The organism is Ralstonia pickettii, assembly GCF_030582395.1.
GTDB lineage: Bacteria > Pseudomonadota > Gammaproteobacteria > Burkholderiales > Burkholderiaceae > Ralstonia > Ralstonia pickettii_D.
Genome location: NZ_CP104381.1, coordinates 3,382,124 through 3,439,794, shown reverse-complemented (window position 1 = coordinate 3,439,794; position 57,671 = coordinate 3,382,124). Strand labels below are relative to the sequence as shown.

Annotated in this window: 50 protein-coding genes and 1 tRNA gene (2 of these 51 running past the window's edge); 23 read left to right on the top strand and 28 right to left on the bottom strand. The window is 65.2% G+C overall.

From position 1 onward, the window contains the following. From hslU to gatC, 18 genes are all read right to left on the bottom strand, one after another. Positions 1-69, bottom strand: the start of a protein-coding gene (gene hslU / locus N5B55_RS16550) for an ATP-dependent protease ATPase subunit HslU (RefSeq protein WP_015856094.1). 1,263 nt of this gene lie to the left of the window's left edge; 69 of the gene's 1,332 nt are visible here — the first part of the coding sequence; it begins with the start codon at positions 67-69; the stop codon falls past the left edge of the window. 26 nt (positions 70-95) lie between these two features. After that, the gene (gene hslV, locus N5B55_RS16545) at positions 96-632 is read right to left on the bottom strand and encodes an ATP-dependent protease subunit HslV (protein ID WP_015856093.1); all 537 of its coding nucleotides are present in this window, start codon (positions 630-632) and stop codon (positions 96-98) included. A gap of 157 nt (positions 633-789) precedes the next feature. Then, positions 790-2,391: an ABC transporter substrate-binding protein gene (locus tag N5B55_RS16540; protein ID WP_304538719.1), complete on the bottom strand. Its 1,602-nt coding sequence runs from the start codon at positions 2,389-2,391 to the stop codon at positions 790-792. A gap of 101 nt (positions 2,392-2,492) precedes the next feature. Continuing rightward, positions 2,493-3,800, bottom strand: a complete 1,308-nt coding sequence (zigA, locus tag N5B55_RS16535) for a zinc metallochaperone GTPase ZigA (RefSeq protein ID WP_154207808.1) — start codon at positions 3,798-3,800, stop codon at positions 2,493-2,495. 99 nt (positions 3,801-3,899) lie between these two features. Next, positions 3,900-4,319, bottom strand: a complete 420-nt coding sequence (gene dksA, locus N5B55_RS16530) for an RNA polymerase-binding protein DksA (RefSeq protein WP_024977044.1) — start codon at positions 4,317-4,319, stop codon at positions 3,900-3,902. Between the two features lie 421 nt (positions 4,320-4,740). Next, complete coding sequence (locus tag N5B55_RS16525) at positions 4,741-5,817, bottom strand: CobW family GTP-binding protein (RefSeq protein WP_304538718.1); 1,077 nt, start codon at positions 5,815-5,817, stop codon at positions 4,741-4,743. Then, entirely contained in the window at positions 5,805-6,332 is a 528-nt protein-coding gene (locus N5B55_RS16520; RefSeq protein WP_304538717.1) for a Fur family transcriptional regulator, read from the bottom strand. Before N5B55_RS16520 ends, N5B55_RS16525 begins: the two co-directional genes overlap by 13 nt. Before the next feature lie 96 nt (positions 6,333-6,428). Next, the gene (locus tag N5B55_RS16515; protein WP_304538716.1) at positions 6,429-7,667 is read right to left on the bottom strand and encodes a lactonase family protein; all 1,239 of its coding nucleotides are present in this window, start codon (positions 7,665-7,667) and stop codon (positions 6,429-6,431) included. A gap of 12 nt (positions 7,668-7,679) precedes the next feature. Next, positions 7,680-9,206, bottom strand: coding sequence for an FAD-binding protein (locus N5B55_RS16510; RefSeq protein ID WP_304538715.1), 1,527 nt, complete (start codon positions 9,204-9,206; stop codon positions 7,680-7,682). A 132-nt stretch (positions 9,207-9,338) separates the two neighbouring features. After that, positions 9,339-9,857 (bottom strand): metal-dependent hydrolase, encoded by a 519-nt coding sequence (locus N5B55_RS16505; protein ID WP_304539815.1) that lies wholly within the window; start codon positions 9,855-9,857, stop codon positions 9,339-9,341. Between the two features lie 78 nt (positions 9,858-9,935). Next, positions 9,936-11,129 (bottom strand): class I SAM-dependent rRNA methyltransferase, encoded by a 1,194-nt coding sequence (locus N5B55_RS16500; RefSeq protein WP_027678674.1) that lies wholly within the window; start codon positions 11,127-11,129, stop codon positions 9,936-9,938. 36 nt (positions 11,130-11,165) lie between these two features. Next, positions 11,166-12,152 carry a tyrosine recombinase XerC gene (gene xerC, locus N5B55_RS16495; RefSeq protein ID WP_304538714.1) on the bottom strand — a complete coding sequence of 329 codons (987 nt, stop codon included), beginning with the start codon at positions 12,150-12,152 and terminating at the stop codon, positions 11,166-11,168. Positions 12,153-12,166: 14 nt separating this feature from the next. After that, complete coding sequence (locus N5B55_RS16490) at positions 12,167-12,856, bottom strand: DUF484 family protein (protein ID WP_015856085.1); 690 nt, start codon at positions 12,854-12,856, stop codon at positions 12,167-12,169. Positions 12,857-12,870: 14 nt separating this feature from the next. Then, complete coding sequence (gene gatB, locus N5B55_RS16485; protein ID WP_178961106.1) at positions 12,871-14,337, bottom strand: Asp-tRNA(Asn)/Glu-tRNA(Gln) amidotransferase subunit GatB; 1,467 nt, start codon at positions 14,335-14,337, stop codon at positions 12,871-12,873. Between the two features lie 85 nt (positions 14,338-14,422). Beyond that, entirely contained in the window at positions 14,423-15,385 is a 963-nt protein-coding gene (locus N5B55_RS16480) for a dienelactone hydrolase family protein (protein ID WP_304538713.1), read from the bottom strand. Further along, the gene (locus N5B55_RS16475; protein WP_015856082.1) at positions 15,385-15,867 is read right to left on the bottom strand and encodes a hypothetical protein; all 483 of its coding nucleotides are present in this window, start codon (positions 15,865-15,867) and stop codon (positions 15,385-15,387) included. Before N5B55_RS16475 ends, N5B55_RS16480 begins: the two co-directional genes overlap by 1 nt. A 37-nt stretch (positions 15,868-15,904) precedes the next feature. Then, positions 15,905-17,392 (bottom strand): Asp-tRNA(Asn)/Glu-tRNA(Gln) amidotransferase subunit GatA, encoded by a 1,488-nt coding sequence (gene gatA, locus N5B55_RS16470; protein ID WP_178961103.1) that lies wholly within the window; start codon positions 17,390-17,392, stop codon positions 15,905-15,907. Between the two features lie 98 nt (positions 17,393-17,490). Continuing rightward, a complete protein-coding gene (gene gatC, locus N5B55_RS16465) occupies positions 17,491-17,790 on the bottom strand; it encodes an Asp-tRNA(Asn)/Glu-tRNA(Gln) amidotransferase subunit GatC (protein WP_004628291.1) in 300 nt (99 codons plus the stop codon). A 502-nt stretch (positions 17,791-18,292) separates the two neighbouring features. Between gatC and N5B55_RS16460 the strand changes: the two genes are divergently transcribed. The 5 genes from N5B55_RS16460 (at position 18,293) to rodA (ending at position 24,774) form a co-directional block, all read left to right on the top strand. After that, positions 18,293-19,336 (top strand): rod shape-determining protein, encoded by a 1,044-nt coding sequence (locus N5B55_RS16460; RefSeq protein WP_004628293.1) that lies wholly within the window; start codon positions 18,293-18,295, stop codon positions 19,334-19,336. Positions 19,337-19,575: 239 nt separating this feature from the next. Further along, on the top strand, positions 19,576-20,622 hold the full coding sequence (gene mreC / locus N5B55_RS16455; RefSeq protein ID WP_065860079.1) for a rod shape-determining protein MreC: 1,047 nt from the start codon (positions 19,576-19,578) through the stop codon (positions 20,620-20,622). A gap of 16 nt (positions 20,623-20,638) precedes the next feature. Then, positions 20,639-21,151 (top strand): rod shape-determining protein MreD, encoded by a 513-nt coding sequence (gene mreD, locus N5B55_RS16450; protein ID WP_015856079.1) that lies wholly within the window; start codon positions 20,639-20,641, stop codon positions 21,149-21,151. A 42-nt stretch (positions 21,152-21,193) separates the two neighbouring features. Continuing rightward, positions 21,194-23,599: a penicillin-binding protein 2 gene (gene mrdA / locus N5B55_RS16445; protein WP_178961102.1), complete on the top strand. Its 2,406-nt coding sequence runs from the start codon at positions 21,194-21,196 to the stop codon at positions 23,597-23,599. 23 nt (positions 23,600-23,622) lie between these two features. Next, a complete protein-coding gene (gene rodA / locus N5B55_RS16440) occupies positions 23,623-24,774 on the top strand; it encodes a rod shape-determining protein RodA (protein WP_369812414.1) in 1,152 nt (383 codons plus the stop codon). A 36-nt stretch (positions 24,775-24,810) separates the two neighbouring features. On the opposite strand, the gene N5B55_RS16435 is transcribed toward rodA, so the two are convergent. Beyond that, complete coding sequence (locus tag N5B55_RS16435; RefSeq protein WP_065860077.1) at positions 24,811-26,499, bottom strand: AMP-binding protein; 1,689 nt, start codon at positions 26,497-26,499, stop codon at positions 24,811-24,813. 452 nt (positions 26,500-26,951) lie between these two features. On the opposite strand from N5B55_RS16435, the gene N5B55_RS16430 reads away from it, so the two are divergent. Next, entirely contained in the window at positions 26,952-27,890 is a 939-nt protein-coding gene (locus tag N5B55_RS16430; RefSeq protein ID WP_009239399.1) for a LysR family transcriptional regulator, read from the top strand. 73 nt (positions 27,891-27,963) lie between these two features. On the opposite strand, the gene N5B55_RS16425 is transcribed toward N5B55_RS16430, so the two are convergent. From N5B55_RS16425 to N5B55_RS16410, 4 genes are all read right to left on the bottom strand, one after another. Further along, the gene (locus N5B55_RS16425; protein WP_304538712.1) at positions 27,964-30,594 is read right to left on the bottom strand and encodes a DNA topoisomerase III; all 2,631 of its coding nucleotides are present in this window, start codon (positions 30,592-30,594) and stop codon (positions 27,964-27,966) included. Between the two features lie 252 nt (positions 30,595-30,846). Continuing rightward, on the bottom strand, positions 30,847-31,227 hold the full coding sequence (locus tag N5B55_RS16420) for a thioredoxin family protein (RefSeq protein ID WP_304538711.1): 381 nt from the start codon (positions 31,225-31,227) through the stop codon (positions 30,847-30,849). A 62-nt stretch (positions 31,228-31,289) separates the two neighbouring features. Further along, on the bottom strand, positions 31,290-32,495 hold the full coding sequence (dprA, locus tag N5B55_RS16415) for a DNA-processing protein DprA (protein ID WP_304538710.1): 1,206 nt from the start codon (positions 32,493-32,495) through the stop codon (positions 31,290-31,292). 26 nt (positions 32,496-32,521) lie between these two features. Continuing rightward, a complete protein-coding gene (locus tag N5B55_RS16410) occupies positions 32,522-33,709 on the bottom strand; it encodes a LysM peptidoglycan-binding domain-containing protein (RefSeq protein WP_304538709.1) in 1,188 nt (395 codons plus the stop codon). A gap of 252 nt (positions 33,710-33,961) precedes the next feature. On the opposite strand from N5B55_RS16410, the gene def reads away from it, so the two are divergent. The 16 genes from def to N5B55_RS16330 all read left to right on the top strand — a co-directional run bounded on the left by def (position 33,962) and on the right by N5B55_RS16330 (position 51,072). After that, positions 33,962-34,477 (top strand): peptide deformylase, encoded by a 516-nt coding sequence (gene def / locus N5B55_RS16405; RefSeq protein ID WP_304538708.1) that lies wholly within the window; start codon positions 33,962-33,964, stop codon positions 34,475-34,477. Between the two features lie 165 nt (positions 34,478-34,642). Further along, the gene (locus N5B55_RS16400) at positions 34,643-35,680 is read left to right on the top strand and encodes a glycosyltransferase family 9 protein (RefSeq protein WP_304538707.1); all 1,038 of its coding nucleotides are present in this window, start codon (positions 34,643-34,645) and stop codon (positions 35,678-35,680) included. Positions 35,681-35,993: 313 nt separating this feature from the next. Continuing rightward, a complete protein-coding gene (locus N5B55_RS16395; RefSeq protein WP_304538706.1) occupies positions 35,994-37,913 on the top strand; it encodes an ArnT family glycosyltransferase in 1,920 nt (639 codons plus the stop codon). 57 nt (positions 37,914-37,970) lie between these two features. Then, complete coding sequence (gene fmt, locus N5B55_RS16390; RefSeq protein WP_304538705.1) at positions 37,971-38,954, top strand: methionyl-tRNA formyltransferase; 984 nt, start codon at positions 37,971-37,973, stop codon at positions 38,952-38,954. 31 nt (positions 38,955-38,985) lie between these two features. After that, entirely contained in the window at positions 38,986-39,642 is a 657-nt protein-coding gene (locus tag N5B55_RS16385; RefSeq protein WP_178961095.1) for a LysE family translocator, read from the top strand. 118 nt (positions 39,643-39,760) lie between these two features. Next, a complete protein-coding gene (gene htpX / locus N5B55_RS16380) occupies positions 39,761-40,621 on the top strand; it encodes a zinc metalloprotease HtpX (protein ID WP_304538704.1) in 861 nt (286 codons plus the stop codon). 103 nt (positions 40,622-40,724) lie between these two features. Next, positions 40,725-42,056, top strand: coding sequence for a 16S rRNA (cytosine(967)-C(5))-methyltransferase RsmB (gene rsmB / locus N5B55_RS16375; RefSeq protein WP_304538703.1), 1,332 nt, complete (start codon positions 40,725-40,727; stop codon positions 42,054-42,056). Between the two features lie 13 nt (positions 42,057-42,069). Then, entirely contained in the window at positions 42,070-42,840 is a 771-nt protein-coding gene (locus tag N5B55_RS16370) for a DUF4390 domain-containing protein (RefSeq protein WP_304538702.1), read from the top strand. After that, complete coding sequence (locus tag N5B55_RS16365; RefSeq protein ID WP_304538701.1) at positions 42,837-45,308, top strand: sensor histidine kinase; 2,472 nt, start codon at positions 42,837-42,839, stop codon at positions 45,306-45,308. Before N5B55_RS16370 ends, N5B55_RS16365 begins: the two co-directional genes overlap by 4 nt. Positions 45,309-45,344: 36 nt before the next feature. After that, positions 45,345-46,058 (top strand): response regulator, encoded by a 714-nt coding sequence (locus N5B55_RS16360; RefSeq protein WP_304538700.1) that lies wholly within the window; start codon positions 45,345-45,347, stop codon positions 46,056-46,058. 67 nt (positions 46,059-46,125) lie between these two features. Beyond that, positions 46,126-46,201 (top strand) — tRNA-Phe (locus N5B55_RS16355). A gap of 286 nt (positions 46,202-46,487) precedes the next feature. Continuing rightward, entirely contained in the window at positions 46,488-46,793 is a 306-nt protein-coding gene (locus N5B55_RS16350; RefSeq protein WP_178961091.1) for a hypothetical protein, read from the top strand. Positions 46,794-46,972: 179 nt separating this feature from the next. Continuing rightward, positions 46,973-47,881 carry a MurR/RpiR family transcriptional regulator gene (locus tag N5B55_RS16345; protein WP_304539814.1) on the top strand — a complete coding sequence of 303 codons (909 nt, stop codon included), beginning with the start codon at positions 46,973-46,975 and terminating at the stop codon, positions 47,879-47,881. Positions 47,882-47,897: 16 nt separating this feature from the next. Beyond that, the gene (locus tag N5B55_RS16340; protein ID WP_304538699.1) at positions 47,898-49,253 is read left to right on the top strand and encodes an aspartate aminotransferase family protein; all 1,356 of its coding nucleotides are present in this window, start codon (positions 47,898-47,900) and stop codon (positions 49,251-49,253) included. Next, positions 49,247-50,083 (top strand): 3-keto-5-aminohexanoate cleavage protein, encoded by an 837-nt coding sequence (locus tag N5B55_RS16335; protein WP_304538698.1) that lies wholly within the window; start codon positions 49,247-49,249, stop codon positions 50,081-50,083. The genes N5B55_RS16340 and N5B55_RS16335 overlap by 7 nt, the downstream gene beginning before the upstream one ends. An 83-nt stretch (positions 50,084-50,166) precedes the next feature. Beyond that, complete coding sequence (locus tag N5B55_RS16330) at positions 50,167-51,072, top strand: glutamate/aspartate ABC transporter substrate-binding protein (RefSeq protein ID WP_304538697.1); 906 nt, start codon at positions 50,167-50,169, stop codon at positions 51,070-51,072. 15 nt (positions 51,073-51,087) lie between these two features. Here N5B55_RS16330 and N5B55_RS16325 read toward each other — a convergent pair whose 3' ends face one another. Then, positions 51,088-52,425, bottom strand: coding sequence for a protoporphyrinogen/coproporphyrinogen oxidase (locus tag N5B55_RS16325; protein WP_304538696.1), 1,338 nt, complete (start codon positions 52,423-52,425; stop codon positions 51,088-51,090). 88 nt (positions 52,426-52,513) lie between these two features. On the opposite strand from N5B55_RS16325, the gene N5B55_RS16320 reads away from it, so the two are divergent. Beyond that, positions 52,514-53,062, top strand: coding sequence for a TetR/AcrR family transcriptional regulator (locus N5B55_RS16320; protein ID WP_065860062.1), 549 nt, complete (start codon positions 52,514-52,516; stop codon positions 53,060-53,062). A 9-nt stretch (positions 53,063-53,071) separates the two neighbouring features. Here the strand turns inward: N5B55_RS16320 and N5B55_RS16315 are convergent, their stop codons facing one another. The 4 genes from N5B55_RS16315 to N5B55_RS16300 form a co-directional block, all read right to left on the bottom strand. Then, entirely contained in the window at positions 53,072-54,304 is a 1,233-nt protein-coding gene (locus N5B55_RS16315; RefSeq protein WP_441295870.1) for a multifunctional CCA addition/repair protein, read from the bottom strand. 50 nt (positions 54,305-54,354) lie between these two features. Then, positions 54,355-55,044: a glutathione S-transferase family protein gene (locus N5B55_RS16310; RefSeq protein ID WP_116576147.1), complete on the bottom strand. Its 690-nt coding sequence runs from the start codon at positions 55,042-55,044 to the stop codon at positions 54,355-54,357. A gap of 224 nt (positions 55,045-55,268) precedes the next feature. After that, positions 55,269-56,273 carry a complex I NDUFA9 subunit family protein gene (locus N5B55_RS16305; protein WP_116576148.1) on the bottom strand — a complete coding sequence of 335 codons (1,005 nt, stop codon included), beginning with the start codon at positions 56,271-56,273 and terminating at the stop codon, positions 55,269-55,271. Between the two features lie 183 nt (positions 56,274-56,456). Beyond that, a protein-coding gene (locus N5B55_RS16300; RefSeq protein ID WP_304538694.1) for a lytic transglycosylase domain-containing protein crosses the window boundary here: on the bottom strand, positions 56,457-57,671 show its 3' portion. Its footprint extends 738 nt past the window's final position; only the last 1,215 of its 1,953 coding nucleotides appear in the window; its start codon lies beyond the right edge, outside the window; it ends in the stop codon at positions 56,457-56,459.

Sequence of the window (57,671 nt, the reverse complement as noted above, 5' to 3'; positions counted from 1 at the left end):
CTTGTGCTGGCCGATGATGTGCTTGTCGAGTTCGGAGACGATTTCCGACGGCGTCATGGTTTCAGACATGGGAATCCTGTCGATGAAGGCGCTCGTTATTCGAGCGTCTCGATCACGAAATTGGTGTTGGTATAGATGCAGAGTTCGCCGGCAATCCGCAGCGATTTTTCCACCACATCGCGCGGTGCGAGGTCGGTGTTCTCCATCAGCGCCTTGGCTGCCGATTGGGCATACGAGCCGCCCGAGCCAATGGCAGCAATGCCGCCTTCCGGGTCCAGCACGTCGCCGTTGCCGGTGATGATGAGCGTGGCTTCGCGGTCTGCGACGATCAGCATCGCTTCAAGGTGGCGCAGGGCGCGATCGGTGCGCCAGTCCTTGGCGAGATCGACGGCCGAGCGCAGCAGGTTGCCCTGGTGCTTCTGCAGCTTGGCCTCAAAGCGGTCGAGCAGGGAGAAGGCGTCGGCGGTCGCGCCGGCAAAGCCCACCAGTACCTTGCCGTCGTAGATGGCGCGCACCTTGCGGGCCGAGCCCTTCATGACGATATTGCCCAGCGTGACCTGGCCGTCGCCGCCGAGCGCGACTTGGTTGCCGCGCCGCACGCTGACGATGGTGGTGCCGTGATACTGTTCCATGCGCTTGTTCCTAGGGGTCCGGCTTGGCGCGGCCCCCAGCGGGCCGGCCAAAGAACTTCATACTTGACGCCAGCCCTGAGGATTTCAAGCCTGATTTCCGTCATAACGCACAGTTTTTGTGCGCCGGAAATCGCTTCTAACGGCGTTTCACACCCGTTCAGCGCGTCACATCGAATGCATATGTGCGCTCGTCCAGACGCGGCACCACCGCGTAGCCCTTGCGCGCTGCCCATACGTTGATGTTGAAGTAGAGCGGAATCACGCCGTAATCGCGCATACCGATTTCCGTGGCCTCCTGCAGCAGCTTTTCGCGCTTGCTGTCGTCCAGCGTCTGCAGCGCTTCAGCCAGCTTGGCGTCGAGTGCGGGGTTCGAATAACGCCCGCGATTGGATGCCCCCCAGCCGCGCGCCGGGTCGTACGTGGCCAGCAGCGCTTTCAGGCTGGAACTGGCTTCCCCCGTATCGGCACCCCAACCCGCCTGCAAAAACGAGAAATCCAGCTTGTTCGCCCGCGTGAAAAACGACGCCGACGGCAACGTCTCCACCTTGGTCACGATGCCCACCCGCGAAAGCATTGACGCAATCACCTGGGCGACGCGGTCATCGTTCGGATAGCGATTGTTGGTGGCATGCAGCGTGATGGCAAAACCGTCGGGGTAGCCAGCCTGGGCGAGCAGCTTTTTCGCTGCGGCGGGGTCCGCCGACGGTGCCTTCAGGCCCGGCACGTGGCCGAACAGCGCGCTGTTGACGAGCTGGCCCGTCGGCTCGGCCGCGCCTTCCATCACGCGATCGACGATGGCCTGGCGTGAAATTGCCAGCGAGATCGCCTCGCGTACGCGTGCATCCTTGAGCGGATTCTTCGGCAGCGGCTTGCCCGCCTTGTCGGTCACGAACGGCGATATATCGCGGTTCGAATCCATATGCAGATACATCATCCGGAACACCGGCATCTTGAATACCGACACAGCCGGGTCGGCCGACAGCTTCTTGATGTCCGAGCTTGGCACGTTCTCGATGACCTGCACATCGCTCGCCAACAGCGCTGCCACGCGCGGTGCGTCTGCCGTCAGAATGCGCAGCGTCACGTGCTGCCATTGCGGCTTTTTACCCCAGTAGCCATCGAAGCGCGCTAGCTCCAGCCGATCGCCGCGCGTAAACGACACGAACTTGTACGGCCCGGTCCCGATCATGGCGCGGCCATTGTTGAAATCGTCCGCGCCGGCTTTTTCGACGGCCTTTTTCGACACCATGTAGATGGTCGACAAGTCGTTCGGCACCAGCGGATAGGGGCCGTTGGTGGTGATGCGCACGGTCAGCTTGTCGACAGCCGTCACGTCCTTGAAACCCCGCGTGTAGATCGTGAAGGGCGAGGGGCTGTTCTTGATGGTGGCTGGGCGCGCCAGCGAATAGACGACGTCGGCCGAGGTGAACTCGCTGCCGTCATGGAAATGCACGCCGGGACGCAGCTTGATTTCCCACACCGTATCGCTCAGCGCCTTCCACGACGTGGCGAGGCCGGGCTTGAGGCGCATCTTCTCGTCCTTGGCGATCAGCGCCTCGAACATATGCTCGGCCACGTTCGAATTGGGCGTGACGTTATGGAAGTGCGGATCGAGCGAAGTGACATCGCTCGACAGGCCGACCACCAGCGTGGAAGCCGGCTGGGCATGCGCAGCACCCGGTGTGAGCGCCGCAAGCGCCGTGGCAAAAGACAGCGCGGCGACAAGGTTCGCAGCGCGCAGCAGACGCAGGACCGGCATGACGACTCCCCGATGGTTCGTGACGAAAGCAAAACGTTCGGGGGATTGTCAGGACCGGAAGACGCCGGTGTCAACGCCAATGAAGCAGGGGGTCTGCGTGCTCAGTGATGGTGCCCGCAGTCGCAGTCGTCACCGTGTTGGTGGTCGGGGTCGTCGTCGCCGTCCTCATCGTCATGGTCGTCGTAGGCCCACGCGGGGAACGGATCGGGCAGCGCAGCCCAAACTTCGGGCCCGGCAGCCATCTCCGCCTCAGTCAGCAGACAGGTGTCGAGCTGCGCGATGAGCGCGGCTTCATCCAGGTCCGTGCCAATGAAGACCAGTTCCTGGCGGCGGTCGCCCCACTGCGCGGGCGCACCGTTGTCGTGCATCTTGTCCTGGATGTCTGCGCGGGCTTCTTCCTCGTCAGGCCACTCGGCTTCATCCACCGCAGCCCACCATGCGCCGGCGCCGCCATGGCGCATCACGCCGCCGGCCTGGCCCCAGCTGCCCGCCGTGTCCATGCGCGAGGCCAGCCAGAAATAGCCTTTCGAGCGCAGCACGCGGCCGTGTTCGCGCAGCCATTCGGTGTGCATCAGATCCCACAGGCGCTGCGGGTGGAATGCCACGCGGCGGCGATAGACAAAGCTTCGAATGCCGAGCGCTTCGGTCTCGGGAACGTGTTCGCCGCGCAGCTCGGCCAGCCAAGCCGGGGCTGCAGACGCGGCATCGAAATCAAAGCGATGCGTATTGAGAATTTCGTCCAGCGGCACCTTGCCGAACGATGCCGGCACGATGCGCGCCCTCGGGTTCAATGAATGCAGGATGCCGGCGAGGCGTTCGCGCTCGGCGTCGCTCACGAGATCGATCTTGTTGAGCACGATCACGTCGCAAAACTCCACCTGTTCGATGAGCAAGTCGACGACGGTACGATCGTCATCTTCATCACGCGCCTGGCCGCGATCGGACAAAAAATCCGCAGCGTCGTAGTCGGCCAGGAAGTGCTGCGCATCAACCACGGTGACCATGGTGTCGAGGCGCGCGAGGTCGGAAAGCACGTCGCCTTGCCCGTCCTCAAACGTGAAGGTCTCGGCAATCGGCAGCGGCTCGGCCACGCCGGTCGATTCGATCAGCAGGTAGTCGAAGCGGTCCTCGCGGGCCAGGCGCGCGATCTCGTCGAGCAGGTCTTCGCGCAGCGTGCAGCAGATGCAGCCGTTGGACAGCTCCACCATGCGTTCGTCGGTGCGCGAAAGCTGCGCACTGGTGGCCGTGCCATCGCCCACGAGCTGCGCGTCGATGTTGACGTCCGACAGGTCATTGACGATCACGGCCACGCGCTTGCCCTCGCGGTTGGCGAGCACGTGGTTGAGCAGCGTGGTCTTGCCGGCGCCCAGAAAGCCGGACAGCACGGTAACGGGAAGCGGACGGGACATGATCAGCGGCCTCGGGTCGTGGCCAAACAAAGCAAACAGCCCGGTGAGTTACCGGGCTGCCAAATCAAATGAATGCGTCAGACAAATGCGACGCGTGCGTCAGTCACCCATCAGCTTCTGGCGCTTTTCGCGGCGCTCCTGCGCCTCGAGCGTCAGTGTGGCCGTCGGGCGAGCGAGCAAGCGCGGAATGCCGATCGGCTCGCCGGTCTCGTCGCAGTAGCCGTAGTCGTTGGCATCGATGCGGGCGATCGACTGTTCGACCTTCTTGAGCAGCTTGCGCTCGCGATCGCGCGTACGCAGTTCCAGCGCGTGCTCCTCTTCGATGGTGGCACGGTCTGCCGGGTCCGGCACGATCACAGTCTCGCGCAGGTGCTCGGTGGTCTGGTTGGCGTTCGCGAGAATTTCATCGCGCATTTTTACAAGCCGGTCCTTGAAGAAGGCGAGCTGCGCCTCGTTCATGTAATCCTTGTCGCTCATCTTCAGGATTTCGGCTTCGGTGAGTAGTTTCTTGCTGCTCATGGTTGCTGCAGATGATCCTGGTAAATCGCGCGCCGTGTCGGCTATCGCGTCGTCCTTGCGCGGGGATGCGTCGGACTCATTCTGGCTGGCGGCGGACTTGCCGCCCCGCGCGCCTCCTTTTGCCTCTCCCGCAGCGGCGCCCCCTGCCGCTTTTTTTCGGGTGGCTGGCGCAGCCTGGGCTGCTGCCGACTCCGTTCCGGACTGCCCGGCTCCAACGTTGGCGCCGCGTCCTTCCTTGGTCTTAGTCACCATCGCCTGCTCTCCTATCGGACGTGCTTCGGACGACGTGCTTCTAAATCGACCTATTGTAGCTGAACGATATTAACCGAACTATCGGAGAAACACGGACACAAAATCCGGCCCGGATTCTGCCTGAAAGCGCGCGGCGGGGCCACCCAAAAGGAGGGGGAAAGCGGCCGAATCAGGCCAGGCAGTTCTCCAATCCTTTCAGAATCGTTTCGCGCGGCAGGTCGACCCCGATGAATACCATCCGGTTGGAAGGGGTCTCTCCGTCCCATTTGCCACCCACGTCGCTGCCCATGAGCTGGTGCACGCCCTGGAACACGACCTTGCGGTCGACGCCTTCCATGTAGAGCACGCCCTTGTAGCGCAGCAGCTTCTCGCCGTAGATGTTCAGCACGCCGGAGAGAAACTCCTCTAGCTTGGTGTAGTTGAACGGCAGTTCGCTGCGGAAGACGAACGAGGCGATGCGGTCGGTATGGTGCGCGTGGCCGTGATGGTGCTGATGGCCGGGCGCGTGACCGTGGTCGTGGTCATGATCGCAATCGGCCGAGCAGGCGTGGTCGTGATCATGATCGTGGTTGTGGTCATGGTCGTCTTCACGCAGGAAATCGGGGTCGATCTCCAGCTTGGCATTCAGGTTGAAGCCGCGCAGGTCGAAAATGGTGTCGATCGGCGTATCGCCAAAGTTGGCGGTGCGGATCGGCGCGCGCGGGTTCATGTGCAGCAGGCGGTGGCGCAGCGCATCCACATCGGCGGCGGACACCAGATCGCTTTTGGTGATGAAGATGGCGTCTGCAAAGCCCACCTGGCGCTGCGCCTCTTCCTGCTTGTCGAGCTGCATGTTGCCGTGCTTGGCGTCGACCAGCGTGATGACGGCATCCAGCAGGTAGCGGCTGGCGATCTCGTCGTCCATGAAGAAGGTCTGTGCGACCGGGCCCGGGTTGGCCACACCGGTGGTCTCGATGACCACGCGATCGAACTGGATCTGGCCGTTGTCGCGGCGCGTCAGCAGGTCGGACAAGCCCTTCACCAGATCGCCGCGGATGGTGCAGCAGATGCATCCGTTGCTCATCTGCACGATCTGCTCGTTGCCGTCCTGCACGAGGATGTCATTGTCGATGTTCTCTTCGCCGAACTCGTTTTCGATCACGGCGATCTTCATACCGTGCTGTTCGGTCAGGATGCGCTTGAGCAGCGTGGTCTTACCGCTGCCGAGGAAGCCCGTCAGGATGGTGACCGGGATCATTTTGGACATGGTGCGTTTCCTGTCTTGTGATGAGACGCCAGACGCGCGCAATCCGCGCACGCGCCCTTGATGGTGAGTTCGGCATGGTCGGCTGCGAAGCCGGCGGGCAGGGCGGCCTTCGGCATGGCCGGCGGCTCGGCACCCTCCAAGCAGAAGTCGCGCCCGCATTGCGTGCAGTGGAAGTGACTGTGCGAGCGGTGCGCCGCTTCGCGCGCGGCATCGTGCTCGGCCAGGCTGAAGCGGAAGACACGATCCGCCCCCGCCGTCTTGTGGACGATGCCTCCTGTCACAAGCCAGTCCAGCACGCGGTAGACCGTCACGCGATCGATGCCGGAATCGTCCGGCAGCGCGTCGCATACAGCCTGGTGCGAGAGCGGGTCGACGCCCTGCATCAGCACGGCCAGCACGCGCACGCGCGGCTCGGTCACACGGCTGCCCAGGCCGCGCAGACGCGCGCGGGCAGCCTCTTCAGGCGAATGGGATTGCGAAGCGACGAAATCGTCGCGCGGCGCCGGGGTATTCATGTGCGGGATTGTCCCACGCGGCGCAGGTTGCTGCAATTGAGTTGCAACTGGGCGGCCCTGCACCGCCCAGGGTTTCTTTCCGCGAGCCGGTAGCGCTTATGCCGCAAACACCAGACACACCGGCGTCGGCACCTTCGCCACCACCGTGGGCTGATCCAGCTTGCCGGTCTGCCCGTCGACGCGCAGCCGCAGGATCGTGTCGCCCTTCTGGTTGAGCACGTAGAAGTGGCTGCCGTCGGGCGCCATCGTCATCGCGCGCGGAAAGTGCACACCGTCGTTCCAGTATTGGAGCGGCGCCAGCTTGCCGGAGGCATCAATGCTGAAAGCGGCCACGCTGTCGGCCAGCGGATGATCGGACTTCAGCTTCCGGTTGCTGGCGTAGAGGAAGCGCCCCGACGGATGCATCAGCAGTTCCGCGCCGCTCTTCTGCCCGGTGTAATCGGCAGGCGTGGTGGCGATGCGTTGGCGCTCTTCCTGTACGTGGCCGGTGGCAGGGTCGTAACCGTGGCATGCAACCGAGCCCTCGAGTTCGTTGATGACGTAGAGCAGCTTGCCTTGCGGATGCAGCGCCAGGTGGCGCGGGCCGCTGCCGGGCTTGAGCTGTGCGCGATCCCGGGGGGCGAGCTTGCCGCCCTCGATGGCGAACACGTTGATGCGATCGGTGCCAAGGTCGGTACCGATCACATGCTGGCCGGCGGTGTCGAACAGCATCATGTGCGCGTGCGGCGCCTCCTGTTCGGGGCGCGGGCCGGAGCCGGTGTCCTTGAAGATGCCGGACACGGTGCCGAGCTTGCCGTCCTCGCCGATCGGCAGGAGGTTGTACGCGCCACCGCTGTAGATCGACACGCACAGGTGTTTGCCGTCCGGCGACACCACCACGTGCGCAGGGTTGGTACCCGACAAAGAGAGCGGCTGGCGGTTGAGCAGCGTCAGCTTGCCGTCGCGCGGGTCGATCGCATAGGACTCGGCGCTGCCGCTTGGGCGTCCCTCGTAGACCTCCAATTCATTGATGGCGTACAGGAACCGCTGGTTCGGGTGCACGGCCAGGAACGACGGATTGGCACTTTCGACCACCTGCACCTGGGTCCACGCATCGCCGCGCGGCGCCAGCACATAAATACCGCGAGCGGCCGGGCCGCCGGCAGTGCCGCCCGGTGCGTTGAACGTGTAAGTACCGACATAGGCGAAGCGGGGAGGGTGGGCATTGCCCGCAGGCTGCACACCCGACGCAGCGGGTTGCTCGCCCGCCTGGGCCATGACGGTTTTGGGAAGAGCGCCCAACAAAGGCAAGCTACCAGTCCACTGCATGAAAGTTCGACGAAGACGATTGGTCATGGGATGGCTCCATCAAACACGCACGGACATCGCGTGGTGGAAGATGTTGTTCGGATCATACCGGCGCTTCACGTCCTGCAGAAACGCGTACAGGTCGCCGCTGCCGTAGTAGAGCTGCGGCCAGAACGGGTGGGCGAGCATGTCGACGTCCGGATAGTTGATGTAGCAGCCCTCGTACCGGTCGCCGGGGTACGGCGTGCCGCTGTGCGGCGCAGGCACGTCGGGGGCGCCGTAGACGTCGCGGTAGAAATCACCGATCCAGCGCAGGTGGCCGGCATCGTCGGCGGCAGACGTCCAGTACGTCTGGTATTGCAGCTTCATGATCGACGCCCGCTGCGGCACAGCCGTATCGCCGATGCGCTCGGCCTTGTTGACGGCGCCGCCGTACGAATCGACCTGCAGCAGCGACTGGCTAAGATCGACGCCCGGCATCGTCCGCGTGAGGTGGGCGTAGATGCGCTGCGCCTCGCGCGCCGTGAAGCCGCGCTTCATATAGGCCGATTTGTACTTGCCGCGCTGATTGGCCCCCGAGCCGTTCAGATACTGCGTGGCGGTGAGCCAGTCGTACTGCACGATGGTGTGCGGCTTGGAGCAGAGTAGCTGGCCCACGCCCTGCCTGTGCGCGGGGCCGTAGCCGGGGGGCCGCCCTTTGACCAGCGTGGGCGCGCAAGCCTGGAAGCGGTTCAGAAAATCATTGAGAACAGAGAGATCGCGACACGTGCCATCCGGGTTGCAGAACTGCGTGAGCAGCACGATCTGCCCCGACGATTTGTGCGTGAGCTTGAGCAGCGAGAACATGCCCCAGGTGTCAGGGTCTTTGCCGCGCGTCTCCCAGTATTCGCCGTAGATGTGCAGCAGTTCGGCAAAGCGCTGCGGCGTCATGATCGCCCAGTCGAAAGCCACGGTGGCGAGGGCCACTTCCTGCGGCGCCTCCGGAAGCTTGGCGAAGGTGTAGCCCGTGATGACGCCGAAGTTGCCGCCGCCCGCGCCGCGGCACGCACGAAAGAGATCCGGATCGTGCGCCGCATCCACTGTGCGGGCCGCTGCCTTGCCGGTCTTGTCGACGGTGACGATGTCCACGGCCGAGAGCCAATCCACCGTCAGGCCTTGCAGGCGGGACAGCAACCCATAACCACCGCCGCAGATATGCCCGCCCGCGCCCACCGAATAGCAGGAGCCGCCGGGCAGCGTCACGTTGCGGCGCTTGTACAGCTCCAGGTAACCGTTCCAGTTTTGCGTACCGGCCGGAATGCGCACCGAACCGTCGGCGCGCACCTCGGGCGTGGCGAGCAGGCTCAGGTCGACGATCGTGCCGTCGGGGTTGTTGGAGACGAAATCCTCGTAGCAATGTCCGCCGCTGCGCACGGTCGGGCGCTGGCCCGCGTTGATGATGCGCTGCACGGCGGGCGCCACATCGTCGGGTTTTTCTATGAGGGCGATGCGGCTCGCGGCCTGCGCGTCCGTCGACGGCCAGCGCAGGTTGAAGCCATGTTTGAGCGTGTTGTAGCGAGGGTCTTGGCGCGTCACATCCAGTGTCATCGACGACTCCCGGTGAGGGCGTTTGCGCAACGCTTGCGCAAACAGAGTTGGATTCGGGCGCATGGCGTCCGGCGGTTCCAACTTAGTCGTTCGCGAGCCCGCCTTCCATCAGACAATGCCGATGCGGCTGCCTTATCGCGCCACGTGAGCGAACCACCCGACCAAGCGCGTTGCCGTCGCGGCCCACAATGGCCGCACGAGCCAGCATGCCGCGGCCCATGCCAGGATCACCACGATCAGATCGCAGTGGCCGCTCTTCCACAAGTTCAGGGAATGGCGCCCCCAGATCCAGGGCACGCCTAACGGATTCGGCCAATCCGCCAGCAGGTGCATCAGCCCGCCGCAGGCGAAGCCGAACAGCAGCGGTGCCCACAGATGGGCGTGGCCCAGCGCCTGGTATGACAGAACCAGCGCCGCCAGCCAGCCGATGCCCCAATGGGTGGCGGTGCGGTGCGTGATCCAGAGACGACGGGCGCGGGTCCACCAGGCGACCTCCATCCAGTCAGGCGCAGTGCTGCCGGCCACCGCCGCGCAAAACGCCAGGATGCTGCCGAGATGTTCGAGAGACGTATGGGAAGCCTGTGCGACGACGGTGGCGGCAATCAACCCTGCTGCCCAACCCGTCGCGTGATGGGCAGCATTGGAGGCCATCGACGTGATGCGGAAAACGAAGGACCGCATCTTCGCAATGGCGGCTTGCCAGGACAAGCCAAAAATTGCGACAAATTGCTAGCCGACTTGCAGCAACAGGCCCTTGAGGTATTCGCCTTCCGGGAAGCTTGTCAGCAGCGGGTGGTCGACGCCGCCCGCCAGCCGGCGCTGGATACGCGCCGTGACCTTGGCATCCGCCGCCGCGCCCGCGACGATCTTTTGAAACAAGTCTGCGTCGATTGCACCCGAGCACGAATACGTGAACAGCAGGCCGCCCGGGCGCAGCAACTGCATGCCGACCAGGTTGATCTCCTTATACGCCCGTGCCGCGCGATCGACCTGCTGCGCCGAGGCCGCAAACTTGGGCGGATCCAGCACGATCAGGTCGAACTGACGGCCTTCCGCGCGGAAGTTGCGCAGCGACTTGAAGACGTCCGCGTCCAGCCATTCGGCGCGCGCCGGATCGAAGCCGTTGAGCGTGACGTTGCGCTCTGCCACCGCCAGCGCCTCGCCCGACGAGTCGATCGACACCACCGAGCGCGCTCCGCCCTTGAGCGCCGCCAGCGAAAACCCGCCCGTATAGCAGAAGCAGTTCAGCACATCGCGATCGCGCGCCAAGGCGCCGACGAGCGCGCGGTTGTCGCGCTGGTCCACGTAGAAACCGGTCTTGTGGCCTTCGCGCACGTCCACGTAATAACGTACGCCGTGCTCGGTGGCCGACAGATCGGCGGGCGGCTCGGCGCCAGCCAGCACGCCGGTCATCTGCTCCAGGCCTTCGCGCTCGCGCACGCTCACGTCCGACCGTTCGTAGACGTTCGGGCAACCCGTCTCTTTGATGAGCGCGGCGACGATCGCCTGTTTCCAGTGCTCCACACCGGCGGCGCTGAACTGGCAGACGAGCTGGCCAGCATCGCCCGTGCCGTACTGATCGACGATTAAGCCCGGCAGGCCGTCGGCTTCGCCCATGACGAGGCGCACGGCGTCGGTGTCGTGCACCCACGCGCGGCGGTACGCCACGGCCGCGGCAATGCGGCGCTTGAAGAACGCGTGGTCGACGGGCTCCGATTCATCAAAGCTCCACACGCGCGCGCGAATCTGCGAAACGGGGCTGAACGCGGCGCGCGCCAGAAACTGGCCGTTGTGCGCGCGCACGATGACGGTCGCGCCGGAGGCCGGCTTGCCCTCCACGCGATCGATGGCGTTGGCGAAAATCCACGGGTGCCGGCGCAGCAGCGAGCGCTCCTTGCCGGGCTTGAGAATCAGGGTTTGCATACGACTGGGATGGTTCGCCCGGCAAAGCGGGCAGCGCTACTTCTTCTTCGCGCGGGGATGCGCCTGATCGTAGATCTTGGCCAGGTGCTGAAAATCGAGCGAAGTATAAACCTGCGTACTCGCGATGCTGGCGTGGCCGAGCAGTTCCTGCACCGCACGCAAATCGCCCGATGACTGCAGCATGTGCGTGGCAAACGAATGCCGCAGCACGTGCGGATGCACATCCGCCGGCACACCTGCCGCGATGGCGTTGCGCTTCATGCGCAATTGAATCTGCCGCTGCGCCAACCGCTTGCCGCGCGGCGAGAGAAACAGCGCGTGCGCGTCTTCGGGTGCCGCGTCCGGCTTGGCAAGCTGCGCGCGCACCGCCAGCCATGCGGCCAGCGCCTCCGCCGCCTTGGTGCCCACCGGCACGGTGCGCCGCTTGCTGCCTTTACCAAGCACCTGCACTTCGCGGGCCTCGAGGTCGAGCCAGCTCGCCGATTCATACGCGCCGGCCTTCACGTGTCGCATATCCAGGCTCACGAGTTCGGAGAGCCGCAAGCCACACGAATAGAACAACTCGTTGACGGCACGGTCGCGAACCGTCTCGGGATCGTCGCCAGGCAGTTGCTCCATCAGCGCGACGGCCTGCTCGACGGACAGCGCTTTCGGCAGTCGCTTCGGGCTCTTCGGGGCGCGTACGCCATCGACCGGGTTGGCGGTGACGGCGGCATCGCGCAGCGCCATCCATTTGAACCAGCCGCGCCACGCCGACAGCGCCCGCGCAATGCTGCGTCCCGACAAGCCGTCGCCATGCAGTTGCGCCATCATGCGACGAATGTGGTGCGACTGCAGTTGCGTCAGGTCGATATTGGCGGCGTGCTGCGCACCGAGGCGCTGCAGCACGGCCAGCTCGCGGGTGTAGCTCTCCAGCGTGTGCGGCGAGAGCTGCCGCTCGAACTTCAGCGCATCCAGGTACGCCGCAATCTGCGGATGCGGCGCTTGAGCGCCATGGTCATCGGCGGATGCAGATTGCGGCATGCGGCGGGCTGCGCTCAGTCGCGCAGGCGGTTGAGCGCGGCAGCGGCCAGTTCGCCGATCTGCGCGAGGTAGGTCGTGCCCATGCCGTCATGGAAGCGGCGGGCGTCCGGCGAGCCGAGTACCAGCAGGCCGAAAGCTGGCGCGGCGCTGGCATCGGCATCGCCACGCACCGGCACGCGCAGCGTGACGATCGCGAGCGATTCGATCGGTGCGCCGCCGGTATCGGTCGTATCAAGCCAGCCGGCGGCTTCAAAGCCGGCATTGGCGCCGCAATACGGCGCGCGCAGGCCGGTCGCAAACAGGCGCACTTCCTCGCTCACGCCCTGCGCGACTTCCAGATGCGCGAATTCTTCGCCGACCTGCCACACGCGTAGCGCCACGGCCGGAACGTCAAAGATTTCACGCAGGCCATCCTGCACGGCATACGGCAGCGCATGCGTGTCGGCCTCGCCCAGCAGGCGCGTCGTCCATGCGTGCACGCGCTGCTGCGTGCGGTCGTTCTCGTTGCCGTGGCGCATCAGGTCCGACAGCTTGAGTTCGAGGTGCTTGTTCTTGTCGCGCAGGATCTCCATCTGGCGCTCCTGCAGCGACACGGCGCGATGGCTGTGCGGGCTGGTGAGCTGGATGGCGGCCAGCAGCTCCGCATGCTCTTCAAAAAAGGCCGGATGCGCCTGCAGGTAGTTGGCGACGTCTTGTGCGTTCATCGTGGAGGTGCTCATCAGGCTGCGCCCAGTTTTTTCTTCAGCAGATCATTGACTTGTGCGGGGTTGGCCTTGCCGCGCGTGGCCTTCATGGCCTGGCCGACCAGCGCGTTGAATGCCTTCTCCTTGCCGGCGCGGAATTCCTCGACCGACTTGGCATTGGCTGCCAGCACGTCGTCGATGATCTTCTCCAGCTCGCCCGAATCCGACATCTGCTTCAGGCCCTTCTCGTCGATGATCGCATCGGCATCGCCACCGTGCTCGCCTGCCCACATGGCGGGGAAGACGTCTTTCTTGGCGGTGTTGTTGCTGATCGTGCCGTCGGCAATGCGTGCGAGCAGCTTTGCCAGCTGTGCAGGCTTGACCGGTGCGGCATCGATGTCCAGATCGGCGCGGTTCAGGTTCGAGGCAACCTCGCCCATGATCCAGTTGGCGGCGGCCTTGGCGTTCGCAGCGCCGGCATCCGCCACGACGGCCTCGAAGTAGGCGGCCGTCGCCTTGGTGGCGGTGAGGATGCTGGCGTCGTACTTCGGCAGGCCGTACGCCGACTCAAAGCGGGCAGCCATGGCCGCCGGCAGCTCGGGCAGCGTGGCACGCACGCGCTCGATCCAGTCGTCGCCGATGACCAGCGGCAGCAGGTCGGGATCCGGGAAGTAGCGGTAATCCTGCGCGTCTTCCTTGCTGCGCATCGAGCGCGTTTCCTTGCGGTCCGGATCGTACAGGCGGGTTTCCTGCACCACGGTGCCCCCGTCTTCGATCAGCTCGATCTGGCGGCGCACTTCGTAGTTGATCGCCTCTTCCAGGAAGCGGAACGAGTTGAGGTTCTTGATTTCGCAGCGTGTGCCGAACGGCGCATCCGGGCCCGGGCGCACCGACACGTTCGCGTCGCAGCGGAAGCTGCCTTCCTGCATGTTGCCGTCGCAGATGCCCAGCCACATCACGAGCGCATGCAGCGCCTTGGCGTAAGCAACGGCCTCGGCCGCGCTGCGCATGTCGGGCTCGGTCACGATTTCCAGCAGCGGCGTGCCGGCGCGGTTCAGGTCGATCCCGGTCATGCCGGCAAAGTCTTCGTGCAGCGATTTGCCCGCATCTTCTTCCAGATGGGCGCGCGTGAGCTGCACGGTCTTCTCATAACCGGGCTGGCCGTTCTTGCCTTCCACCTGGAAGGTCAGCGTGCCGCCCTGCACCACCGGAATTTCGTACTGGCTGATCTGGTAGCCCTTGGGCAGATCGGGGTAGAAGTAATTCTTGCGCGCGAAGATGCTTTTGGGCGCGATCTTGGCGCCGATGGCCAGACCGAACACGATGGCGCGCTCGACGGCGCCTTTGTTCAGCACCGGCAGCACGCCCGGCAGCGCCAGATCAACCGGCGCCGCCTGCGTGTTGGGCGCCGCGCCAAAGGCGGTGGACGCGCCGGAGAAAATCTTCGAGACCGTCGAGAGCTGCGTGTGCGTCTCGAGGCCGATCACCACTTCCCATTGCATGTTGCGTGTGTCCTGTCGATTGTTGTGGTGTGAATGTCTAGGTACTCAGGTGTTCAGGTAATCTGGTGTTCTTGCCTGGCTGCGATCACGGGTGCGGCGCATCGAGCCACGCCGCGAGCTTCGCGAACGCGGCCTCGCGCGCTGCCGGATCGCCACCGACGGTGACCGTTCCATAGCGACGTCCCTTCGGGATGCCGTTGCGCTCCTTGACTGCGGCGGTGCCGTCGAAGCCGTGATACGCGCCGCCAAACATGTCCAGCTCGAAACGCGCCTGCGGCTGCCGCGCCAGGACGGCAGTCTGCAGCGCCTGGCAGTGATCCGCCGGGGTCCAGTCGTCGTTGCCGCCGGCCAGCAGCAGCAATGGCGCATTCAGCCGATAGTCCGGCCGCTTCTGCGCCGATGCACAGCCCGGATAGAAGGCCACCGCGCGATTGACGGCAGGCGTATCGGCAGGCCAGGCGCGGCTGGCATCCACCGCCTCCAGCACGGCCTGCGCGCCGTTGGACCAGCCGAGCAGGACGATGCGGCGCGCATCCACGCCCGGCTGCCCCGCCACCCAGCGGATCGTCGCCAGCACGTCGGCGCGGCGCACTGCGCCGTTGATATCGCGCGTGGCCGTGCGTTCGGTGCAGATGCCGTGCGGTCTGCCGCGCGGGCCGAAGCTGTCGGGAAACACCACCGCGTAACCCCGCGCACCCAGCCACTGCGCATACCCCCGATAGCGCGAGCCCAAGGCCTTGGCATCCGCACCGGCCTGCGTATAGAGGCCGCTGCAGCCGTGCAGCGCGATCACCACCGGCGCGCCGGTCGCAGGGGCCTTGACCGGCGATGCGACCCAGTAGGCGGTCAGCGTTTGCGGCGCATCCTCGGCGTCTTTCATGGACGCACGGGGAATCTCCACCGTCTGCACGCCCAGCTCGGCCGACGATGGTGCACGCGCAGCCGGCATATCCGGCAGAGCGCCTTCGGCGTCCGGCGTCGGTTGCGCGACCGCATGCAGCGCCAGGGCGCCGGCCAGCGCCGCCAGCACGCGAAGCGATCTATGCATCACCGGGCATTGCGGGCGCATTGGCCCGTTTGCGGGTCGAACATCACCGGCCACGCTTCTTCATAGATGCCGGGCGTGCAATGCGCTTCACAGTTGGCGTGTGCCAGCGTGACGCGGCGCGGGTCCTGCCAGACCATCAGCGTGCAATTGCCGTTGCGCTCGCGCAGCTCGATGCTGGGGCGGCGCCTGGTCTGCTGGAACGTCGACAGGTCGAACTGACACGAACCGCGCCGGCCGACCCACAACTGCCATTGCATGGCGCTGACGTTGTTGTCGGCCACGGTGAGCGTCGCCTGCTCGCGGAAACCGTCTTCTTCGGTCTGGCTGCAGTAGCCGTTGATGTCGATGCGGCGGTCGGAGATCGGCGGCGGCTTCGACGGGCGGCTGATGCCCGGAATCGATGGCAGCGGAATCGGCACGCACGCCGCCAGCAGGCCGGCGGCAAGCGCCAGCCCGAGTGCAGTGCGGATGCGGTGGTTCATGCGTGCCTCCTGCGTGGAGCGGACGTCTGGATGGGCCTCAGGCCGCAGGCTGGCGGTTGTGCCAGTCGGTCGCCTGCTGGAACGCGTGCGCGATCTGCAGCATGCGTGCCTCTTCAAAATAGTTGCCGATGATCTGCAAGCCAACCGGCAGACCGTTGGCGCCGAAACCGGCCGGCACGCTCATGCCCGGCAGGCCTGCCAGGCTGGTCGACAGGGTGAAGATGTCTTCAAGGTACATCTGCACCGGATCATCGCTCTTCTCGCCGATCTTCCAGGCAACGGTCGGGGCGACGGGGCCCATGATCACGTCGCACTGCGCGAATGCATTCTGGAAATCCTGCGCGATGATCCGGCGGATCTTCTGCGCTTGGAGGTAATAGGCGTCGTAATAGCCGTGGGACAGCACATAGGTGCCCACCAGGATCCGGCGCTTGACCTCCCAGCCAAAACCCTCGGCGCGCGACTTGCGGTACATGTCGGCCAGATCGCGGTATTCCGCCGCGCGGTGACCGTAGCGCACGCCGTCAAAGCGCGACAGGTTGGACGACGCCTCGGCCGGGGCGATCACGTAATACGTCGGGATCGACAATTCGGTCTTCGGCAGGCTGATGTCGACCAGCGTGGCGCCGAGCTTTTCCAGCTCGGCCAGCGCGGCGCGCACCGTGGCGCGCACGTCGTCGGCCAGGCCTTCGCCAAAATACTCCTTGGGCAAGCCGATGCGCAGACCGGCCAGCGGGCGCGCAGCATCGGCGCCTTGCAGCGGCTGCCCGAGCAGGCGGCCGAAATCTTCCACATCGCCGCCGCGGCCGGGTTCCAGGCTGGTGGAATCGCGCGGGTCAAAGCCGGCCATGGCAGACAGGAGCAGCGCGCAATCCTCGGCCGTGCGGGCCATCGGGCCGCCCTGGTCCAGCGATGAAGCGAAAGCGATCATGCCGTAGCGCGACACGCGGCCGTACGTCGGCTTGATCCCCGTAATGCCCGAGAACGATGCCGGCTGGCGGATCGAGCCGCCCGTGTCCGTCCCCGTTGCAGCGGGCACCAGATCGGCCGCCACCGCCGCGGCGGAGCCGCCCGACGAGCCGCCCGGCACGTGCTCGAGGTTCCACGGGTTCTTGACCGCGCCGAACGCCGAGTTCTCATTGGACGAACCCATCGCGAATTCGTCCATGTTGGTCTTGCCCAGCGTCACCATGCCGGCCGCCCCCAGGCGCTCGACGACGGTGGCGTCAAACGGGCTGGTGTAATTGCCGAGCATCTTGGAGCCCGCCGTGGCACGCCAGCCGCGCGTGACGAACACGTCCTTGTGCGCGATGGGCACGCCGGTCAGCGGTGCCGCGTTGCCGGCCGCAATGCGCGCGTCGGCGGCCCGCGCCTGGGCAAGCGTCGCCTCGGCGTCGACATGGGTAAAGGCATTGAGGTGCGCCCCCGCCTCGATGCGCGACAGGTAATGGCGCGCCAGTTCCTCCGCCGAAACCTCCTTGGCGGCGAGTTGGGCGGACAGGGCTTTGATCGTGGATGCGGTCATCGAATACGTTCGGATGGGCTGCCGGCAGCGGCCGGCGACGTCGAATGGAGTGGGCTCAAGACCAGCGCGGACGCGCCGTTTACGCGGATTACCGCGGGTTACTCGATCACCTTGGGCACAAGGTACAGGCCGGCCTCGGTGGCCGGCGCGCATTGCTGGTAGTCGGCGCGGCGGTCGGCCTCGGTGACGGCATCGTCGCGCAGACGCTGCGCTTGCGCCTGAACCTGCTCGATCGGGTGGGCCATCGGCTCGATGCCGGTGGTATCCACGGCCTGCATCTGCTCGACCAGCGAGAAAAACTGGTTGAGCTGCGTGAGGGTTTGCGCGGCCTCGCCCTCGGAGACTTCGATACGGGCGAGATGGGCGATGCGTTTGACGTCGGAGAGTTCGAGTGCCATCGGAATGGGTCAGTGAGTGCAGCGGCGGGCGGGCAACGTGCGGCAAGCGACGGCTACTGCGCGCAAGGGGCGCCCAGGTTGGGCCCCGACAGCGCCGATTTGCCGCAATTTCGGCGCCAAACGCCCGCCGAATACCCGCAGATTGCCCGAATTATAAGGTATGATTGCCGACTAAATTTCTAAGTCAGCAGGCGACTTCGTGCAGTCACGGACCCTCTGATTAAGTACCCCGGGAACCTCCCGGCAGTCGCACCGTCAGCATCAGGCGACACTTAATCAAAGGTTCCTTGGGGGCCCCCTCTCCGGGTGGCCCAGCCTCGGCAGGATGGCCAGTGCCACGGCACCCCACCGTCGATCACCACGGAGCCCGCGACATTCCCGGGAGCGCAGTAGCAGGATCGGACCGCATGGCATGCCCTTGCGACGTCCGCGCGTAGGTGCAGCCGTAGCACCGCAATCCTGCTGCTGGGCCGCCCATGACTCGAAAAACAGGATTCATTCGATGTTTGGCTTTTTGCGCAGCTATTTCTCCAACGATCTTGCGATCGACCTCGGCACCGCCAACACCCTGATCTACGTCCGCGACAAGGGCATCGTCCTTGATGAGCCGTCGGTGGTGGCCATTCGCCAGGAAGGCGGCCCGAACGCCAAGAAGACCATCCAGGCTGTCGGTAAGGAAGCCAAGCAGATGCTGGGCAAGGTGCCGGGCAATATCGAGGCGATCCGCCCGATGAAAGACGGCGTGATCGCCGACTTCACCGTCACCGAGCAGATGCTCAAGCAGTTCATCAAGATGGTGCACGACACCAAGCTGCTGCGCCCGAGCCCCCGCATCATCATCTGCGTGCCGTGCGGCTCGACCCAAGTCGAGCGCCGTGCCATCCGTGAGTCGGCGCTGGGCGCCGGCGCATCGCAGGTCTACCTGATCGAAGAGCCGATGGCCGCTGCGATTGGCGCCGGCCTGCCGGTGTCGGAGCCGTCGGGCTCGATGGTGGTGGACATTGGCGGTGGCACCACGGAGGTGGGCATCATCTCGCTGGGCGGCATGGTCTACAAGGGCAGCGTGCGCGTGGGCGGCGACAAGTTCGACGAGGCCATCGTCAACTACATCCGCCGCAACTACGGCATGCTGATCGGCGAACAGACCGCCGAAGCCATCAAGAAGGAAATCGGCTCGGCCTTCCCGGGTTCGGAAGTGCGCGAGATGGAAGTGAAGGGCCGCAACCTGTCGGAAGGCATCCCGCGCGCCTTCACGGTGTCGTCCAATGAAATTCTGGAAGCGCTGACGGATCCGCTGAACCAGATCGTCTCGTCGGTGAAGATCGCCCTGGAACAAACCCCGCCGGAGCTGGGTGCCGACATTGCCGAGCGCGGCATGATGCTCACCGGCGGCGGCGCACTGCTGCGCGACCTCGACCGCCTGCTGGCCGAAGAAACCGGTCTGCCGGTGCTGGTGGCCGAAGATCCGCTGACCTGCGTGGTGCGCGGCTCGGGCATGGCGCTCGAACGCATGGACAAGCTCGGCAGCATCTTCTCGTACGAATAACGGGACCATGCGCCACGCCGATCCGCGTTCCGCTGTTGCGACCGATTTCGTGACTGTCGTTCTGGTCACGCCAGCCGCCTTCGCGGACCGCTGAGATGCGTCTCGCGCCGGTGCGCCGTGCTCCGCCCACCCAGGGCTTCGGCACCGCACCAGCGCCACACCCAATCTGCTGCCGGCAGGCCGTTGACCTTGACGTTGACCGTCACGCGTCTGCCGTGCCCATTTGAAGCGTCCGGGTCATGGATTACTCCCCGCCGCCCCTCTTCAAGCAGGGCCCGTCCGCCACCGCGCGGCTGGTCGCCTTGCTCGCGCTTTCGCTTGCGTTGCTGGTGATCGATGCCCGCATGTCGGTGCTGGGCGTGGTCCGGCAAGTCGTGTCGGTCATCCTGTACCCCATCGAGCGCCTGGTGCTGATTCCACGCGATACGGCACGCGCCGCGCTCGAATACACGCAGTCGTCCACCAAGCTGGCCGTCGATAACCGCAGCCTGCGCGAATCGGCGGTTGCCCAGGCGCAGCAATCGCTGCGCGCCTCGCAGCTCGAAGCCGAAAACCGGAATCTGCGCACGTTGCTGAATCTGAAGCAGCACGCCGCGGTGCCCACGGTAGCGGCCGAAGTCCTCTACGAAGCACGTGACCCTTATACGCAGCGCATCGTGATCGATCGCGGCTCGAAGGACGGCGTGCGCGCGGGCTACCCGGTCATCGATGACCGCGGCGTGGTCGGCCAGGTGACGCGCGTATCGCTGTTCGAATCGCAAGTCACGCTGCTGACCGACAAGGACCAGGCGATCCCCGTGGAAGTGGTGCGCAACGGCCTGCGCAGCGTTGCCTTTGGCGGTGCCCGGCCGGGCGCGCTGGACCTGCGTTTCATGGCCGCCTCGGCCGATTTGCAACAGGGCGACCTGCTGGTCACGTCTGGGCTGGATGGCGTCTATCCGGCTGGCCTGCCGGTGGCGCGTATTTCGCAAATCGAGCGCAAGGCCGATACCGCGTTCTCGCGCGTGATTTGCGAGCCGGTGGCCGGCATCCGCAGCAACCGGCACCTGCTGATCGTGAAGTACGAATCGGGCTTCCCGCCGCCGACAGACCTGTCGCCCCCGCCTGCCCCGAAGGGCAAGAACGCCGCTCGCGACGCCCGCGAAGAGAAGGACCGCGCCGCACGCGCGGCCGCCGAAGCCAACGTGCCGGCGCCCGCGGCAGCAGCCGAAGAAAACGCCCCGCCGCCGCGCCCGACCGACGCCGACGGCAACCCGCTGGACACCGATTCAGCGCAAAAACGCTGAAGCGAGGCCATCGATCATGAACTCGCCCCAATACCTGCTGCGCCCGGTCAACCCTGGCTTCATCGCGTTCAGCTTCGTGCTGGCGTTTCTCTTCAACCTGATGCCGTGGGGCCACATGCAGTGGATTCCCGATCTGGTGGCGCTCGTGCTGGTGTTCTGGAACATCCACCAGCCGCGACGTGTGGGCATGGTGGTGGCTTTTCTGCTCGGCCTGCTGATGGACGTGCACGAAGCACGTCTGCTGGGTGAACACGCGATGGCCTACACGATGCTGTCGTACTTCGCGATCACGATTCACCGGCGCGTGCTGTGGTTCTCGGTACTGTCGCAGGCGCTGCACGTGCTGCCGCTGCTGGTGCTGGCGCACGCCGTGCCGATCGTCATCCGACTGCTGATGGGCGCGCACCTGCCGGACTGGCAGGTCATCCTGCCGCCGCTGATCGAAGCTGCCCTCTGGCCGTTCGCCAACGCCTTCCTGCTGGCGCCGCAGCGTCGCCCGGAAAGCGTCGACGAAACCCGGCCCATCTAAGGCGGCCGATCTGATGCACTCCGCTATTCGCCTTCACCTGGCATGACCGAAATCCGCAACGTCGAACAGGAGCTGTCGCGCTTCCGCCTGCGGCTGGCGGCGGCCGCCCTGTTCGTGCTCGTCTGCTTCGGGCTGCTGCTGGCGCGCTTCTTCTGGCTGCAGCAGGTCAAGCACGAGCAGTACTCGGCCAAGGCGGAAGACAACCGCATCTCGGTCGCGCCCATCGAGCCCAACCGCGGCATCATCATGGACCGCAACGGCGTGGTGCTGGCGCGCAACTATTCTGCCTACACGCTGGAGATCACGCCTTCCAAGCTGCAGGACACGCTCGATAACACGATCGACCAGCTTGCCCAGGTGGTCGATATCCAGCCGCGCGACCGCCGCCGCTTCAAGCGTCTGATGGAAGATGCGCGCAGCTTCGAAAGCCTGCCGATCCGCAGTCAGCTGACGGACCAGGAAGTCGCGCGCTTTTCGGCGCAGCGCTTCCGCTTTCCGGGTGTGGATGTGCATGCGCGGCTGTTCCGCCAATACCCGCTGGGCGACTCGGCGTCGCACGTGATCGGCTACATCGGCCGGATCTCCGAGCGCGACCTGGACCGCATCGACAACATGAGCGATGCCAACAGCCAGCCGGGCGTGGCGTACGACCCGCGCAAGGATTCCAACAACTACAGCGGCACGGAATACATCGGCAAGGTCGGTATCGAGCAGAGCTACGAAACCGAGCTGCACGGCCTGACCGGCTACGAAGAGGTGGAAGTGAGCGCGGGCGGGCGGCCGATCCGCACGCTGTCCACCTCGCAGGCAACGCCGGGCAACAACCTGATCCTGTCGCTCGACATCAACCTGCAGCGGCTGGCCGAGCAACTCTTCGGCAACCGGCGCGGCGCCCTGGTGGCGATCGAGCCGGAAACGGGCGACATCCTCGCCTTCGTCTCCAAGCCAACGTTCGATCCGAACCTGTTCATTGAAGGGATCGACAGCGCAACCTGGAATGAGCTGAACAACTCGCCGGACAAGCCGCTGCTGAACCGCCCGCTGCGCGGCACGTATCCGCCCGGCTCGACGTACAAGCCCTTTATGGCGCTGGGCGCGCTGGAGCTGGGCAAGCGCACGCCGCAGTGGGGCATGGCTGACCCAGGCTCGTTCACGCTCGGCAATCACACCTTTCGCGACGACGCGCCGGGCGGGCACGGCTGGGTCGACATGTACCGCTCCATCGTGGCGTCGTGCGACACGTATTACTACCGGCTCGCCAACGACATGGGCGTCAATGCCATCCACGATTTCATGAAGCCATTCGGCTTCGGGCAAGTCACGGGCATCGACATCGAAGGCGAGCGCACCGGCATCCTGCCCTCCACGGACTGGAAGCGCAAAGCCTACAAGCGCCCGGAACAGCAGAAGTGGTACGACGGCGAAACGATCTCGCTGGGCATCGGCCAGGGCTACAACAACTTCACCATCCTGCAGCTCGCGCATGCGATTTCGACGCTGGCCAACAATGGCGTGGTGATGAAGCCCCACCTGGTGAAGGCGGTTGAAGATTCGCTGTCCAAGTCGCGCTCGCTGACGGTGCCGACGGAGAGCTACCGGATTCCGCTCAAGCAGGCCAACATCGACGTAATCAAGCGCGCCATGGTGGGCGTCAACCAGGCCGGCACGGCGGCCAAGGCGTTCATCGGTGCGCAGTATGTGTCGGCGGGCAAGACGGGCACGGCGCAGGTGTATTCGCTGGGCAAGAACGAGAAGTACAACCACCACGCCATTCCTGAAAACAAGCGCGACCACGCACTGTTCGAGGCGTTTGCGCCGGCGGACCATCCGAAGATCGCGCTGGCGCTGATCGTGGAAAACGCGGGCTTCGGCGCTGCCTCGGCCGCGCCGATTGCACGTGCGGTCATGGACTACTACCTGACCGGCAAGTGGCCCGCCGAGCTGGCTGCCACCGCGCCGAAACCCCAGCAGCAACCGCCGGTGGATACGCCGAGCGTGTTCTCGACGGGCAAGACGGCCACCATCGCCAGCGCGACTGCCGCGCCGGCGGTGGCTGCAGAGCCGGCATCCGGGGTCACATCCGCTTCAGGCACGGCAGCCTCCTCCGCCACTGCCGTGGCCGCCGCTTCGGCGCCGACCGCGTCGTCGGTTCCGGCGGGCGCCGCACGCAGCGTGCCGCCGCTGTCGCCCGACCTGCTGGCACCGGCCCTGCGCGAGGCCGGCACCAGCGCCGAAGCTGTCGCCCCGGCCACGCTGGACGCCCAAGTGCTGCAAGCGCTGTCGCATGCACAACCGGCACCCGAACTGCCGCCGCGCGGACGGGGCAACGCCGCCGCACCGGCTTCGGCTCCGGCCACCACCCCCAAGGGTGCGAAGGACGCCAAGCCCGGCAACAAGCCGGCGTCGAAGCCCGCGCAGAAACCGGCCTCCAAGCCGGCCGCGCCCTGATATTTGCGCTTGAGGATTTCGCCATGAACAAACTGGACAAGCGCCGCATATTCAACGTCATCAAGTCGCTCTTCACCGGCTTCGACGGCCCGCTGGCGCTGATCGTCTTCCTGCTGCTCGGGACGGGATTGGTGGCCCTGTATTCGGCCGCCATCGACATGCCGGGCCGGGTGGAAGACCAGGTCCGCAACATCCTGCTGTCGTTCGTGCTGATGTGGATCATCGCCAACCTGCCGCAGCAGACACTGATGCGTTTTGCCGTGCCGCTCTACACCGTGGGCGTGGCGCTGTTGATTGGCGTGGCGGCGTTCGGGCTGATCCGCAAGGGCGCGCGGCGGTGGCTCAATATCGGCGTGGTGGTGCAGCCTTCCGAGATCATGAAGATCGCCATGCCGCTGATGCTGGCGTGGTACTTCCAGAAGCGCGAGGGCGTGATCCACTGGTACGACTATCTGGCGGCCGCCTTGCTGCTGCTGATTCCCGTCGGGCTCATCGCCAAGCAGCCCGACCTGGGCACCGCGCTGCTGGTCCTGGCGGCAGGCATCTACGTGATCTACTTCGCCGGGCTGTCTTGGCGGCTGATCGTGCCGGTGCTGGTGGTTGCTGTCACGGCGATCACGTTGGTGGTGTCGTTCGAATCGCGCATTTGCGCGCCGGGCGTGAACTGGCCGATCCTGCACGACTACCAGCAACACCGCGTCTGTACGCTGCTCGACCCGACCACCGACCCGCTGGGCAAGGGCTTCCACACCATCCAGTCGATCATCGCCATCGGCTCGGGCGGCGTGACGGGCAAGGGATGGCTGAAGGGCACGCAAACCCACCTGGAATTCATTCCCGAGAAGCACACCGACTTCATCTTCGCGGTGTATTCAGAGGAATTCGGGCTGGTGGGCAACGGCGTGCTGCTGTTCCTCTATCTGCTGCTGATCTTGCGCGGGCTCTTCATTGCGGCCAATGCGGGCACACTGTTCGGGCGCCTGCTGGCCGGATCCATCACGCTGATCTTCTTCACCTACGCCTTCGTCAACATGGGCATGGTGAGCGGCATCCTGCCGGTGGTGGGCGTGCCGCTGCCGCTCATCAGTTACGGGGGGACGGCGCTTGTCACGCTGGGCATGGGCATCGGTATCCTGATGAGCATCGCCCGACAGAAACGCTTCGTACAGACCTGACAAAACGGCCGCCAGAATTGGGCGGCCGTTTTGCTTTCAGGCGGCGACGGCTTCTTCGCGCAGCAACCTTCGCAGCACCTTGCCCGTTGCGGTAGCGGGCAGCGCATCGTGGAACTTCACGCGCCGCGGCACCTTGTATGGCGCCATGTTGTCGCGCGACCAGGCGATCAGCTCGGCTTCCGAGAGCGTCACGCCGTTCATCGGTACCACATGCGCGCACACGACTTCGCCCTTGTCGGGATCGGGAATTGGCGTCACGGCCACTTGGCGGATGCCGGGGTGGCGCGACAGCAGCGCCTCGACCTCTTCCGGAAACACGCTGTAGCCCGACACCTTGATCATTTCCTTGATGCGCCCCTGCCATTGCAGGTAGCCGTCGGGCGAGACCTGGCCAATATCGCCGGTACGGAGAAAACCGTTGTGCAGGACGGCACGCGTGGCATCGTCGCGCTGCCAGTAACCGCGGAACACGCCGGGGCTGCGGATGGTGATCTCGCCGGCCTGGCCCGGGGGCAATTCCGCGCCGGTGTGCGGGTCGACGATGCATACCTCGGTCTGCGGGACGATCTTGCCGTGCCAACCCCAGCGCGGAGCCTCGGCGGGTGTGATGGCGTCGCAGGTGTGGGTTTCCGACAGCCCATAGGCCGCTTCGTAGATGCGGCATTGCGGGCCAGCAAAAGCACGCCACTGCTCGGCAATCGCTTCGGTCAGGGTGACACCGAAGCTGGTGCATGGGTTGGCCACCAAGGATTCCATGCGGTACTGCGCCGCGTCCGGATGCGCCATGACCGCCAGATTCATCGGCGTCATGCTGTACCAGCGTGTCACGCGGTAGCGGTCGATCGCCTGCAGCACGGCCAGAGGATCGAACCGATAGAGCAGGATGGTCGTCGCACCGGAGTACAGCATCACGTTCATGCCCATCAGCATGCCGGCAATGTGAGACAGCGGCGCCACCGCCAGCATCACGTCCGCGGCATGGATGCCGCTGACCTGCACCGTGACGGCGGTCTTGTACAGTGCGTTGCGGTGCGTGAGCATGGCGCCCTTCGGGCGGCCGGTGGTGCCCGACGTGTAGACCATCAGCGCAACGTCGTCCAGACTCACCTCGATAGCCGCCACGGCGTTGCGCTCGGCTACATCCACGGGCTCAGCCATCAATTGCATCAGGTCAAGCTGTGCGGCGCCCGGCCTGTTCTTGAGCGGCGGCGCCGACGAGGCATCGGCCGCAATCAACTCGGGCGGCACCGCCAGCGCCTTGCGGCAGGCCGGCTGCGAAGGCTGCAGATCGGCATAGCGCGTCGTGATGACGGTCGTGACCGACGTCCCCGGCCGGGCGGCCTCGACGATCGGCATCAGGTCTGCAGCGGCCACCAGAATCTTGGCGCCGCAATCGGCCAGTTGGTCGCGCAGCTCGTGTTGGCGCGACAGCGGCCCGCACGGCACAACGATGCCGCCCAGCTTGACCGTGGCCAGATGCGCCACGATGGCTTGCGGACAATTGTGCAGAAACAATGCAACGCGGTCGCCGCGTGTCACGCCCAAGCGGCGCAGTTGCACCGCCAGCCGTGTCGAGGCCTGATCCAGCTCCCGCCAGCAGATCGTGCGGCCATACCACAACAGGGCGATGCGCTCGGGCGTCTGCTGCGCATGGTGGGCGCAATACCGGTGCAGCGGCATCTCGCCTGCGAGATAGTTGACCGGTTCGCGGTTCTGGATGGTCATGTGGTGTCTCCTCGGCCGCAGGCATCGCAGGGCGATACATCGGCCGTGATGGCTGCCCTCGTTGCGGGGCGCTCATGCGGGTCAGGGTAGGCGGCGTCCATCGTTCGAGTATGGCGAAGCTGTCTGCGCAACGCCGCACCGATTTGCGCAAAACCCTGTTCCACCCACGGTTCGGGCCCAACATGACTTTGCGCAAGATGAATTCCACAAAAATCTACCGCTCGGTATAGAGTCTCGGCGCAAATCTGCTGCGGCGTCAATCGGTGAGAAGTCGGATATCCAGCCATGGCAATTAATTAACGTGAACGCAAACCCGGCCGATGTTCTGCACTGAGCGTGCGCTCACATTCTGGGATCGCCCCTAGGCAGTGAATTGCTTGTGACAATATTAAATATTTGCTGTCGTGACAGATTTGTTCTATTTTTGACAACAAATTATGTGAGAGGCTGGAATGGATCGTTTGCAGTCGATGCGGGTGTTTTCCAAGGTCGTGGAGCTTGGCAGCTTCGCCCGGGCAGCCCAGCATCTGTCGATGAGCAATGCCGTGGTCACGCGCTACGTGGCCGACCTGGAGGCGCATCTGGGCACGCGCCTGCTCAACCGCACCACGCGCAGCCTGTCGCTGACCGATGTGGGCGAAACCTACCTGCAGCGCTGTGCGCAGATCCTGCTCGACATTGACGAGGCCGAATCGCTGGCCACCTCGCGCAGCCAGGCGCTGGTGGGCGGCCTGCGCATCGTCGCCCCCGTCATGTTCGGGCTGCACGTGCTGCCGATGCTGCTCGCGCGCTTCCAGCAGCTCTATCCCGAGGTGACGTTTGACGTGGCGCTGTCCGACCGGCCGATCGACATCGTCGAGGATGGCCGCGACGTCGGCATCATGGTTTCTGAACTCGGCCTCGGCTCGCACCTGGTCGCGCGCCGGATGATTTCCGCCGAGATGGTCATGGCCGCCACGCCGGCCTACCTCCGCCAGCATTCCACGCCGCAGCGCGCCGAAGATATTGCCGAGCACCGCGTCATCGCCATGTGGCATCCGCAACTGCGTCACGAATGGGAGATGAGCACGCCCGACGGCCAGTCGATCTCGGTGCCCGTGCAGCCCTCGCTCGTCACCAGCAATGCCGAACTGATGCACCGCGCCGTGCTCGCCGACATGGGCATCGCGATTCTGTCGTCGTACATGGCCCGGCCGGATCTGGAGTCCGGGCGTCTGGTGCGCGTGCTGCCGCAATACAAGCTGCCGCACCGGTCGCTGTCGCTGGTGTACCCAAGCCGCAAGTTCCTGCCGACAAAGGTCCGCACGTTCATCGATTACATGCTGGCGCAGGCGATGGAGGTCAAGCACAGCGAAGCGCGCGCCGGCCGCGGCCTGAGCGAAGCCGCGTAAGCCGAGCTGCATCGCCAAAACAAAACGGGAGGACACTGTCCTCCCGTTTGCGTTGATGCCTGCGAAACTGCGATCAGGTTTCGCTGGTGCTTTCCTCGTCGGCCTCGGCTTCGGCGGCTTTCTTGCGCGCCGGGGGCTTCTTGGCGGCCGTCTTGCTCGCGGTCTTGGCCGGCGCCTTCTTGGCGGCAGGCGTCTTGGCTGCTGCTGTGGTCTTCTTTGCCGCGGTCTTGGCACCAGGCTTGCCCTTGCCTTCGCCGCGGGGTTCGAATTCGAAGCCGATCTTCCCGTCCGGCTGCTTGACCAGGAACGCCTTGAAGTTACGGCCCGTGCGCGCCGACTTGAAGCCGGTCAGCAGGTCGGTCTTGCCCTCGGTCAGCAGCTTGGCCAACTGCTCGCGGCTGATCTCCTGCTGCAGGATGATCTTGCCGGTGGTGAAATCGCACGTCTTGGGCTGCGCCACGGCGTTCTCGCACACGTACTTCAGGCCGTGCTCGTAGACGTTGCCGTTGCACTTCGGGCAGTGGCCGACGCTTTCCTGCCCGGAGAAATCGACCGGTTCGCCATCGTCTTCGTCGTTCTGGCCGAAGTCGAACTCCATCTTCCAGTGACCGTCTTCCTGCGCCAGCTTGAGGATGGCCGCAAACGGCCGGCCCATCTTGCTGCGGAAACCCTGCAGCGGGCCGATGGTCTTGTTGGTCAGCAATTCTTCCACCTCGTCCAGCTCGAACTGGCGTCCACCCGGAATCTTGCTGATCGAGAAGTCGCAGTGGCTGCACGCGAAGCGGCGGTAGTTTTCCTTGACCACGTGCCCGCATTGCGGACATGGCGTGGAAAGCGTCGCATAGTCGCCGGGGATGGTGTCGCTGTCGTATTCCTTCGCGCGCTTGACGATCTGCTGCGTCATCTGCGCGATCTCGCGCATGAATTCGTCGCGCTCCAGCTGACCACGCTCGATGAGGGAAAGCTTGTGCTCCCAGCCGCCGGTCAACTCGGCTTGCGTCAGTTCTTCCACGCCCAGGCCGCGCAGCAGCGTCATCAGCTGGAAGGCCTTGGCCGTCGGGATCAGCTCACGGCCCTCGCGCACGAGGTACTTTTCCGTCAACAGCCCTTCGATGATGGCCGCGCGCGTGGCTGGCGTGCCCAGGCCCTTGCCGGCCATGGCTTCGCGCAGCGCGTCGTCGTCGACCAGCTTGCCGGCGCCCTCCATGGCAGAAAGCAGTGTCGCTTCGTTATAGCGTGCGGGCGGCTTGGTGGTGAGGCCCACCGGCTCGACCTTGTCCGTCTTGACCTTCTCGTCCTTGGCGACCGGCACAAGGTTGGCATCTTCGCCCTGCGCCTCGCGGCCATAGACGACCAGCCAGCCCGGGTTCACCAGCACCTTGCCTTCGGTCTTGAAGTGATGCCCTGCCACCTCGGTCACGCGGGTGGTGACCTGGTATTCGGCCGCCGGGAAGAACACCGCCAGGAAGCGGCGCACCACCAGGTCGTACAGCTTCTGCTCCGGCTCCGACAGGTTCTTCGGTGCCTGCAGCGTCGGGATGATGGCGAAGTGATCGCTGATCTTGCTGTTGTCGAAGATCCGCTTGTTCGGCTTGACCCACTGGTTGGCGAGAATCTTCTTCGCGTGCGTCAGGTAGTTGGGCGAGCTTTCGCCCAGCATGTCGAGGGTCTGCTTGACCGTGCCCATGTAGTCTTCGGGCAGCGCGCGCGAATCGGTACGCGGGTACGTCAGCACCTTATGCTTTTCATACAGGGCCTGCGCCAGGCCGAGCGTGTTCTTGGCCGAGAAGCCGAAGCGGCCGTTGGCCTCGCGCTGCAGGCTGGTCAAGTCGAACAGCGCCGGCGACATCTGCGTTGACGGCTTCGACTCTTCGGTCACGGCGCCAGGCTTGTCGCGGCACGCGGCCACGATGCTCTTGGCCTCGGCCTCGCTCCACAGGCGCGAGTCTCGTCGCTCGGGATCGAACTCGTCTTTCTTGAATTTCGGGTCGAACCAGCGGCCTTCGTACAGACCAGCGGCGGCGATGAATTCGGCGCGCACTTCCCAGTAATCGCGCGGCACGAAGCGTTTGATCTTCTCTTCGCGCTCCACGACGATCGACAACGTGGGCGTTTGCACGCGGCCCACGGTGGTCAGGAAGAAGCCGCCGCCCTTGCTGTTGAACGCCGTCATGGCGCGCGTGCCGTTGATACCGACCAGCCAATCGGCCTCGGAACGGCAGCGCGCGGCGTCCGCCAGCGGCATCATGTCTTCGTTGCTGCGCAGCTTGCCGAAGCCATCACGGATGGACTGCGGCGTCATCGACTGCAGCCACAGCCGCTTCACCGGCAGCTTGGTGTTTGCATGTTGCGCGATCAGGCGGAAGATCAACTCCCCTTCGCGCCCCGCGTCACATGCGTTGATCAGACTGGTCACGTCCTTGCGCTTGATCAGGCGCGTCAGCACCTTGAGGCGCGACTCGGACTTGGCGATCGGGCGCAGATCAAAGTGCGGCGGGATCACGGGCAGGTGAGCGAAGCTCCATTTACCGCGCTTGACTTCGTATTCATCCGGCGCGGCAATCTCGACCAGGTGGCCAACCGCCGAGGAGAGGACGTAGTCGTCGCTCTCAAAGTACTCGTCGTGCTTGGTGAAGCCACCCAGCGCGCGCGCGATATCAGCGGCGACCGACGGTTTTTCGGCAATGATGAGAGCCTTGGACATGTGAGCGGATCCTGGCGATCGCAAGTGATCGGGTAAAGAAGAAGTCGCTTTTCTATAACGACCGTTCGCGTGTTTTTTAGAGTCTTATGGCAACGCCTGCCGACTTCAAGTGCCGGGGACGCCCGTCACCGCACCTATTTGGACGCCCTTCTTGTTCGGTCGGCCCAAATTTGGCCGCCAATCATAAGCGCGGTTCCTTTTCAGGCGCAATAGAGTGGCGCATGCGGCGCTTGGCCCTGTCAAGGCTTGCAATCACGCCGATTCCAGCAGCCAGCCTCGCAAGTCAGGGGCCGCAGCCACCGCCGAAGCCGTGCTCAGATCACGCGAAAGCAAGCCTTCAACAACTCCAGCGTGAGGGAGGACCGGGCCGAAAAACAACACATCGTTGCCACGCTGCACCAGCAAGGTCGGAAAATTTTCAACGTCGAAATCACCCAGCGCATCGGCATGGTCTTCAACGTCGACCCAGACGAAGCAGCACTCCGGATGCCGCGCCGCGAGTTCAGTGAAGGTCGTGCGATAGCTGCGGCACGAACCGCACCACTCTGCGCACAGGCACGCGACCAGCAGTTGCCCGGAGCGGATGCCCGCGTGCAGCGCAGCGGCGTCGGTGTCGGGCGAGAGCAGTGGCATGAAAAACGGGGCTGAACGATGAGCAGCGTGGCGAGGGGGTCGCGCCTATTGTAGGCACGCTTTTACGGAAGCCGCAGGAAGCGCCCGCCGGGCTGACGCTCGACGCGGCCATCCAACTCCAGGGCCAGAAGCTGCGCAGACAGCGCGGCCGCCGCCTGTCCGGTGCGCTCGCACAAGGTATCCAGATCGACGGGGTCAAAGCCGAGCGCGTCGAGCAGCACCGTTTCAGCCCCGGTCGGCGCCGCGCGGGCGGGGACCGGCGCAGTCTCGGGAGCCTGGACCGTGGCGGTGCGCGCCGCACGCTTGGCCGGCGCTGCAGCACGCCCCCAGCCGAGTTCATCGAGAATATCGGCGGCGGTTTCCACCAGCTTGGCGCCTTGCTTGATCAACAGATGGCAGCCCTTGGCCAGCGGCGAATGGATCGACCCGGGAATCGCAAACACATCGCGCCCCTGCTCGGCCGCCAGCCGCGCCGTGATCAGCGAGCCGGACTGCGCCGCCGCTTCCACTACCAGCAGCCCGCGCGCCAAGCCGGAGATCAGTCGATTGCGGCGCGGGAAGTTCTCGGCACGTGCGCCCATCCCCAGCGGGTATTCGGAGATGATCACGCCAGCCTCGGCAATGCGATGCGCCAGCGCCCGGTTGCGGGCCGGGTAAACAACATCCAGCCCCGTACCCACGACTGCGATGGTGCTTCCCGGGCCGGCCAGCGCGCCCTCATGCGCGGCCGCATCGATGCCGAGCGCCAAGCCCGACACGACGGTCACGCTCGCCGCCGACAGCGCCTGGGAAAATGCCCGGGCGTTGTCGATGCCGGCTGCCGTGGCGCTGCGGGCGCCCACAACGCCCACCGCTGCGGCACGCAGCAACGAAGCATCGCCCTTCGTGTACAGCAAGGTCGGCGGGTCCGGCAGTTCAAGGAGACGTGGCGGGTAGCCGCGATCGGCCAGCGTGAAGATGGCGTTGCCGGGCTCGTTCACCCAGGCGACGGTACGCTCGATCAGTGCCGCAAGCGTTTCGTCGGGCTCGGCGAGCAACGCACGCGCTTGCCGCTCGGGCAACACCTTGGCGAGCGCGGCATACGGCTGGGCGAAGATGTCTTGCGGCAACCCGAAGGCCGCCAGCAACTGCCGCGCGGCAACGGGCCCGACGCCGGGGGTTTCAGTCAGACGCAGCCACGCGGCCAGTTCAGCCGGATCGCGCGTGCAGGAGAGGGAAGCGGTGGAATCGGCCGCGGCGGGTGCCGCGGCCTGGGATGCATCGGTCAAATCGGGGACTGCAGTAAGCGCGTAGTTCAGGGTTGCGGCGACATCGGGTTGCTCACGCTGTCGCCCACTTCCACGGTGTTGGAGGCGTCCGTCACCAGTGCATAGGCGACATGCGGGAACACACGGAACACGAAAGCCAGGCCGTAGCGTTCTTCCGGCAGTTGCACGGCCTCGTTGCCGGCGGTGGCGTCTTTTACCAGCGCGCCAGCGCGCGCCAGCGACAGCACGTGGCCCGGCTCAAGACCCTGCTGGCTGCCAATGTTCAGCACGATCACCTGGTCGGTGCCGCCAAAACGCACGCCGCCTGTCACCTTGGCGACCGCGCCGTGCACGTCGCCCTCCGGCGCATGCGGCGTATAGCGCACCGGCACGCGCGGTGGCAGCGGCATCAGCTGGGAGCCGACGCCCATTTCTTCCTTGGACGACAGCACTTCCATCTTGGTGACCGCCTGCGGGCCGGTCGCCGCGCGCACCACGCGCAACGTGCCGAGGAAGTCCGCTTCGTAGCCGAGCACGTTGCCGGTCACCGGGTCCTTGAGCGGCCGAACCGGGCGATACGCCTGCCACTCGGTACCCGCTTGGCCGCCTTCGCCTTCGGGCAGGCCGCGAGCGTAGGCGTTTTCGCCCTTGCCCAGATAAACACGGCCTTCGGGCAGCGAGAAGAGGCGCGCCGGCGTGGCCAGCGTTTCTTCGTCCACCACGATCGGCTGGGTCAGGAACGGCTCGATGGCGGCGGCCGGAATGCTCGAGATGGCATCGCCGTCCTGTCCCGACACGCGGGTATGCGGCGACAGGCGCACCGTGCTGCCATCCGCCGATGCCGGCGAACTCGACAGCCAGGCGCGGCCATTGGCGTGATGCAGATACAGGATCTGGCCCGGATAGATCAGATGCGGGTTGCGGATCTGCTCGCGGTTCATGCCCCAGAGTTCGGGCCAGCGATAAGGCCGCTCGAGGTACTTGCCCGAGATGGCCCAAAGCGTGTCGCCACGGCGCACGGTGTACTGCGCTGGCGCGGTGGCGGACAGTTCGGATTCGGGGATGCCCGCTTGGGCAGCTGTCGCGGCCTGCGCCTGTTGCGCCGGCGTCACAGTGCGCTCGGCGGCGTGGGCGGTGCCCATGCAGAAAAGCGCTGCCGCGGCAAGCGCCGACAGGGCGCAAACGTAAGGCTGGCGCGCTTTCGTGGCAGTTTGCATGGCGGGCTGAGAGTGCATCGGTGTGTTACGATGGCGCATTATTCTATGAAGAATCGGCGGGTGGTCCGCGTGCCTGTTCGACGCCTCACCGCCGCGGCTGTACGCAGTTCTGCGCTGCAGCAAGAGGGGTATGGCATCCAACATTCGTCAGGCTTTTTCCTAAGCCATGTGGCGGATAGCGCCCCCGATTCTGCATGACATTCCAGGCGATCGCAATTGAAGGCAACCCCTCGTTAGCGTGGCCTTCAGCAACCGTTGTTGCCAAGCATCATGGCCCTACTGAATATCCTGCAATACCCTGATCCGCGGCTGCATAAAGTCGCCAAGCCGGTTGCCGTTGTGGATGACCGCATCCGCAAACTCGTCGCCGATATGGCCGAGACCATGTACGAAGCGCCCGGGGTGGGCCTGGCCGCCACGCAGGTGGACGTGCATGAGCGCGTGATCACCATCGACGTGTCGGAGTCGCGCGACGAACTGCGGGTGTTCATCAACCCTGAGATCATCTGGGCAAGCGACGAGCACAAGGTCTGGGACGAAGGCTGCCTGTCGGTGCCTGATATCTATGACAAGGTCGACCGGCCGGCCCGTGTGCGCGTGCGCGCACTGAACGAGAAGGGCGAAACGTTCGAACTGGAAGCCGACGACCTGCTGGCCGTGTGCATCCAGCACGAGATGGATCATCTGATGGGCAAGGTCTTCGTTGAATACCTCTCGCCGCTCAAGCAGACGCGTATCCGCTCCAAGCTCAAGAAGCATCAACGCGAGTTGGAGCATCAGCGGTGACGCCAAACCAGCCGATATCTGGTCGGGGGCAAGCACCAGCCATTGGACGTGCATTGCGCCCATCCCATTTCGCAATCCAGCAATCGCCGTCGCCGGCTTGCAACCCCGTGGTCCGCGCCCTTCAGAGTGGGCTAGGCCGACGGACAAGATGAGTAACTGCAGGGAATGCAAAAGAAAAGCGTTTTGTTGATCCGCGTCGGAATGCTTGGCGACACTATCTGGGGGATGTCACCGATTGATAGTCTCATTGCCCATTACGGCCCGGATACCAAAGTCGACGTCGTCGTCAAAAAGGGGATGGCAGGGCTCTTTGCGTACGATCCGCGCATCGGGCGCGTGTTCGAGATCGCGAAACGCAAAGTCCCCTTCCCATTCAGTCCGACGAAGTGGCGAGTGCTCCTGCATTCGCTGCGAGAACCCTATGAACTTGCGCTAGACATGGAGACCAAGTCTTTTTTTCGGGGCTTGTTCTTTTTACTGAGAGCCAAGAAGAAAGTCATGGGTTGCTCCATCCGAGATCAAGTCGGCGCACCCACTGAGCACGCCGTGATTTCGATCCGGAAAATCACGGAACTTGCGATCCCAGGAGCGTTGGCGCGTACCGCTAGCCCGAAGTTGATTGCCCCCACGTCAATTGATCTGCAATCTCTTATTCCGGGCAACAAACCCTATGTGTGCCTGCATTTCGGAAACAGTTGGATTGCTGCGGGCAGAAAGGCACTGCGCGCGTGGCCAGCGCAGCAATGGCGAGAGTTGCTCTCGAACTGGAAGAACGACTTCCCGGACCATACCCCAGTCATCATCGGGACGGCCTCTGAAGCAGAATTGGCTGCGTCGATTACCGAGGGAATGGACGGTCACATCAACCTTTGCGGCAAAACCAATCTGCAACAGATGATGGCCGTCATGGCGGGCAGTGCCGCTTTGATAAGCACAGACACCGGTCCTAGCCACATGGCGGCTGCGCTTGGCGTGCCAGTGGTGTCCCTGTTCGGACCAACGCAGGCGTTGCAAACAGGGCCGTTTGCAGATGGAACGAACTTTGTTGACATCGTGTCGGTCAAGGTTTCCTGTAGCCCCTGTGTAGGCACGCCTGCATTTCGGACCTGCGAGCGCAATCGCTGCATGGAAGCTATTACGCCGCAGAAAGTAGCGGCCTCGACCCGGGCACTTATCCAACTGCGCCAGGATCGAAGTAAATAGATTCGCGGCCCTGCAAGCGGGCTTTAGATCAAAGTGAAGATCGTGGACCAGGCAGCAGGCTGCGATACATTGGCGCAACATTCCGTTCATCGCCACGGTTGTGAACTGCGATCGTTTCTCGCGCCCTTTCTCCCGCGTCACCGCGGTTCAAACGATCTCGCACGAATACGAAAAGACAGTCGAGCTTCAAACCATGAAAGAGCCAAGCCCTGGGGCAATTGGTGACAAGCGCTTGTCCTATGAGGGCGAAGGGCCCGGCCGCGCCGTTCCCGGGTCAGAGGGCCGGAAGCGACCGACGAGTCCTGCAATGGCCATGGCGCGGCACTGGCAGGTAGCCATCGTGCTGATGGTATGCGCATATCTAATCGCCGGTACGTTCTGGCGGGCCCCCTGGAAGGCAGATGAGCCTTATTCATTCGGGGTAGTTCTCAACATCCTCGAGCGCGGCGATTGGATCGTGCCAAATGTGGCGTTTGAGCCGTTTGTCGAAAAACCGCCGCTGCTGTACTGGAGCGGAGCACTGGCAGCACTGGCAGTGCCCGAGCTCCAGCCGCACGAAGCTGTGCGGATTGCGATCGTGCTCTGGATGGCGCTGACCTGCCTGACCATATGGCGCACTGCGAGGCTACTGCGCGAAGAGGCATGGCACTGGCGACTACGCATCCAGGCGACGTTTACACGCGAACACGGGCCAATTGCCCCCGACTGGCGTTTGGAGGGGCCGAATGCCAACACCGAGGACCTGAGCGGCTATGCACTAGGGGCCCTGCTGCTCTTTGCGGGCTGCATTGGGTTGGTCGAGCACATACACAAGTTCATTGCCGATGTGCCGCAACTGGCCGGCACGGCCACTGCGCTATACGGTCTAGTCCGCTACGCCAAGGCAGGTGAGGCGGGCGGCAGCGACGGCGTAAAGGTGTTGCGCCCCGCATTGTGGTTCGGTACCGGCGTGGGCGTGGCATTTCTTAGCAAGGGAGTGCTCGTGCCGGGCCTCTTTGCCGTCACGGTGTTAGCGGCGATGGCCCTGCTGCCCCATTTTCGTAGCCGCCAGGCGTGGCGTTTTTATCTGATCTCACTGGCGGTGGCAGCTCCGTGGCTGCTGATTTGGCCGATCGTCTTCTGGCGCACGTCGCCGGAACTGTTTGTCGAGTGGTTCTGGATCAACAACTTCGGCCGCTTCTTCGGTTTTTCAGGGCTGGAGGGCGAAAGGAATACGTTGACGACCGCGGTGCGCTCGATCTTCCTGACAGGTACACCTGCCGTATGGCCAGCGCTCGGCATGCTGGGGATCTCGCTGACGAAACTGGTGCGACAGCGGGGGCCCGGCGCGCGCGTCGCATGGCTGCTGCCCTATCAAGGACACGTAGCGGTTGCGCTGTTCGTCCTGGTGACGCTGGCGGTCTTCCTGCGCTCAGTTGGTCTGCGCGATGTCTACCTGATGCCGCTGCAACCCGCGCTGGCGCTGCTCGGAGCGCCAATGCTCCTACTGATTGCGCCAGCGTGGCGCGCACGCGCATGGGGCGCGGCGGTGGCGTTGTTCGGCGTGCTGGGCCTGGTGGTCTGGGCGGTGTGGGGGGCGCTCGTGACCAGCGGCGGGCAATTGCTGCCGGGCTGGCTGGCCAAGATGCTGGGGCGCGTGCTCCCGCTGCCGTATGACATGCTGATCCACCCGGTCGCCGTATTGGCGGCAGGGGGCATTACAGCGCTGTGGGCCGCCTGCGTGTGGCTGCGGCCCGCACGTTCGGGCGTGGTCGCATGGGCGGCCGGCCTGGGCATGGTGTGGGGTCTGCTAGGCACGCTGCTGATGCCATGGGTGGACGACGCCCGCAGCTACCGCCCGCTGTTCCAGGCGATCAAGCCAGTGCTGCAATCAGCGCAGATTTGCGTGGCCACGCGCGGCATGGGCGAAAGCGAACGCGCACTGATGCACTACGAAACCGGCGTGCGCCCCGTCAAATGGCTGCTGGGTCACAGCGGCGCCGGCGACGCCCTCCGCCCGAACCCGACCGCGCGCACCTGCGACCTGATACTCGTGCTGGAAAAACGCCCGGAACACGCCCGACGCCGGCCGCACGGCGACAATTGGGAAATGGTCTGGCGCGGCAGCCGTCCGGGCGACACCAACGAAACCTTCTCGCTGTTCCAGCGGCGCAGCAATGGGGGGCCGGAGGCGTTGCCATCGCCCGAGCCCATCGTGCCGCTGACCGACACCCCGCATCGCGGCCGTCGCTAAGCCCAATGCGCTACGCTGTCGTGTAGCGCGCTTCCCTTCGTTTTCGCTTTTCCAGCCATGACGTCCACCCTTCGCGTAGCGTTTGCCGGCACACCTGAATTTGCGCAGATTGCCCTGGCGGCGATCCACCAGGCCGGCTTTCCCGTCGTTGCCGTGCTGAGTCAGCCAGATCGTCCAGCCGGCCGCGGCATGCAATTGCAGTCAAGCCCCGTCAAGCAGTACGCCGTCACGCATGGGTTCGCGCCGATCCTGCAGCCGCCGTCGCTACGTCGCACTGGCAAGTATCCACAGGAAGCCGCCGAAGCCATCGACGCCCTGGCCGCCCAGCGTCCCGACGTGATGGTCGTCGCGGCCTACGGCCTGATCCTGCCGCAGGAAGTGCTCGACCTGCCGCGCTTTGGCTGCATCAACATCCACGCGTCGCTACTGCCGCGCTGGCGTGGTGCGGCGCCCATCCACCGCGCGATCGAAGCGGGCGATGCCGAATCGGGCATCACGCTCATGCAGATGGATGCGGGTCTGGACACCGGCGACATGATCGCCATGGAACGCGTGCCCATCGGCCTGACGGACACGACCGGCACGCTGCACGACACGCTGGCTGCGCTCGGCGGACGCATGGTGGTTGAGGCGCTCGCCAAGCTGGCGCAGGACGGCAAGCTCGACGCCACGCCGCAGCCGGCCGAAGGCATCACGTATGCGGAGAAGATCGCCAAGGACGAAGCCGCGCTCGATTGGTCGCGGCACGCCGCCGCGCTGCTGCGGCAGGTGCATGCGTTCAATCCGTTTCCCGGCGCATCGGCCGCTCTGGATGGCGTGGCGATCAAGTTCTGGCAGGCCGAGGCGCTGGCCGATCGCCCGGCTGATGCGGAACCCGGCACGGTCCTGGCCGCCAACGCCGAGGGCGTCACCATCGCCTGCGGCGCCGGCGCACTGCGTGTGACGCAGTTGCAGAAGCCCGGTGGCAAACGCCTGCCCGCGCGCGAATTCCTGCAAGGCCTGGCGATCCAGCCCGGCCAGCGCTTCGCATCGCGCGGCTAATCGCGCCATCTATATAGAAAAGGATTTCGCCATGACCGCCCTGGGCATCGTCAATCTGCCGCTCTTCATGGTGGCCGTGTTTCTGCTGAATGTGACGCCAGGGCCCGACACGGCCTACATCGTCGGGCGGAGCGTCTCGCAAGGGCGAGCGGCGGGGCTGCTGTCGTCGCTAGGCGTGTCGGCCGGTTGCTGCGTGCACGTGCTGGCGGTGGCGTTCGGGCTGACGGCGCTGCTGGCGGCGTCCACCGTGGCGTTCACGGTCATCAAGGTGGTGGGTGCGGCGTACCTGATCTATCTGGGCGGCCGCATGCTGCTGGCGCCGCCTGAACGTGATGACGCCGCGGCCGAACAAGCGGAGACGCCCGCCGCCAAGCGCGCGCGTCCGCTCAAATCGTTGTTCATGCAGGGGTTCCTCACCAATGTGTTGAACCCGAAGGTCGTGCTGTTCTTCCTGTCGTTCTTCCCGCAGTTCGTCGATCCGCACGCCGCCCACAAGGCGCTGGCGTTCCTGGCATTGGGGGCGGTGTTCATCGTCATGTCGACGATCTGGAACAGCCTTGTGGCGTGGGTCGCCGCGAGCGTCACGCGCCGCGTGGCGGGGAAGCCGGGGATCAAACGCTGGCTCGATCGCGTGGTCGGCACGGCGTTCATTGGGCTTGGTGCGCGGTTGGCGTTCACCACCCGTTGATGCGTCAAGCATCATCTGCGGCGAAATATCGCGCAACTGCCGCGCAAACCCTTGAATTTTCAGCGATTATCGCGATCTAACGACTTCACACCCCAACACCCACAGGAGCCACGCCCCCATGTTCAACTGGATCAAGACCTTCATGTTGATGGCAGCGATCACCGCGCTGTTCATCGTCATCGGCGGCATGATCGGCGGACGCAGCGGGATGATTCTGGCGCTGCTGTTCGCGCTGGGCATGAATTTCTTCTCGTACTGGTTCTCCGACAAGATGGTGCTGCGCATGTACAACGCGCAGGAAGTCAACGAGACCAGCGCGCCGCAGTTCTATCGGATGGTGCAGGAGCTTGCCGGCCGCGCCGGCCTGCCCATGCCGCGCGTCTATCTCATCGACGAAGCGCAGCCCAATGCATTCGCCACCGGCCGCAACCCGGAGCACGCCGCCGTGGCCGCCACCACCGGCATCCTTAATATCCTGTCGGAACGCGAGCTGCGCGGCGTGATGGCGCACGAGCTGGCGCACGTGCAGCACCGCGACATCCTGATCTCGACCATCTCGGCGACCATGGCCGGTGCGATCTCGGCGCTGGCGAACTTTGCCGTGTTCTTCGGCGGTCGCGACAGCGAGGGGCGCCCCGCCAACCCGATCGCCGGGATTGCGGTGGCGATCCTCGCGCCGCTGGCGGCCGCGATGATCCAGATGGCGATTTCCCGCGCGCGCGAGTTCGAAGCCGACCGTGGCGGCGCGACCATCAGCGGCGACCCGCAGGCGCTGGCCTCAGCGCTGGACAAGATCCACCGCTATGCGGCCGGCATTCCGTTTGCCGCCGCCGAAGCTCACCCCGCCACCGCGCAAATGATGATCATGAACCCGCTGCATGGCGGCGGCCTGGCCAACCTGTTCAGCACGCACCCGGCCACGGAAGAGCGCATCGCGCGCCTGATGCAGATGGCGCAGACGGGGCAATATCCCGCGTAAAAGCGGCAGCCCGACGGGGCGCTTCCTTTATACTTCCGCAGTCCGCACGAGCCCGCCCATCGCGGGCTCGTTGCATTTTGTCCGCCTGATTTCCTGCTGCCCGATGCGCCTGCCGCCCGATTCCCTCGCCCATGCCTTGTCGCTTGCCGCCGTTGCACTGGGCAAGCTGCGGCAGGGCACGGCATTGCCGCAAGCCATCGATGCCGTCTGCCAAGGGCAGCCCGCACCCGTGCGCGGCGCCGTGCAGGATCTCGCCTACCGCGCCACCCGATGGCTCGGCAGCACCGATTGGCTGATCCGCACGCTGATCCCGCGCCCGCCCGCCGAAGGCGCCGCCAATCTGCTGCGCGTGGCGCTCGCGCAATTGCTGGACGATCCACAGCCGTATGCACCGTTCACCGTCGTCGATCAGACCGTGACGGCCGCCTCGGCCGATCCGAAGCTGTCGCACGGCAAGGGCATGATCAACGGCGTGCTGCGCCGCTTCCTGCGCGAGCAACAGGCGCTGGTCGCAGACATGCAGGCGGATCCGTCGGCCGCCACCAACTACCCGACGTGGTGGATCGACGCCGTACGCAGCGCGTATCCCGACACATGGCAAACCATCCTGGCCGCCGGCAACCGCCGCCCGCCGATGGTGCTGCGCGTGAACCCGCGCCGCATTGCCGTCGACGCGTATCTCGCACGCCTGGCCGAAGCCGGCATCGACGCCGAGCGCATCGGCGAGCAGGCCGTACGCCTTGCGCGCGCGGTGCCCGTTTCCGAACTGCCGGGCTTTGCCGACGGCGCTGTCTCCGTGCAGGACGCCGGTGCGCAACTGGCGGCAACGTTGCTGGACGTGGCACCCGGCCAGCGCGTGCTCGATGCCTGTGCCGCGCCCGGCGGCAAGACCGGCCATCTGCTGGAGCTGGCCGACGGCCTGGACGTCACGGCGCTTGAGTCGGATGCCGCGCGCGCCGTGCGTATCACCGAAAACCTCGCACGCCTGAGCCAGACCGCCACGCTCTGCGTCGGCGACGCGGCGCAACCCGACACCTGGTGGGACGGCCGACCGTTCGACCGCATCCTGGCCGATGTGCCGTGCTCGGCCGCCGGCATCGTGCGGCGCCATCCGGACATCCGCTGGCTGCGCCGCCCGGCCGACCTGAAGGCACTGGCCGGACTGCAGCGGGACATCGTGCGCGCCCTCTGGGCATGCCTGAAGCCCGGTGGCAAGCTGGTTTATGTCACCTGTTCGATTTTTCCGACGGAAGGCGAAGACCAGGCCCAATGGTTTGAACGCCATCTGGAAGATGGGATACGATTGCACGCGCCCGGCCAGTTGCTGCCGGTCTCGCCCGACGCGGCGCAGACCAGCGGGTTCGCGGCCGGCGCGTCGCCCTTGCCGCTCGATCACGACGGCTTCTTTTACGCGGTTTTCCAGAAACGGCCTTGATGCACCGACCGTTGTGACTGTCATCCTTCGCCCATCGATCCGGCTGCTGCAAACCCGGTTCCGGCAGATTCTGCAACGGCTGGTCGCGCTGGTCGCATTGGGCATGCTGCTTTGGTGGCCGCTCGCGGCGCCTGCACAGTCCATCGAAATCAACCGGGCGCAGCTCGAATACGCCGACGGCGGCTGGAACCTGTCGGCCGATTTCGATTTCGACCTGCCCAGCAACCTCGAAGACGCGGTGAACAAGGGCATCGCGCTCTACTTCCTGGTCGAATTCGAACTGATCCGCCCACGCTGGTATTGGTTTGACGATCACGCCATCAGCGCCACGCGCGTGGTGCGGCTGTCGTATCACCCGCTCACACGCCAGTACCGCGTGTCGACCGGCGGCCTGCAGGTGCCATTCTCGCGACTGAAAGACGCCGTCGACTTCATGCAGCACGTGCGCGGCTGGCGCGTGTTCGAGCAGCGCGCAGTCAAGGCCGGCGAAACCGTGCAGGCCGAAGTGCGCATGCGCCTGGACGTGACGCAGCTGCCCAAGCCGTTCCAGATCAACGCAGTCAATACGCGCGACTGGAATCTCAGCTCCGATTGGAAGCGCTTCAACCTGCTGGTGCCGAACGAGCCTCCGCCGGCCCCGTCGCCCGCGCCCGCTGCGCCACCGCCCAGCGCACCGGCTTCCACGCCGCCGGCTTCCGGCTCGTCCGGTCTGTCGCCCAATCCGGGCTGGGGGATGAGCGCCGGCCCGTCCAGCGCAGGCACGTTGCTGGCGCCCGCCAAATGATCTTCGATCGCAGCTACAAGCGGCTGCTCTATCAGGTGGTGGCGGGCACCATCGTCTTTCTGGCGATCGTGCTGGTGGGGCTGCTGGCCGCCGCATCGGCCAACACAGAATTCTTCGACCGGTATTTCACGCTGCTCTACAAGGTCAACCTCGTCATCGGGGTGCTGCTGGTGGTGATCATCGGCGGGCTGATGCTGGCGCTCGCGCTGCGCGCGCGGCGCGGCAAGTTCGGCACGCGGCTGATGACCAAGCTGGCGGTGTTCTTTGGCGTGGTGGGCGTCCTGCCCGGCGTGCTGATCTATCTGGTGTCGCTGCAGTTCGTGTCGCGCAGTATCGAGTCGTGGTTCGACGTGAAGGTCGAGTCGGCGCTGGAGGCCGGCCTGAACCTCGGGCGGTCCACCATGGACACGGCGCTGGCCGATCTGCAGAACAAGGGCCGCCTGATCGCCGAGCAGGTAGGCGACGGGTCCGCGTCGGCCACGGCCATCACGCTCAATCGATTGCGCGAGCAGTTTGGCGTGCAGGAGGCGACCATCTTCACGGCCAGCGGGCGCGTGATCGCCACGGCGTCAAACACTTATGACACGCTGGTGCCGAACCTGCCCGACCAGGCCGTGCTGGAGCAGGCCCGCGCGCCGGGCGGCTATGCCAGCCTGGAGGGCGGCAGCGATACGGAATCCGATAGTGCCTCCGCGCCCGCCGCTTCGGCACCGGCCGCGCGCAATGGCAGCCGCCGCAGCGATCTGTACCAACTGCATGTCGTGGTGGCGCTGGGTACGTCATCGCGCGAAGAACCGAGCCTCGGGCTGAGCACGCCGGCACGCAAATGGGCCGGCACCGGTTTGCTCGCAGACCGCCGGCCGGAAGATGGCAGCAGCACCTCGCGTGGCTTCGGCCTGATTGGAGAGAGCGGCCGCGAAGAACGCTTCCTGCAGCTCGTGCAGCCGGTGCCGCAGGCGCTTGCCCGCAATGCAGACGCTGTCCAGCGCGCGTACCAGGAATATCAGGAGAAAGCGCTCGGCCGCACCGGCCTGCGAAAGATGTACATCGGCACGCTCACGCTCACGCTGTTCCTGGCGGTGTTCATCGCGGTGATGCTCGCGCTGCTGCTCGGCGCGCAGCTGGCACGGCCACTGCTAATGCTGCTCCAAGGCACGCGCGAAGTGGCCGAAGGCGATCTCTCCCCCAAGCGGGAGCTGCATACGCGTGATGAACTGGGTGTACTCACCCAGCAGTTCAACCAGATGACGCGGCAGTTGGCCGACGCGCGCCGCGCCGTCGAGCAGAATCGCGCGGCACTCGAGCAATCGAAGGCCTATCTTGAGAGCGTGCTGACCAACCTGACTGCGGGCGTCTTCGTGTTCGACCATCGCTTTGTGCTGCTGACCGCCAACCCGGGTGCCGAGCGCATCTTCAAACAGCCCTTCGGCGCGTGGGTCGGGCAGGCGCTGACCAGCATCACGCCGGTGGCCGCCTTCGCGCCGGTGGTCGAACAGGCCTTTGCCGAACAAGACGCCAGCACGGCTGCCGGCGGCGCAGTGGCCCACTGGCAGAAGCAGGTCGAAATTCCGCTCGAAGACGAAGACGAGCCGCTCACGCTGCTGGTGCGCGGCACGCGCCTGCCCGGCCCTTCAGTGGGCGCGCACGGCACCGAGCGCGGCTATGTGGTGGTGTTCGACGATATCTCCGACGTGATCTCGGCGCAGCGCTCCGTGGCGTGGGGCGAAGTCGCGCGGCGGCTGGCGCATGAGATCAAGAATCCGCTCACGCCCATCCAGCTCTCGGCCGAACGCCTGGAGATGAAGCTTTCGCCCAAGCTGTCGGACGCCGACGCCGAGGTGTTACGACGCGGTGCCACCACCATCGTCAACCAAGTGTCGGCGATGAAGCGCATGGTCGATGACTTCCGCGACTACGCCCGCACGCCGCCGGCCATGCTGCAGGAGCTGGATCTGAACGCGCTGGCCGCCGAGGTGCTGCACCTGTACGGCATCGATCACCCGGACCGCCGCGATCATCCGGTCATCGAGGCCAAGCTGGGCGCCAATCTGCCGCTCATCAAGGGCGACCCGACGCAGCTGCGCCAGGTCATCCACAACCTGCTGCAGAACGCGCAGGACGCCGTGGCGGAGAACGAAGCAGCCGGGCGACCTGCTCCGCATGTCATGTTGCAAACTGACACGGTAGAATACGACGACGCCTCGGGCGCGCGGCGGCAGGCCGTGCGGCTTGTGATCGCGGACAACGGCGGCGGGTTCTCTTCCCGCATCCTCAACCGCGCCTTCGAGCCGTACGTCACGACCAAAGCCAAGGGCACAGGACTGGGCTTGGCCATGGTGAAGAAAATCATGGACGAGCACGGAGCGCGCATCGAATTGCGCAACCGCCAGTCCAGCACAACATCGGGCACATCGGGTACCGACACCGTCGGGGCCCAGGTTTCCATACTGTTCGTAAAACTCGCGTAGCGCGGACGGCAATCCCGCCGCACATAGAGGAAAAGCATGGCCACCATCCTCGTTGTCGACGACGAAATGGGTATCCGGGAGTTGCTCTCCGAAATCCTCGGAGACGAAGGGCACGTTGTTGAAGTCGCCGAGAACGCGCAGCGCGCGCGCGAATACCGCGCGAACGCAACGCCCGACCTCGTCCTGCTCGATATCTGGATGCCGGATACCGACGGCGTGACGCTGCTCAAGGAATGGGCGTCGCAAGGTCTGCTGACCATGCCCGTCATCATGATGTCGGGCCACGCCACCATCGACACCGCTGTCGAGGCGACCAAGATCGGCGCGCTGAATTTCCTGGAGAAGCCCATCGCGCTGCAGAAACTGCTGACCGCGGTGGAGCAGGGGCTGTCGCGCAGCAAGGAAAAGCCGCGCTCCGCCGCACCGGCAGCCGCCCCGTCGGCCGGACTCGCAGGGGCCGCGTCCAACGCCGCAGCGGCAGGTGCAGCCGCCGGGCCCGATCGGACGGATATCAATGGCGTACCGACCCGACCCGCAGAAGGCGGGGGCATGCAATTCTCGTTCGACATGCCGCTGCGCGAAGCGCGCGACCTGTTCGAGCGCGCGTACTTCGAATACCACCTGCAGCGCGAGGGCGGCAGCATGACGCGCGTGGCAGAAAAGACCGGCCTGGAACGGACTCACCTGTACCGCAAGCTCAAGCAACTGGGCGTCGAACTCTCGCGCAACAAGGGCGAGCCGGCGGGCTGATCATCAAAGTGCGCGGAGGTACTTGACGACTGGGCGCGCACCCTGTCATACTTGCCTTTCTTTGCTTGGCCCGGTAGCTCAGTTGGTAGAGCAGCGGATTGAAAATCCGCGTGTCGGTGGTTCGATTCCGCCCCAGGCCACCAAAATTCTTCGTCCTTCAAGATCAATTGATTTTGCAGGGCAACAAAAAAGACCTCCTCGCGAGGTCTTTTTTCATTTCTGCGGCGCCATTCGCGCGTCCCGGTCATCTCCCATTTGCCGCGCCAGCCGCGGATCTGCGGCGCAGTGTCGCACGCACAAAAAATGTACCCGAGCCTCTTGACGCAGCGCAGCTTAGGGTATACCTAGCGGCGCAAACTGCGCCAAACTGTCGCAGGTCTCGGTATAGTGACTCAACGCTATCAAGCGGCAAGCACAAGGAGATTCTCCATGGCACTCGTTGGCACCGGTCACCACCACTTTCATTTCCACGCTTTCGACGGCATCAGCCGCAAGACGCGGTTGACGTGGTTGCGCAATGCCGCGGCGCTGACGTGTTTGATGGCCTTGGTCGCGGCCATGTGGGTGGGCGGCAATCTGTCTGCCTTGACGCACACGCCGCTCATGAGCGGCGTCTCGTCGATAGGCGCGGTGATGATTCTGGCCTGCACGTGCATGGGGCTGAGCCTGCTCGGCCTGATCGGTGCCGGTTTCTTCCAATTGCGCATGGAGCAGCTCGACGCGCCGGCGACCTGAGTCGCACGCATCACACCCAAAACGGAGGCTTCGGCCTCCGTTTTTTGTTTGCCTGAGACGGCCGCATTCCTGAGATGCGGCCGTTTTTGCGTTCGCCACCGCACCGAGGTTAATCCGATCTTGACTCATTTGTTTCAATTGCGTAGTTTACGAAACAGTTGAATCAACTGGGCCACCTCGTGACGTTCGATGGACTCCTGCAAACGCTGCGCGACCGCGCCGGCGATTTGTCTCCGCAACTGCAGCGCGCCGCCATGTTGCTGGAAACGCACCAGCGCGACATCGCCCTGCTGTCGATGCGGGACCTGGCGCGCCGCTGCGACCTACCACCGGCCACGTTCTCCCGCCTGGCACGCGCGCTGGGATTCGACGACTTTGCCGCACTGCGCGACGTCTGCGTGAATCACCTGCGCCAGCAGGCCGACGGCTTTGCCGGCCGCGCCAGTGCGTTGCAGGGTGAAGATGCCGCAGGCGCTTCGGAAGCAGAACGCATTGGCATGGCCATCGGCTCGCATGTGCAGTCGGCATTCTCGCCAGCGAACCTGGCGGCACTGGACATTGTGGCTGCAGCGCTGTGCAGGGCGCGCCGGGTGTATCTGCTGGGCGCGCGCAGTTGCCTGGCGCTGACGCACGCGTTGGGCTATGCCGCCCAGCTCTTCGACGACAAGGTCACGCTGTGCGCCGGCAGCGGCAACACGCTGGCGGATCCGCTGCGCTTTTGCGGCGAGGGCGACATCGTCGTGGCCGTCACCTTTGATCCGTACACGCGCGAGGTCATCGAGGCGATGCAGTACGCGCATGCGCGCGGTGCGCGCCTCGTGTATGTGACCGACAGCGCCATCGCTCCCGGCGCCGAACTGGCATGGCAGCAGTTGGTTGCGCCCGTCGCCATTCCGTCGTTCTTCCATTCGCTGGCCGCGCCGATGGCGCTGCTCGACGCGTTGCTGATGACGTGGTTCCGCCACGCCGGCCCAACGGCGCTTGCCCACTTGGCCAACAGCGACGCCCAGCTCAAGCAACAAGCCGCCTACGTGCGTAACGCCCGCCGCAGTGACGCGGCTGTCGCCGTGCCGCCCACCCAACCTTGATTGCTGCCTACCGCCCATGACACCGTCCGCCACCTCCGTCTTCCACCGCGACCCGCGCAAGACGCTGCCCACCGCTGTCGGCGGCGAGGGCATGACCCTCATCGACTCCGACGGCAAGCGTTACCTGGACGCCTGCGGCGGTGCCGCGGTTTCGTGTCTCGGCCACGGCCACCAGCGCGTGGTGGACGCCATCTGCAAGCAGGTGCGCGCGCTGGCTTATGCGCATACGTCGTTCTTCACGACGGACGTGGCCGAGGAACTGGCCGCACGCTTGGCCGCTGCGGCACCGGGCGATCTGGACCACGTGTACTTCGTCTCCGGCGGTTCGGAAGCGATTGAAGCGGCGCTGAAACTCGCACGCCAATACTTCGTTGAGATCGGCCAGCCGCAGCGCCAGTACTTCATCGCACGGCGCCAGAGCTATCACGGCAACACGCTGGGCGCACTGGCGATCGGTGGTAACGCGTGGCGCCGGGAACCCTTCCTGCCGCTGCTGGTGCCTGCCCACCATGTTTCGCCGTGCTATGCGTATCGCGAGCGCCTGGATGGCGAAAGCGACGCGCAATACGTGCAGCGCCTGGCCGATGAACTGGACGCGAAGATCGTCGAACTGGGCACGGAGAACGTCGCGGCCTTCGTCGCCGAGACCGTCGTGGGCGCTACGGCCGGCGCGGTGCCGCCGGTCGGCGATTACTTCCGCAAGATCCGGGCGGTGTGCGATCGCCACGGCGTTCTGCTGCTGCTCGATGAGGTGATGTCCGGCATGGGGCGCACCGGCTACCTGTTCGCCTGTGAGGAAGATGGCGTCGTGCCGGACATGGTCGCCATTGCCAAGGGCCTGGGCGGCGGGTATCAGCCGATCGGCGCGACGCTGGTGAATCGCCGTATTTACGATGCGATCACGAACGGCAGCGGCTTTTTTCAGCATGGGCACACCTACATTGGCCACGCCACGGCATGCGCGGCGGCGCTGGAAGTGCAGAGGGTGATCGAAGAAGACAACCTGCTCGCCAACGTTCAGGCGCGTGGCGAGCAATTGCGTGCGGCGTTGCAGGCGCGCTTTGCCGATCACGCACACGTGGGTGACGTGCGCGGGCGTGGGCTGTTTGTCGGCGTCGAACTGGTGGCAGATCGCGCGACCAAGACGCCGCTGCTGCCCGCCCGCAAGACGCACGCACGCGTGAAGGCCGAAGCCATGCAGCGCGGGCTGATGGTGTATCCGATGGGTGGCACGATCGATGGCCAGCGCGGTGACCACATCTTGCTCGCGCCCCCGTTCATCGCCAGCGCGCAAGACATCGACGCCATCGTCGAACGCCTGGGCGACGCTGTTGACGCCGCCACTGCCGCCACGCTGGAGGCCGCGTGGTAACTCAACCCATCGCCATCGCCGTTGCGCCCAACGGTGCGCGCAAGACGCACGCCGATCACCCCGCACTGCCGATCACGCCCGACGAACTGGCCGCATGCGCGCGTCAATGCGTGGATGCCGGTGCGGCGATGCTGCATCTGCATGTGCGCCGCCCAGACGGCACGCACAGCCTGGAGCCTGGCGACTACAGGCCGGCCATCGCCGCGGTGCGGCACGCTGTGGGCGACGCGCTGGTAATCCAGATCACCACCGAAGCCGTCGGTATCTACACGCCCGAACAGCAGATGGCATCGGTGCGCGCGCTGCAGCCGGAAGCGATTTCCGCCGCGCTGCGCGAGCTGGCACCTGATGCCGCGCACGAGGCGGAAGCGGCGCGCTTCTTTGGTGAGCTTGCCGCGGCGCGCACAGCCATCCAATACATCCTGTATTCCGCCGACGATGTGGTGCGCTACCGCGACCTGCGCACACGCGGCGTGCTGCCCGGTACGCCGCACTGGGTGCTCTTCGTGCTCGGCCGCTACAGCGCGGGTCAACGCTCCGATCCGACCGACCTGCTGCCCTTCCTGCAGGCATGGGCTGACGGTGGCGACCTCACCGCCAAGGTCCCCTGGGCGATGTGCGCGTTCGGCCCGCGTGAAGCCGAATGCGCGCTCACGGCAGCGCTGCTCGGCGGCCATGCGCGCCTCGGGTTCGAAAACAACATGGCCCTGCCCGACGGAAGCACAGCGCCCGACAACGCAGCGCTCGTCACCAACCTGCGACGGCATCTCGACGCGCTGCACCGGCCGCTGGCCAGCGCCGCAGATCTGCGTAGCTGGTTCGGCCGTTAAGACGTTCCGCATTCATCGCCACGAAGCCAAAGCACAGACGGCCGCAACACAACAGGCCGCGCACCACAACCATTGGAGGACGTATGCGTTTGACCACCCGGTGTATCCGGTCCATCCCGCTTGCGCTGACGAGCCTGTTCGCGATCGGCGCGCACGCGGAGGCCCTCGACGGCACGCTCAAGAAGATTCAGGACAGCAACACGATCCTGATCGGCGTGCGCGAATCGTCGATTCCGTTTTCTTACCGCGACAGCAAGAACGAGATCGTCGGTTTCTCAGCCGACCTGTGCTCCCGCGTGATCGACGCCGTCAAGAAGAAGTCGGGCAAGCCCAACCTCGACATCAAGCAGATTCCCGTGACCTCCCAGAACCGGACGTCTCTGGTGCAGAACGGCTCGGTCGATCTGGAGTGCGGCGTGACCACGCACCTGAAATCACGCGAGCAGCAGACTGCTTTTTCGACGACCTTTTTCATCGCCGGCACGCGCCTGCTGACCAACGTGAAATCCGGCGTGAAGGATTTCCCCGACTTGGCGGGCAAGTCGGTCATCACCAACGCGGGCACCACGTCGGAACGCATCCTGCGCAAGATGAACGACGAGAAGAAGATGAACATGAACGTGATCAGCGGGAAGGATTACGGTGAATCGTTCCTCACGCTGCAGAGCGGCCGCGTGGCGGCGTTCATGATGGATGACGTGCTGCTGGCCGGCGCACGCACGCTGGCGCAGAAGCCCGACGACTGGGTCGTGACCGGCACGCCGCAGTCGTTCGAAGCCTACGGCTTCATGCTGCGCAAGGACGATCCCCAGTTCAAGAAGCTGGTGGACGACACCATGACCGGCGTGATGAAGAGCGGCGAGATCAAGACGCTCTACGCCAAGTGGTTCGAAAAGCCGGTGCCGCCCAAGAACCTGAACTTCAACTTCCCGATGAACGATCAGTTGAAGGCGCTGTACGCGAACCCGAACGACACGCCGTTCGAGTAAGCGCAGCACGCAGCATTACGCCACCGTCCGGGCCAACGCGGCGCGCTCTGCCTGCGGGATGCGCGCCGCCAGCAGGTGGTTGGCGGCCCACTGCCCGGACTCGGCGGCGCCGTCCGTCCACGGGCTGCCAAGATAATCCCCCGCCAGCACGATCCGGCGATCACGCCCGAGCGTGGCGCGGTACGCCGCAATGGCACGCGCACGGCCGACGGGCGATCGCGGCTCGGCCGCTGCCCAACGCTGCACGTGTGCCGACACCACTGCGCGCTCCAGACCCGGCAAATGCGCTGCCATTGCCTCGGTGGCGAAGCGGATCAGCATGGCATCGTTCTTCGGCATGGCGCGCGTCGCAGCCTGCTCGCCAAACATCGCACAAACGATGGGACCGTCGCCTCGCCCTGCACCGTGTTGAAACGTCAGCGCCGCCAAAGGGCCGCCCTCCACTGGCGAATAAAGCGCGCCATACGCCTGCGCGAATACCTCCGGTGCCGACCATGAAGGGGAGAGGCCCAGGGCCACGTGGATGCTCGGCGCGTAGGTCGCATCGAGGACTGCGGCCTCGCCCAGCGTCGGACGGGGGAACCACGCCCGCGTTGCATGTGCAGGCGTGGCGAGCACCGCGCCGTCGGCGTTGATCCACTCTCCGTTGACGCACAGCCGCACGCCATCGGGAGTTTCGACTACCTGTTCGACGTTGGCGCCGTAACGCACATCGAGCGACGCGGCCATCGCGCGCGGCAGCGCCTGCCAGCCGCCTTCGACGATCAGCGTGTCTGCGCCGCGAAATGCGCCGAGCGCGGCCAGCAACGCTCGCGAGGTCCCTTTCAGCCGGTGAAAGTACAGACCGTGCACCATGGGTTCGAAGACGTACCGCGTGGCACCGCCGCCGAACACGCGTGTGGCCCAGTCCTGTGCGTCGGCGTCGTCGAATGCGGCCAGGCTGGCGTAGTGATTGGGGTCAATGCCGCGCGCCTCCCGCGCTGGGGCAAAGCCGCCTCGCAGCATCTGCCATGTTTCGCCCCAGGTGAGTTGGCCCGTGGTGGCAAGCGTCCATGGGCGTTTGGAATGCACGGCACGGAAGTCCTGCCCTCGCTGCAGCGCCGCCACGGCCGAAGTCTTGTGCAGCCGTGAGGACAACCCCGCCTCGTGCAGCAGCGGCAGCACGTGGCGATATCGCGACGACACGAATTGCGCGCCACATTCGATGGTGTATCCGTGAAACGGCACGCTGAGGATGCGGCCGCCGGGCGCGCGCGCCGCCTCGAATACTGTGACGGCGCAACCCGCGCGCTGCAGATGCCGCGCGGCGTTCAGTCCCGCAATGCCCGCACCGACTACGATGAAATGTCGCATGGCCAAAAGGTGAATGGTGACGCGACTTACAATACCGGCCGGCCGCGCACCATACACAGCCTGTCAGTTTCTGCACGAGGACACCGCCATGCCCAGAACCACCCGCACGCGCTGGATCGAAGCCGGTTTCGAACTGCTCGACATGTATGGCGCGGACGGAGTCTCGGCCGAGCGCCTGGCGCGCCGTCTGAACGTGACGCGCGGCGCGTTCTATCACCACTTCAGCAGCCGCAACGACTACGTGCGCAGCCTCCTGGCCGAATGGGAACGCGCTTATACCGGCAGCATCCTTTCGCTCGTCAAACCCGAGGACACCGCCGAGACACTGCTCATGCGCTACCTCGACGTGGCCGCATCGATGCATCCGGGGCGCGAAGTCGCCATCCGCGCGTGGGCCATGCGCGAGCCGCTGGTGGCGAAATATCTCGAACGCGTCGATTCGCAGCGGCTGGCCTTCGCTACACAACTGTGCGGCCTGCGCGGAGGCGTGCCCGACGACGCCGCCTTCTGGGGCCGCATCGCCCACCTGTGCTTCATCGGCACGCAGCAGACCACGGCCCGCCCCGACCCTGAGGCGTTCCGGGCGTTCTTTCTGAAGTTGTTTGCGATGTCGCAGCGGCTGGCCGTGCCAGCCTAGCCGTCGGACCTAGACGCCGGCCTGCGCAACGGCCTCGATACGCGCCTGATGCACGGCCTGCTTGATGTGCGCCGGGTTGTCGGCATAGCGCTTGGCGACGGCGCCGGCATCGATCGACGATGCAGCCGCCAGCGCGCGCAGCAGGCGCTCCGTCTGTGGATAGCTGCGGTCTTCAAACCCGAGACGACCGCGCGCATCGGCCTCGCACGCCTGCAGGGCCTGGCGGAAACGGTCCGGCTTGCGCAGCGCATCACAACGCTCCAGCAGACGCACCAGTGCCGCGGCATCAAAGCCATCGCAGCGGTGGATGTTGCCGTGCTCGCGCGCCACCACCAGTGCCAGTTCACGGCACTCGGTCGGCACGCGCAGGCGCTGGCACACCGCTTCGATTAGCGGCAGGCTGCGCTCTTCGTGGCCGATATGGCGGGGCAGGATATCCTCAGGCGTCGTGCCCTTGCCGAGGTCGTGCACCAGCGCGGCAAAGCGTACCGGCAGCGACGTCGCCATCGCAGCAGCGGTTTCGATCACCATCATGGTGTGCACGCCGGTATCGACTTCGGGGTGGTAGTCGGCGCGCTGCGGCACGCCCCACAGCCGGTCAAGTTCGGGCAGCAGGCGCACCAGCGCACCGCAGTCACGCAGCACGGCAAACATGCGCTGTGGATGGGCTTCCATCAGGCCGCGCGCAAGCTCCTGCCACACGCGCTCGGGCACCAGCGCATCGACTTCGCCGTCCTGCACCATGCGCTGCATCAGCGCGTTGGTTTCGGGTGCAACATGGAAATCGGCAAAGCGCGCAGCAAACCGCGCCAGTCGCAGGATGCGCACCGGGTCTTCCATAAACGCATCGGATACATGCCGGAACGCGCGCGACGCCAGATCAGCCTGCCCTCCATACGGATCGATGACGGGACCAACCAGCGCGCCGTCTTCCGCCACGCGCTGCGCCATCGCGTTGATGGTCAGGTCGCGGCGGATGAGGTCGTCTTCGAGCGTGACATCCGGCGCGTAGTAGACCGAGAAACCCTTGTAACCGGCAGCCGTCTTGCGCTCGGTGCGCGCGAGCGCGTATTCGGCATGCGTGGCCGGGTGCAGGAACACCGGAAAATCCTTGCCGACGGCGCGGAAGCCACGCGCCTCCATATCTTCGGGCGTAGCCCCGACCACAACGTAGTCCCGGTCCTGCACCGGCAACCCGAGCAGCGCGTCACGAATGGCGCCGCCCACGGCATACACATCCAGTCCGTGCGTGGCTGGATCGACGATGGCCTCGGTCTGCGCTGCGCGTTCCGTCATTGATTGGCAGCGACCAGCGTGTCTTCGTCCGGCGCGGTGCGATACGGCTCGTCGTCGGCAAGGAAGTCATGCTCGGCACGTGCGCCGTCGATCCATTCCTGCATGGCGGGCAGGTTGAGGATGTAATCGGCGTAGGCCTTGGCAGCCTCGGGCAGACGCACACCGTACGTGGCGAAGCGGCTGACCACCGGTGCGTAGAACGCATCGGCGACCGTGAAGTGACCGAACAGGAACGGGCCTTCGGCTGCGTACCTCTGGCGCAGCTCGGTCCACATGGCGGCAATGCGATCGATGTCGCGCTGCACGGCCACGTTCCAGCCCATGCCCGGCAGCACGGCCGTCACGTTCATCGGCATGTTGTTGCGCAGGTTGGTGAAGCCACTGTGCATTTCAGCGCAGATCGAGCGGGCGTGCGCGCGGGCCTTCGGGTCAGCCGGCCACAGTTGCGCGCGCGGAAAGCGCTCGGCAAGCGTCTCGCAGATGGCGAGCGAATCCCACACGTTCATGTCGCCGTCCACCAGCACCGGCACGCGGCCGGCGGGCGAATGACGCGCCACGTCGGCGGCAAAGGTCTCGCTCAGCAGGCGCACACGGATCTCTTCGAACGGAATGCCGGCCTGCTTGGCGAGCAGCCACGGGCGTAGCGACCACGACGAATAGTTCTTGTTGCCGATGACCAGTTTCATGATTCCCGTCCTTGGAGAGTGCACTGCAATTGTTGTGGGAGCCCGCCAGCATCGCGCGGGAATGCCGGGCGCTCTAGTTGTGTTGTATCGGAAGCGGCGAGCGGCAGCGCGAAGGCGAACGAACCATTCTAGCCTTGCGCTGCACCGCCACAAAATGAAACGCATTGGCCACGGTTGTGAAGCACATTCACAAACAGGGCAAATCCTCCGCGTTTCCGTAGCGGCTAGCGATGGACCCGCGTACGTGCAGCACGCAATCCGCGGTCCGGCCCAAAGCCGGCCAGGGCCGGCAGCATCACGGCCTCCATGCCGAGCGGGTGGATGCCGAGTTCGGGCGCGACCGGTTCCATGCTGATGTTGTCCACGCGCATGGAGTCGAGGTTGTCACGCGAGATCGGTGCTCCCGGCAGGTGCTCCAGCAACGCGGCCTGCATGCGGCCCAGGCCTTCGGGAAGCGGCACGATCCAGCGCGGGTGGCCGCTGGCACGCCCCGCAAAGCGCATCAGCTCCGCCAATGTGTAGATGCGTGGCCCCACCAGCGGATAAGCGTGCCGGATCGTCGCCGGTTTTTTTAGCGCATTGATGAACGCGGCGGCCACGTCATCCACGTACACGGGCTGGAAGCGCGCATCGGCACAGGCGAGCGGCACAAACGGCGCCATGCGCTGCATGCTGGCAAACAGGTTCAGGAAATGATCCTGCGGCCCGAACACTACCGAGGGGCGGAATACGGTCCAGTCAAGCTCACTGTTCATGACCACGCGTTCGCCGTCGCCCTTGCTGCGCAGGTACATCGACGGGCCTGCGGGGTCGGCGCCCAGCGCGCTCATGTGCAGCAGCCGGTTCACGCCATGGCGTCGGCAGGCGGCGACGATGCGGCGCGGCAGATCGACATGCACGCGCTGGAAGTTCGGGCCGTACGGCATCTCGCGCGTATCCTGCAGCACGCCGACGAGGTTGATGACCGCGCAGTGCTCGGCGCCGCGCTCGGTCAGCGCCAGGAACAGCGCGTCGAGGGCATCGTCGGCGTAGATGTCGGCGTCCATCACGTCCACCCGCGGCAGGAGCGTGAGGTTGTGCGCGCGGGCCGACTCGGGATCGCGCGTCGGCACGATCATCCGGCCCTCTGGAAGGCCGGGCGCGGAAAACGTCTCCGTCACCAGCCGGGACAGCAACTGCGAACCGATAAAACCGGTACCGCCAAAGATCAGCAAATTGGAGGTCTGCATGGAGGCATCTCCAAGACGGGTGGGGGGCAACACCACAATACATCTCGAACGGGATTGCACCCAAGGTATGTCGATGCGGCGTGCCGCAACCCACACTTCTGTGCGCAAACCAGCGCCTGCATCCCAGAAAAAACGCCCGCGTTGCGGCGGGCGTCAGGTAACAGCGGAACAGGGATCCGGCGTTTATGGCAGGTCGTCCGGCGTGACCGATTCGGGCACCACCTTGCCCAGCCGATCCTTCAGCGACTGCGGCCGACCGGTCAGCAATGCGCTGTAATACGTCGCGTTCGAGAGCACGTTTTTCACATAGGTGCGGGTCTCGTTGAACGGAATCGTCTCGGCGAAGATCGCGCCTTCCACCGGCCGCGTGAGCGTCGAGCGCCAGCGTTTCGGGCGGCCTGGGCCGGCGTTGTAGCCCGCGGTCGCCAGCGTGACGGAGCTGTCAAGGTTCGTCAGGATCATCGACAGGTACGCGGTGCCCAGCAGCACGTTGGTATCGATGTCGCTCATCTGCGAAACGCGGAACCCCGGCAGGCCGATCTTCTTGGCAATGTGCTTGGCGGTTTCCGGCATCACCTGCATCAGTCCCGATGCACCCACCGACGAACGCGCGTCCATGATGAAGCGCGATTCCTGGCGGATCAGGCCGTAGGCCCAGGCAATGTCCAGCCCCACGGCATCGGCGTTGCGCTGAACCACATTGAGATACGGCGTCGGGAAACGCAGCGCGAAGTCGTGCTCGGCCTTGGTCTTGTCCGCCGAATTGACGGTGCGATCGAGCAAGCCGAGCTTGCGGCCATATTCGGCTGCGGCCAGCAACTCGCGGTCGCTCATGTTGCGCAGCTCCCAGTTCCACTCGCGGTTGCCTTCGAAGCGCAGATTCAGGTCGTACAGCTTCTTGGCACGCCCAAAGCCCGGGTGGTTGCGCCCCATCACGTCGATCTCGGCGTCGGTCACGGTCGTGCGCGGCGGCACGGTGATGCGCTGGCCGAGTTCTTCCTGCGCCAGTTGGCCATAGAAGTTGAACTGCCCGGCGATCGACTGGAACTGCTGGCGGGCTTCGTCGTTGCGATTGTCGGCCTTGAGCGCGCGGCCATACCAATACGCCCAGGCAGGGTCCCGATCGCGCAGGCTGGGGCGCATTTTCTCAACGGCCTGCCGCACCATCTTCCAGTCCCCGGCGCGTAGGGCCGCGCGCACGCGCCACTCCTGCGACTCGTCAGAGAGGTAGGCATCGCCGCCAAGCGTCAACTGGCGGCGATAGGCGTCCAGCGCATCGGGCGTCTGCTTCTTGGCGGCGTACTGGCCGATGACGCCCCAGCCCGCGCCTTGCTCTTCGCGCGACAGGCTGCCGGTTTGCGCCAGCAGATACGCCGTCGCCTGCGACGGATCGTTGCG

Bases quoted from the DNA above. Each gene is read 5' to 3' on its own strand.
- hslV (WP_015856093.1), bottom strand. From the start codon at position 632: ATGGAACAGTATCACGGCACCACCATCGTCAGCGTGCGGCGCGGCAAC.
- N5B55_RS16540 (WP_304538719.1), bottom strand. From the start codon at position 2,391: ATGCCGGTCCTGCGTCTGCTGCGCGCTGCGAACCTTGTCGCCGCGCTG.
- zigA (WP_154207808.1), bottom strand. From the start codon at position 3,800: ATGTCCCGTCCGCTTCCCGTTACCGTGCTGTCCGGCTTTCTGGGCGCC.
- dksA (WP_024977044.1), bottom strand. From the start codon at position 4,319: ATGAGCAGCAAGAAACTACTCACCGAAGCCGAAATCCTGAAGATGAGC.
- N5B55_RS16525 (WP_304538718.1), bottom strand. From the start codon at position 5,817: ATGTCCAAAATGATCCCGGTCACCATCCTGACGGGCTTCCTCGGCAGC.
- N5B55_RS16520 (WP_304538717.1), bottom strand. From the start codon at position 6,332: ATGAATACCCCGGCGCCGCGCGACGATTTCGTCGCTTCGCAATCCCAT.
- N5B55_RS16515 (WP_304538716.1), bottom strand. From the start codon at position 7,667: ATGACCAATCGTCTTCGTCGAACTTTCATGCAGTGGACTGGTAGCTTG.
- N5B55_RS16510 (WP_304538715.1), bottom strand. From the start codon at position 9,206: ATGACACTGGATGTGACGCGCCAAGACCCTCGCTACAACACGCTCAAA.
- N5B55_RS16505 (WP_304539815.1), bottom strand. From the start codon at position 9,857: ATGGCCTCCAATGCTGCCCATCACGCGACGGGTTGGGCAGCAGGGTTG.
- N5B55_RS16500 (WP_027678674.1), bottom strand. From the start codon at position 11,129: ATGCAAACCCTGATTCTCAAGCCCGGCAAGGAGCGCTCGCTGCTGCGC.
- xerC (WP_304538714.1), bottom strand. From the start codon at position 12,152: ATGCCGCAATCTGCATCCGCCGATGACCATGGCGCTCAAGCGCCGCAT.
- N5B55_RS16490 (WP_015856085.1), bottom strand. From the start codon at position 12,856: ATGAACGCACAAGACGTCGCCAACTACCTGCAGGCGCATCCGGCCTTT.
- gatB (WP_178961106.1), bottom strand. From the start codon at position 14,337: ATGCAATGGGAAGTGGTGATCGGCCTCGAGACGCACACGCAGCTCTCG.
- N5B55_RS16480 (WP_304538713.1), bottom strand. From the start codon at position 15,385: ATGCATAGATCGCTTCGCGTGCTGGCGGCGCTGGCCGGCGCCCTGGCG.
- N5B55_RS16475 (WP_015856082.1), bottom strand. From the start codon at position 15,867: ATGAACCACCGCATCCGCACTGCACTCGGGCTGGCGCTTGCCGCCGGC.
- gatA (WP_178961103.1), bottom strand. From the start codon at position 17,392: ATGACCGCATCCACGATCAAAGCCCTGTCCGCCCAACTCGCCGCCAAG.
- gatC (WP_004628291.1), bottom strand. From the start codon at position 17,790: ATGGCACTCGAACTCTCCGACGTCAAACGCATCGCCCATCTCGCCCGT.
- N5B55_RS16460 (WP_004628293.1), top strand. From the start codon at position 18,293: ATGTTTGGCTTTTTGCGCAGCTATTTCTCCAACGATCTTGCGATCGAC.
- mreC (WP_065860079.1), top strand. From the start codon at position 19,576: ATGGATTACTCCCCGCCGCCCCTCTTCAAGCAGGGCCCGTCCGCCACC.
- mreD (WP_015856079.1), top strand. From the start codon at position 20,639: ATGAACTCGCCCCAATACCTGCTGCGCCCGGTCAACCCTGGCTTCATC.
- mrdA (WP_178961102.1), top strand. From the start codon at position 21,194: ATGACCGAAATCCGCAACGTCGAACAGGAGCTGTCGCGCTTCCGCCTG.
- rodA (WP_369812414.1), top strand. From the start codon at position 23,623: ATGAACAAACTGGACAAGCGCCGCATATTCAACGTCATCAAGTCGCTC.
- N5B55_RS16435 (WP_065860077.1), bottom strand. From the start codon at position 26,499: ATGACCATCCAGAACCGCGAACCGGTCAACTATCTCGCAGGCGAGATG.
- N5B55_RS16430 (WP_009239399.1), top strand. From the start codon at position 26,952: ATGGATCGTTTGCAGTCGATGCGGGTGTTTTCCAAGGTCGTGGAGCTT.
- N5B55_RS16425 (WP_304538712.1), bottom strand. From the start codon at position 30,594: ATGTCCAAGGCTCTCATCATTGCCGAAAAACCGTCGGTCGCCGCTGAT.
- N5B55_RS16420 (WP_304538711.1), bottom strand. From the start codon at position 31,227: ATGCCACTGCTCTCGCCCGACACCGACGCCGCTGCGCTGCACGCGGGC.
- N5B55_RS16410 (WP_304538709.1), bottom strand. From the start codon at position 33,709: ATGCACTCTCAGCCCGCCATGCAAACTGCCACGAAAGCGCGCCAGCCT.
- def (WP_304538708.1), top strand. From the start codon at position 33,962: ATGGCCCTACTGAATATCCTGCAATACCCTGATCCGCGGCTGCATAAA.
- N5B55_RS16400 (WP_304538707.1), top strand. From the start codon at position 34,643: ATGCAAAAGAAAAGCGTTTTGTTGATCCGCGTCGGAATGCTTGGCGAC.
- N5B55_RS16395 (WP_304538706.1), top strand. From the start codon at position 35,994: ATGGCGCGGCACTGGCAGGTAGCCATCGTGCTGATGGTATGCGCATAT.
- fmt (WP_304538705.1), top strand. From the start codon at position 37,971: ATGACGTCCACCCTTCGCGTAGCGTTTGCCGGCACACCTGAATTTGCG.
- N5B55_RS16385 (WP_178961095.1), top strand. From the start codon at position 38,986: ATGACCGCCCTGGGCATCGTCAATCTGCCGCTCTTCATGGTGGCCGTG.
- htpX (WP_304538704.1), top strand. From the start codon at position 39,761: ATGTTCAACTGGATCAAGACCTTCATGTTGATGGCAGCGATCACCGCG.
- rsmB (WP_304538703.1), top strand. From the start codon at position 40,725: ATGCGCCTGCCGCCCGATTCCCTCGCCCATGCCTTGTCGCTTGCCGCC.
- N5B55_RS16365 (WP_304538701.1), top strand. From the start codon at position 42,837: ATGATCTTCGATCGCAGCTACAAGCGGCTGCTCTATCAGGTGGTGGCG.
- N5B55_RS16360 (WP_304538700.1), top strand. From the start codon at position 45,345: ATGGCCACCATCCTCGTTGTCGACGACGAAATGGGTATCCGGGAGTTG.
- N5B55_RS16350 (WP_178961091.1), top strand. From the start codon at position 46,488: ATGGCACTCGTTGGCACCGGTCACCACCACTTTCATTTCCACGCTTTC.
- N5B55_RS16340 (WP_304538699.1), top strand. From the start codon at position 47,898: ATGACACCGTCCGCCACCTCCGTCTTCCACCGCGACCCGCGCAAGACG.
- N5B55_RS16330 (WP_304538697.1), top strand. From the start codon at position 50,167: ATGCGTTTGACCACCCGGTGTATCCGGTCCATCCCGCTTGCGCTGACG.
- N5B55_RS16325 (WP_304538696.1), bottom strand. From the start codon at position 52,425: ATGCGACATTTCATCGTAGTCGGTGCGGGCATTGCGGGACTGAACGCC.
- N5B55_RS16320 (WP_065860062.1), top strand. From the start codon at position 52,514: ATGCCCAGAACCACCCGCACGCGCTGGATCGAAGCCGGTTTCGAACTG.
- N5B55_RS16310 (WP_116576147.1), bottom strand. From the start codon at position 55,044: ATGAAACTGGTCATCGGCAACAAGAACTATTCGTCGTGGTCGCTACGC.
- N5B55_RS16305 (WP_116576148.1), bottom strand. From the start codon at position 56,273: ATGCAGACCTCCAATTTGCTGATCTTTGGCGGTACCGGTTTTATCGGT.